At 66.1% G+C, this 57,671-nt stretch carries 47 protein-coding genes and 2 tRNA genes (2 of these 49 only partly in view); 27 read left to right on the plus strand and 22 right to left on the minus strand.

What is annotated here, in order from left to right; genetic code table 11:
* From WC729_RS13155 to WC729_RS13165, 3 genes are all read right to left on the minus strand, one after another.
* Nucleotides 1-469: the start of a multiheme c-type cytochrome gene (locus WC729_RS13155; protein ID WP_372853432.1), read on the minus strand. The gene continues 923 nt to the left of window position 1, outside the view; 469 of the gene's 1,392 nt are visible here — the first part of the coding sequence; the start codon lies at nucleotides 467-469; its stop codon lies beyond the left edge, outside the window.
* Nucleotides 470-610: 141 nt separating this feature from the next.
* A complete protein-coding gene (locus WC729_RS13160) occupies nucleotides 611-2,044 on the minus strand; it encodes an aldehyde dehydrogenase family protein (RefSeq protein ID WP_372853434.1) in 1,434 nt (477 codons plus the stop codon).
* Nucleotides 2,045-2,201: 157 nt separating this feature from the next.
* Nucleotides 2,202-3,842 carry an acetolactate synthase large subunit gene (locus WC729_RS13165; protein ID WP_372853436.1) on the minus strand — a complete coding sequence of 547 codons (1,641 nt, stop codon included), beginning with the start codon at nucleotides 3,840-3,842 and terminating at the stop codon, nucleotides 2,202-2,204.
* 175 nt (nucleotides 3,843-4,017) lie between these two features.
* Between WC729_RS13165 and gdhA the strand changes: the two genes are divergently transcribed.
* Nucleotides 4,018-5,373: an NADP-specific glutamate dehydrogenase gene (gdhA, locus tag WC729_RS13170; RefSeq protein WP_372853438.1), complete on the plus strand. Its 1,356-nt coding sequence runs from the start codon at nucleotides 4,018-4,020 to the stop codon at nucleotides 5,371-5,373.
* A 45-nt stretch (nucleotides 5,374-5,418) separates the two neighbouring features.
* Here gdhA and WC729_RS13175 read toward each other — a convergent pair whose 3' ends face one another.
* The 3 genes from WC729_RS13175 to WC729_RS13185 form a co-directional block, all read right to left on the minus strand.
* Nucleotides 5,419-6,258 carry a FecR domain-containing protein gene (locus WC729_RS13175; protein WP_372853440.1) on the minus strand — a complete coding sequence of 280 codons (840 nt, stop codon included), beginning with the start codon at nucleotides 6,256-6,258 and terminating at the stop codon, nucleotides 5,419-5,421.
* Between the two features lie 12 nt (nucleotides 6,259-6,270).
* A complete protein-coding gene (locus WC729_RS13180) occupies nucleotides 6,271-7,539 on the minus strand; it encodes a hypothetical protein (RefSeq protein WP_372853442.1) in 1,269 nt (422 codons plus the stop codon).
* A 421-nt stretch (nucleotides 7,540-7,960) separates the two neighbouring features.
* Nucleotides 7,961-8,034, minus strand: a tRNA-Cys gene (locus tag WC729_RS13185).
* A gap of 136 nt (nucleotides 8,035-8,170) precedes the next feature.
* Here WC729_RS13185 and WC729_RS13190 point away from each other — a divergent pair.
* The 10 genes from WC729_RS13190 to WC729_RS13235 all read left to right on the plus strand — a co-directional run bounded on the left by WC729_RS13190 (nucleotide 8,171) and on the right by WC729_RS13235 (nucleotide 21,206).
* Nucleotides 8,171-8,800: an OB-fold-containig protein gene (locus WC729_RS13190; RefSeq protein ID WP_372853444.1), complete on the plus strand. Its 630-nt coding sequence runs from the start codon at nucleotides 8,171-8,173 to the stop codon at nucleotides 8,798-8,800.
* 23 nt (nucleotides 8,801-8,823) lie between these two features.
* Complete coding sequence (locus WC729_RS13195; RefSeq protein WP_372853446.1) at nucleotides 8,824-10,518, plus strand: flotillin family protein; 1,695 nt, start codon at nucleotides 8,824-8,826, stop codon at nucleotides 10,516-10,518.
* Between the two features lie 476 nt (nucleotides 10,519-10,994).
* Nucleotides 10,995-11,663: a protein-L-isoaspartate O-methyltransferase gene (locus WC729_RS13200; protein ID WP_372853448.1), complete on the plus strand. Its 669-nt coding sequence runs from the start codon at nucleotides 10,995-10,997 to the stop codon at nucleotides 11,661-11,663.
* Nucleotides 11,664-11,714: 51 nt separating this feature from the next.
* The gene (locus tag WC729_RS13205) at nucleotides 11,715-13,187 is read left to right on the plus strand and encodes a TolC family outer membrane protein (protein ID WP_372853450.1); all 1,473 of its coding nucleotides are present in this window, start codon (nucleotides 11,715-11,717) and stop codon (nucleotides 13,185-13,187) included.
* A gap of 40 nt (nucleotides 13,188-13,227) precedes the next feature.
* Complete coding sequence (locus WC729_RS13210; protein ID WP_372853452.1) at nucleotides 13,228-13,785, plus strand: DUF2497 domain-containing protein; 558 nt, start codon at nucleotides 13,228-13,230, stop codon at nucleotides 13,783-13,785.
* A gap of 58 nt (nucleotides 13,786-13,843) precedes the next feature.
* Nucleotides 13,844-15,895 (plus strand): prolyl oligopeptidase family serine peptidase, encoded by a 2,052-nt coding sequence (locus WC729_RS13215; protein ID WP_372853454.1) that lies wholly within the window; start codon nucleotides 13,844-13,846, stop codon nucleotides 15,893-15,895.
* 52 nt (nucleotides 15,896-15,947) lie between these two features.
* Nucleotides 15,948-16,151, plus strand: a complete 204-nt coding sequence (locus WC729_RS13220; RefSeq protein WP_372853456.1) for a hypothetical protein — start codon at nucleotides 15,948-15,950, stop codon at nucleotides 16,149-16,151.
* Nucleotides 16,129-16,770: a zeta toxin family protein gene (locus WC729_RS13225; protein WP_372853458.1), complete on the plus strand. Its 642-nt coding sequence runs from the start codon at nucleotides 16,129-16,131 to the stop codon at nucleotides 16,768-16,770. The genes WC729_RS13220 and WC729_RS13225 overlap by 23 nt, the downstream gene beginning before the upstream one ends.
* Nucleotides 16,771-16,811: 41 nt before the next feature.
* Nucleotides 16,812-19,601, plus strand: a complete 2,790-nt coding sequence (locus WC729_RS13230) for a valine--tRNA ligase (protein WP_372853460.1) — start codon at nucleotides 16,812-16,814, stop codon at nucleotides 19,599-19,601.
* 147 nt (nucleotides 19,602-19,748) lie between these two features.
* A complete protein-coding gene (locus WC729_RS13235; protein WP_372853462.1) occupies nucleotides 19,749-21,206 on the plus strand; it encodes an MATE family efflux transporter in 1,458 nt (485 codons plus the stop codon).
* 5 nt (nucleotides 21,207-21,211) lie between these two features.
* Here the strand turns inward: WC729_RS13235 and WC729_RS13240 are convergent, their stop codons facing one another.
* Nucleotides 21,212-22,054: an SIMPL domain-containing protein gene (locus WC729_RS13240; protein ID WP_372853464.1), complete on the minus strand. Its 843-nt coding sequence runs from the start codon at nucleotides 22,052-22,054 to the stop codon at nucleotides 21,212-21,214.
* A gap of 112 nt (nucleotides 22,055-22,166) precedes the next feature.
* Here WC729_RS13240 and hemB point away from each other — a divergent pair, with 112 nt between their 5' ends.
* Genes hemB through WC729_RS13255 form a run of 3 tightly spaced genes read left to right on the plus strand, consistent with a single transcriptional unit; the run spans nucleotide 22,167 to nucleotide 25,920 of the window.
* Nucleotides 22,167-23,159, plus strand: coding sequence for a porphobilinogen synthase (hemB, locus tag WC729_RS13245; RefSeq protein WP_372853466.1), 993 nt, complete (start codon nucleotides 22,167-22,169; stop codon nucleotides 23,157-23,159).
* Entirely contained in the window at nucleotides 23,156-23,689 is a 534-nt protein-coding gene (locus WC729_RS13250; protein WP_372853468.1) for a GNAT family N-acetyltransferase, read from the plus strand. The genes hemB and WC729_RS13250 overlap by 4 nt, the downstream gene beginning before the upstream one ends.
* The gene (locus WC729_RS13255; RefSeq protein WP_372853470.1) at nucleotides 23,689-25,920 is read left to right on the plus strand and encodes a spermidine synthase; all 2,232 of its coding nucleotides are present in this window, start codon (nucleotides 23,689-23,691) and stop codon (nucleotides 25,918-25,920) included. Before WC729_RS13250 ends, WC729_RS13255 begins: the two co-directional genes overlap by 1 nt.
* A gap of 299 nt (nucleotides 25,921-26,219) precedes the next feature.
* Here the strand turns inward: WC729_RS13255 and WC729_RS13260 are convergent, their stop codons facing one another.
* Nucleotides 26,220-26,720: a hypothetical protein gene (locus WC729_RS13260; protein ID WP_372853472.1), complete on the minus strand. Its 501-nt coding sequence runs from the start codon at nucleotides 26,718-26,720 to the stop codon at nucleotides 26,220-26,222.
* Nucleotides 26,721-26,812: 92 nt separating this feature from the next.
* Between WC729_RS13260 and WC729_RS13265 the strand changes: the two genes are divergently transcribed.
* A tRNA-Arg gene (locus WC729_RS13265) sits at nucleotides 26,813-26,889 on the plus strand.
* Nucleotides 26,890-26,940: 51 nt separating this feature from the next.
* Here the strand turns inward: WC729_RS13265 and WC729_RS13270 are convergent.
* Both WC729_RS13270 and WC729_RS13275 read right to left on the minus strand, forming a co-directional pair.
* A complete protein-coding gene (locus tag WC729_RS13270; protein ID WP_372853474.1) occupies nucleotides 26,941-27,441 on the minus strand; it encodes a DUF3592 domain-containing protein in 501 nt (166 codons plus the stop codon).
* 73 nt (nucleotides 27,442-27,514) lie between these two features.
* Nucleotides 27,515-30,142, minus strand: coding sequence for a DUF4118 domain-containing protein (locus WC729_RS13275; RefSeq protein ID WP_372853476.1), 2,628 nt, complete (start codon nucleotides 30,140-30,142; stop codon nucleotides 27,515-27,517).
* 272 nt (nucleotides 30,143-30,414) lie between these two features.
* Between WC729_RS13275 and kdpF the strand changes: the two genes are divergently transcribed.
* The 6 genes from kdpF (at nucleotide 30,415) to WC729_RS13305 (ending at nucleotide 38,006) form a co-directional block, all read left to right on the plus strand.
* Nucleotides 30,415-30,504: a K(+)-transporting ATPase subunit F gene (gene kdpF / locus WC729_RS13280; RefSeq protein WP_272626678.1), complete on the plus strand. Its 90-nt coding sequence runs from the start codon at nucleotides 30,415-30,417 to the stop codon at nucleotides 30,502-30,504.
* Nucleotides 30,505-30,515: 11 nt separating this feature from the next.
* Nucleotides 30,516-32,219, plus strand: coding sequence for a potassium-transporting ATPase subunit KdpA (kdpA, locus tag WC729_RS13285; RefSeq protein ID WP_372853479.1), 1,704 nt, complete (start codon nucleotides 30,516-30,518; stop codon nucleotides 32,217-32,219).
* Nucleotides 32,220-32,381: 162 nt separating this feature from the next.
* Entirely contained in the window at nucleotides 32,382-34,412 is a 2,031-nt protein-coding gene (gene kdpB, locus WC729_RS13290; protein WP_372853481.1) for a potassium-transporting ATPase subunit KdpB, read from the plus strand.
* Nucleotides 34,413-34,541: 129 nt separating this feature from the next.
* Nucleotides 34,542-35,126 (plus strand): potassium-transporting ATPase subunit KdpC, encoded by a 585-nt coding sequence (gene kdpC / locus WC729_RS13295; protein ID WP_372853483.1) that lies wholly within the window; start codon nucleotides 34,542-34,544, stop codon nucleotides 35,124-35,126.
* Between the two features lie 8 nt (nucleotides 35,127-35,134).
* On the plus strand, nucleotides 35,135-35,824 hold the full coding sequence (locus WC729_RS13300) for a response regulator (protein ID WP_372853485.1): 690 nt from the start codon (nucleotides 35,135-35,137) through the stop codon (nucleotides 35,822-35,824).
* A 208-nt stretch (nucleotides 35,825-36,032) separates the two neighbouring features.
* Nucleotides 36,033-38,006, plus strand: a complete 1,974-nt coding sequence (locus WC729_RS13305; RefSeq protein WP_372853487.1) for a TonB-dependent receptor plug domain-containing protein — start codon at nucleotides 36,033-36,035, stop codon at nucleotides 38,004-38,006.
* Nucleotides 38,007-38,311: 305 nt separating this feature from the next.
* On the opposite strand, the gene WC729_RS13310 is transcribed toward WC729_RS13305, so the two are convergent.
* The 11 genes from WC729_RS13310 to WC729_RS13360 all read right to left on the minus strand — a co-directional run bounded on the left by WC729_RS13310 (nucleotide 38,312) and on the right by WC729_RS13360 (nucleotide 49,996).
* On the minus strand, nucleotides 38,312-39,661 hold the full coding sequence (locus WC729_RS13310; RefSeq protein ID WP_372853489.1) for an ATP-binding protein: 1,350 nt from the start codon (nucleotides 39,659-39,661) through the stop codon (nucleotides 38,312-38,314).
* A gap of 98 nt (nucleotides 39,662-39,759) precedes the next feature.
* The gene (locus tag WC729_RS13315) at nucleotides 39,760-40,497 is read right to left on the minus strand and encodes a 3'(2'),5'-bisphosphate nucleotidase CysQ (RefSeq protein WP_372853491.1); all 738 of its coding nucleotides are present in this window, start codon (nucleotides 40,495-40,497) and stop codon (nucleotides 39,760-39,762) included.
* Complete coding sequence (gene cysN / locus WC729_RS13320) at nucleotides 40,494-42,416, minus strand: sulfate adenylyltransferase subunit CysN (protein WP_372853493.1); 1,923 nt, start codon at nucleotides 42,414-42,416, stop codon at nucleotides 40,494-40,496. Before cysN ends, WC729_RS13315 begins: the two co-directional genes overlap by 4 nt.
* Nucleotides 42,416-43,318 carry a sulfate adenylyltransferase subunit CysD gene (cysD, locus tag WC729_RS13325; protein ID WP_372853495.1) on the minus strand — a complete coding sequence of 301 codons (903 nt, stop codon included), beginning with the start codon at nucleotides 43,316-43,318 and terminating at the stop codon, nucleotides 42,416-42,418. Before cysD ends, cysN begins: the two co-directional genes overlap by 1 nt.
* A gap of 66 nt (nucleotides 43,319-43,384) precedes the next feature.
* Complete coding sequence (locus WC729_RS13330; RefSeq protein WP_372855454.1) at nucleotides 43,385-43,603, minus strand: hypothetical protein; 219 nt, start codon at nucleotides 43,601-43,603, stop codon at nucleotides 43,385-43,387.
* Between the two features lie 65 nt (nucleotides 43,604-43,668).
* Nucleotides 43,669-44,922, minus strand: coding sequence for an N-succinylarginine dihydrolase (locus tag WC729_RS13335; RefSeq protein ID WP_372853497.1), 1,254 nt, complete (start codon nucleotides 44,920-44,922; stop codon nucleotides 43,669-43,671).
* Complete coding sequence (locus WC729_RS13340) at nucleotides 44,923-45,939, minus strand: arginine N-succinyltransferase (RefSeq protein WP_372853499.1); 1,017 nt, start codon at nucleotides 45,937-45,939, stop codon at nucleotides 44,923-44,925.
* The gene (locus tag WC729_RS13345) at nucleotides 45,936-47,144 is read right to left on the minus strand and encodes a hydrolase (protein ID WP_372853501.1); all 1,209 of its coding nucleotides are present in this window, start codon (nucleotides 47,142-47,144) and stop codon (nucleotides 45,936-45,938) included. The genes WC729_RS13340 and WC729_RS13345 overlap by 4 nt, the downstream gene beginning before the upstream one ends.
* A 475-nt stretch (nucleotides 47,145-47,619) precedes the next feature.
* Nucleotides 47,620-48,513 (minus strand): YdiY family protein, encoded by an 894-nt coding sequence (locus WC729_RS13350; protein ID WP_372853503.1) that lies wholly within the window; start codon nucleotides 48,511-48,513, stop codon nucleotides 47,620-47,622.
* Between the two features lie 32 nt (nucleotides 48,514-48,545).
* Nucleotides 48,546-49,025, minus strand: a complete 480-nt coding sequence (locus WC729_RS13355) for an RNA pyrophosphohydrolase (RefSeq protein ID WP_372853505.1) — start codon at nucleotides 49,023-49,025, stop codon at nucleotides 48,546-48,548.
* Complete coding sequence (locus WC729_RS13360) at nucleotides 49,022-49,996, minus strand: alpha/beta hydrolase (RefSeq protein ID WP_372853507.1); 975 nt, start codon at nucleotides 49,994-49,996, stop codon at nucleotides 49,022-49,024. Before WC729_RS13360 ends, WC729_RS13355 begins: the two co-directional genes overlap by 4 nt.
* Nucleotides 49,997-50,119: 123 nt before the next feature.
* Between WC729_RS13360 and WC729_RS13365 the strand changes: the two genes are divergently transcribed.
* The 4 genes from WC729_RS13365 to fdxA all read left to right on the plus strand — a co-directional run bounded on the left by WC729_RS13365 (nucleotide 50,120) and on the right by fdxA (nucleotide 54,648).
* Entirely contained in the window at nucleotides 50,120-51,157 is a 1,038-nt protein-coding gene (locus WC729_RS13365; protein WP_372853509.1) for a cupin-like domain-containing protein, read from the plus strand.
* 108 nt (nucleotides 51,158-51,265) lie between these two features.
* A complete protein-coding gene (locus WC729_RS13370) occupies nucleotides 51,266-53,257 on the plus strand; it encodes a 2-oxoacid:acceptor oxidoreductase subunit alpha (protein ID WP_372853511.1) in 1,992 nt (663 codons plus the stop codon).
* A complete protein-coding gene (locus WC729_RS13375) occupies nucleotides 53,254-54,288 on the plus strand; it encodes a 2-oxoacid:ferredoxin oxidoreductase subunit beta (protein WP_372853513.1) in 1,035 nt (344 codons plus the stop codon). The genes WC729_RS13370 and WC729_RS13375 overlap by 4 nt, the downstream gene beginning before the upstream one ends.
* Nucleotides 54,289-54,306: 18 nt before the next feature.
* Nucleotides 54,307-54,648, plus strand: coding sequence for a ferredoxin FdxA (gene fdxA, locus WC729_RS13380; RefSeq protein ID WP_372853515.1), 342 nt, complete (start codon nucleotides 54,307-54,309; stop codon nucleotides 54,646-54,648).
* Between the two features lie 9 nt (nucleotides 54,649-54,657).
* On the opposite strand, the gene WC729_RS13385 is transcribed toward fdxA, so the two are convergent.
* Nucleotides 54,658-55,830 carry a cupin domain-containing protein gene (locus WC729_RS13385; RefSeq protein WP_372853517.1) on the minus strand — a complete coding sequence of 391 codons (1,173 nt, stop codon included), beginning with the start codon at nucleotides 55,828-55,830 and terminating at the stop codon, nucleotides 54,658-54,660.
* A 143-nt stretch (nucleotides 55,831-55,973) separates the two neighbouring features.
* Between WC729_RS13385 and WC729_RS13390 the strand changes: the two genes are divergently transcribed.
* Together WC729_RS13390 and WC729_RS13395 are read left to right on the plus strand one after the other, a co-directional pair.
* Complete coding sequence (locus tag WC729_RS13390) at nucleotides 55,974-57,347, plus strand: deoxyribodipyrimidine photo-lyase (RefSeq protein WP_372853519.1); 1,374 nt, start codon at nucleotides 55,974-55,976, stop codon at nucleotides 57,345-57,347.
* A gap of 44 nt (nucleotides 57,348-57,391) precedes the next feature.
* Nucleotides 57,392-57,671: the 5' end (the start) of a class I SAM-dependent methyltransferase gene (locus WC729_RS13395; RefSeq protein ID WP_372853521.1), read on the plus strand. The gene runs 992 nt beyond the window's last position; 280 of the gene's 1,272 nt are visible here — the first part of the coding sequence; it begins with the start codon at nucleotides 57,392-57,394; the stop codon falls past the right edge of the window.

The raw sequence follows: 57,671 nt of genomic DNA on the forward strand, positions 1-57,671 counted from the left end.
AATGCGACGCGATCCAGCCCGCCGCCGGGCCATGGCACGCCTCGCAGCCCACGCCGTCCCCGGGCAGGAAGCGCCGCCCCGTCGTCCCACTGGCCGGCGTGGTATGGCAGCCGAGACAGGCGGGCGCGGCGGTCGGTTCGCCCAGCCCGAGCGTCGCGGTAATCTGGCGTGCCCGCGGGTAGGAGAGGACGGTGAAGGCCCGGCTGTGCGCGCCGCCGGGCGTCGAGGGCTCCTGCCAGCGCATCAGTTCGTCCTGCCGGACGATGACGCCGTCCGCCTCCATCCGGCCATGGCAGGTGGTACCGGCACAACTCGCCACGCCTTCCAGGCCGCTGGTCTCGCGCGCGGTTTGCCCCGCCAGCGAGGCCGAGGAGCCGATGATCGGGGCAAGGCCAAGCACGACCGCAGCGGCGACGCTCGTGACGAGCGCGCCGATCCGCAATCCGACGATATGGCCCCCGATCGCCATGCAGCGCCTAGTCCCCTTGGCCACCCGCGCCATGCGCTTTGGCGGCGTCTCTCGAAACGCGTGCAACCCGCTCTACGTCTGCCCGAAACGGTCTGATCAGAACAGCGTAAAACGTGTCTGTCAGCGGGACAAAGGAGCGGTTCAGCGCCGGCGGATCACCAGATTGCGGATCTCGGTCATGTCCTCCATCGCAAAGCGGATGCCCTCGCGACCCAGTCCGGAATCCTTCACGCCACCATAAGGCATGTTGTCGACGCGGTAGCTCGGCACATCGTTGATCACGATCCCGCCCACCTCGAGCCGGTCCCAGGCATCGAACATCTTGAACAGGTCGCGGGTGAAGATGCCAGCCTGAAGCCCGAACTTGCTATCATTCACCTCGGCAAGAGCGGCACTGAAGTCACTGAATTTACTCAGCAAGGCGACGGGGCCAAAGGCCTCCTCGCGATACACGGCGCTCGACCGGTCGACATCCTCCAGCAACGTTGCCTCAAGCATCGCACCCTCGCGCTTGCCGCCGCAGAGCAACCGTGCGCCGCCCGCCACCGCCTGCTGGATCCATCCGTCGAGCCGCCGTGCCTCGCCCTCGGAGATCATCGGCCCGATAAAGGTCGCCCGGTCCTTGGGGTCGCCCGCGACCAGCGTCTTCGTCTTCGCGACGAGCATGTCGCGGAACCGGTCATAGACCGCTTCATGGATGATGATCCGCTGCACCCCGATGCAGCTCTGGCCCGACTGGTAGAACGCCCCGAAGATCACCCGCTCCAGCGCATCGTCCAGATCGGCATCATGGTCGACGATCACTGCGGCATTGCCGCCCAGTTCGAGCACGACCTTCTTCTTGCCCGCCTTGGCCTTCAGGTCCCAGCCGACGCCGGGTGACCCGGTGAAGCTCAGCAGCTTCAGCCTTTCGTCCTCGGTGAACAGGTCGGCGCCCTCGCGGTGCGCCGGCAGGATCGAGAAGGCGCCTTCGGGCAGGTCGGTCTCCGCCAGCACCTCGCCGATGATGATCGCGCCCAGCGGCGTGCGGCTCGCCGGCTTCATCACGAACGGGCAGCCGACCGCGAGCGCAGGGGCAATCTTGTGGGCGGCCAGGTTCAGCGGGAAATTGAAGGGCGAGATGAACGAGCAGGGGCCGATCGGCACGCGCTTCCAGATGCCCTGATAGCCCTTGGCCCGCGGGGAAATGTCGAGCGGCTGGACTTCGCCGGTCATGCGCACCGATTCCTCGGCGGCGATGCGGAAGGTGTCGATCAGCCGCCCGACCTCGCCCTCGCTGTCCTTGATCGGCTTGCCCGCCTCCACGCACAGCGCATAAGCAAGTTCGTCGAAGCGCTGCTTGAACCGGTCGACGCAGTGCTGGAGCACCGCCTGGCGCTCATACGACGCCATCCGCGCCATCGGCTCGGCCGCGCGGACAGCACCTGCAATCCCCGCATCGATCGTCGCCGCATCAGCCTGCGCCACGCGGAAGGCAACCGCGCCGGTGAACTTGTCGGTGACTTCCAGGTCGGTGTTAGGTTGTTTCGCCTTGTTGTTGAGATAAAGCGGATAAATATCCCGTAAAGTTGGCATCGGAAGCTCCTTCTCTCCCTCTCCCCTTGTGGGAGAGGGAAGGGGCCCATCGCTTCGGCGATGGGAAGGGTGAGGGGGCTCTCGTTGAGGTTTCGAACCTCATTCCCCCTCATCCGGCGCTACGCGCCACCTTCTCCCACAGGGGGAGAAGGAAGTTTTACAGCGCCGCGCTCAGTTCCTTGATCTCGCGGTTCAGGATCCGGTCGTTGTCGGCATAGTCCACCGGGCAGTCGATCAGATGCACCCCCGGTGTTGCCAGCGTGTGCTTCAACAGCTCGGGCAGATGCGCCGCACTCTCCACCCGGTGCCCGATCGCCCCATAGGCCTCGGCATATTTGACGAAATCGGGGTTGCCATAGGTCAGGCCGAAATCGGCGAACCCCATATTGGCCTGTTTCCAGCGGATCATGCCGTAACTGCCGTCGTTGAGGATCAGCACGGTCAGGTCGAGCTTCAGCCGGACCGCGGTCTCCATCTCCTGGCTGTTCATCATGAAGCCGCCATCGCCGCAGATCGCCATCACCTTGCGCCCCGGACAGACCATTGCCGACGCCATGGCGGAAGGCAGGCCGGCGCCCATCGTCGCCAGCGCATTGTCGAGCAGCACGGTATTCTGCCTGCGTGCGGGATAGTTGCGGGCGAACCAGATCTTGTAGACGCCATTGTCGAGCGCGATGATCCCATCGCTCGGCATCGCCGCCCGCACTGCGCGCACCAGGCTCGCCGGAAAGATCGGGAAGCGCTCGTCCCCGTCGAGCGAGGCAGTATGCGCCAGCTCCGCCGCGCGCGCCGCCTGCATGGCGTCGAACGACCAACCGGCGGAAGGCACGATATCCTCCTTCATCTGCCAGATCGCGTTGGCGATATCGCCCAGCACCTCGATCTGCGGGAAATAGACCGGGTCCACCTCGGCCGACCGGCTCGAGACATGGATCACCTCGGCCCCGCCCGCCTTCATGAAGAAGGGCGGCTTCTCGATGACGTCATGGCCGATATTGACGATCAGATCGGCCGCCTCGATCGCGCGGTGGACGAAATCCCCGGCCGAGAGCGCCGCGCAGCCGAGGAATTTCGGGTGCAATTCGTCGATCACGCCCTTGCCGAGCTGCGTGGTGACGAACGGAATCCCCGTCTTCTCGACGAACTGGAGCAGCATCCGTCCGGTCATCTTGCGGTTCGCGCCCGCCCCGATCACCAGCACCGGCGACCGGGCATGCTCGAGCCGTTTCACCGCGGCGCGCACTGCCTTGGGCTCGGCCGAAGGGCGGCGGCACAGGCTGGCCTTGATCGGGCGACTCTCGGTCACCTCCTCGGCGACATCCTCGGGAAACTCTAGATGTGTGGCGCCCGGCTTCTCCTCCTCGGCCAGGCGGAAGCTCTCGCGCACCCGGCTCGGGATATTGTCCGCGCTGGCGAGCTGATGGGTATATTTGGTGATCGGCCCCATCATGGCGACCACGTCGAGGATCTGGAACCGGCCCTGCTTGGATTTCTTGATCGGCTTCTGACCGGTGATCATCAGGATCGGCATGCCGCCCAAGGTCGCATAGGCCGCCGCCGTGACGAGGTTGGTCGCGCCTGGCCCGAGCGTCGCCAGGCATACCCCGGTCTTGCCGGTGTGCCGGCCATAGGTCGCGGCCATGAAGCCGGCGCCCTGTTCGTGTCGTGTCAGGATAAGCTTGATCGGGGAGCGCGAGAGGCTGTCGAGGAAGTCGAGATTTTCCTCGCCCGGCACCCCGAAGACGTACTCGACGCCTTCTTCCTCGAGGCATTTCACGAAAAGGTCCGAGGCTTTCATCGATCGTTCCCCCGTGGCGGTTGAAATCACCGAACAAAACGACCTGAGATCGAGCCGACTCTGCCGGACGACTTGCCCGATCGAAATAGTGTATTCTCGCCCCAATAGAAAGCCGCGACTCGAAGCGGCCGGTCGCGTCAACCTGGGCTGATCAGCCGGTAAGGGGAGGACGGAAATGGCAATGACCGACCATGTCGACCTGTCGACATTCATGGACGGCGTAAAGAAGCGCAATCCCGGGCAGAGCGAATTCATTCAGGCAGTTCAGGAAGTAGCGCAGGATATCTACGAGTTTATTGCCGACAAGGAAGAATATCACCACTATCAGATCCTCCGCCGCATCGCTGAGCCTGACCGGATCGTATCGTTCCGCGTGTGCTGGGAGGACGACAACGCCAATATCCGCGTCCAGCGCGGCTGGCGGGTCCAGAACAACAATTCGATTGGGCCGTACAAGGGCGGCATCCGCTTCCACCCTTCGGTTACCGAGAGCGTGCTCAAATTCCTCGCCTTCGAACAGACTTTCAAGAACGCGCTGACCGGCCTGCCGATGGGCGGCGGCAAGGGCGGGGCGAACTTCAACCCGAAGGGCAAGAGCGATCACGAGGTGATGCGCTTCTGCCAGAGCTTCATGACCGAGCTCTACCGCCATGTCGGCGCGGATGTGGACGTTCCCGCCGGCGATATCGGCGTGGGCGGTCGCGAGATCGGGTATATGTTCGGTCAGTACAAGCGCATCACCAACCAGTTCACTGGCGTGCTGACCGGCAAGGGCCTGGAATATGGCGGCTCGCTGATCCGCACCGAGGCGACCGGCTATGGCGCGGTCTATTTCCTGCAGAACATGCTGAAGGCCCGCGGCACCGACCTGGAAGGCAAGACAGCCGTCATCTCCGGCTCGGGCAATGTCGCCACTCATGCGGCGGAAAAGATCGTTCAGCTCGGGGGCAAGGTGCTCACGCTGTCGGACAGCGAGGGCTTCGTCCACGATCCCGACGGCTTCGATCAGGAGAAGATCGATTGGGTGAAAGCCCACAAGACCAAAAGGCGAGGGCGCATCTCGGACTATGCGAAGGAGTTCACCGGTTCGAGCTTCCATGCCGGCATGACGCCATGGGGCGTGCCGTGCGATGTCGCCTTGCCCTGCGCGACCCAGAACGAGCTGCTCGGCATGGATGCGCGGGCGCTGGTCGGCAATGGCTGCATCGCGGTGGCCGAGGGTGCGAACATGCCGACCAATCTGGAGGGCGTGCATGTCTTCAAGGAGGCGCGCATCCTGTTCGCGCCGGGCAAGGCCGCCAATGCTGGCGGCGTTGCCGTGTCGGGGCTCGAGATGAGCCAGAACAGCGAACGTCGCGCCTGGAAGGAGGCGGAGCTGCAGCAGCTCCTGCTCGACATCATGGAGGGCATCCATGATCGCTGCGTCGCCTATGGGCGCGAGCCCGACGGCTATATCGATTATGTGAAGGGCGCGAACATCGCCGGTTTCAAGAAAGTCGCTGACGCGATGCTGGCGTTCGGCGTGGTGTGAGTCGTGTCGGAGCGATCCATCTGACCGCCCCGACTGGACCGAATGCTATGGGTTGACCGGATCCTGGCCTTGGCCCGGTTGCGGCGTATCCTCGCGATTTCGCTCGAAATACTGGTCGATGATCGGGTTTGAGGCCAGCGGATCGTCGATTGCCCCGGCTTGTGGACGGGCGTCGCGGAGCAGGCCGGCAAGCGCATCGGAGCCTGTATCGGACAGGGCGAACGGCCCGATCGGCGCCTGACCCGGTCCCGGCACGAATACCGCGAAGCCGGGTGACGTCACCGCCACGGTCGTGCCGCCGCCCGCGACGTCGATCGCACCGGGCGTTGCGCCCTGTGCGTTCGGGCCCGGGCCGCGCAGCAGGATCAGCGACGCGGTTTCGGGGTCGGCGGCGAAGCCGGCCGGCACACCCGCTTCGGCACGGGCGATGCGGATCGCATCGGGGCCGATCGCCCCTTCGACGATCGTGCCGCGGATGCCGATCGAGGCCACGGGCGTTCGGATCGACGACTGGCCGGGATTGGCGTGGAGCGGCTTGCCCGACATGAAGCGGAACGCACCCTTCGCGACCGACAGGCCGACCGCGCTCGCCTTGCGGTTCGGATCATAGACGAACCGGTCGACCTTGATCCGGGCATTGCCGCCCACGGTGAAGGTGGTGCGGTCGAGCAGCATCACCTGCAGCACGCTGCCACGGCCGGTCTGGATGTCGTTGCCGAGCGAGACGCGCTCCTTCACCACGGCCTTGTGCAGCGCGGGTTGGGCCTGGGTGGTCATGCGGACGTCGTTGACCACGGCGGCGTTCACGCCGACCGTCTGCGCCAACGCGGGGATTGCGGTCAGCGCCAGCGTGGTGGCGGCGAGAGGGGTGATATAGCGGATCATTGGGAGCGCTCCTCAGCGGCCGAATTTGTAGATGAGGCGAAGCTCGCTGCCGACATTGTCATAGTCGTGCAGGAAGCTCGTCCGGTTATAGTCGCGGCGCGAATAGCTGGCGGCCGCCTCGATATCGAAGCCGGTGTCACCGATTGGGGTTCCGATCGCGGCGCGGCCGAACAGCCGGGTCTCGATCTGGCGATTGCCAAGCGGGTTGGTGCGATAGGCGAGGTGGCGCACCGTGGCCGACAGGCCGGCATAGGTGCCGCTGTCGTCGATCGGCAGCCGCGCGGCCGCGTAGATTCTGCCGCCCGTATAGCCGAGATAGGCGGTTTCCGCGGTCTTCTGTTCGAAGGCGCCGCCGATCACGTAGCTCGCCTTCGCGCCCGCCTCGGCCGCATAGTCCAGCGCCAGATCGTAGCGCGTGCCGTCACGGTCGAAGACCGGGCGGGAGCCGGCATAATCCTGATGCACGACCTCGCCGCGCAGCGTGACACGGTGCGTGTCGCCGGGCATGGCAATGGCGATCTGGCCGCCATATTCGCCGACGAACTCCTTGCCGGCGATGCGGCCATAGCGGCCGACGGCGCCGAACGAGACGTCGAGACCGCCAAGCTGGTTGCCATAACCGATCCGGCCGGTGCCGATCTGATAATCGAGCTTCGGACCGGACACCGAGTCCTTGGTCTGGGCGCTGATGCCGCCATAGACATAACCGGTGCCGGCCTGGGCCCGCCCGTCGAATCGCGCCGAGGCAACGAAGGAAAGGCCGTCGTCGCGCACCGCAGGCGCGCCGAGATCGAACTGGGCGAGGAGCGCGCCGAATGCGTCGCTGTCATAGGCGATGCCCGCAGTGATCTCACCGGTCAGACCGTTCGCCGATCGCGCCGGCGCGCTGGCCGGCACGGTGATCGCTCCGCAAGCCTGTTGCGCCTCGCCCAGGCCGGCATCGCTCACCTTGAATCCGGCGAGCTTGGTCGTCTCGATCCGCGCTCGCTGCCGATCGTCGAGCTTGCAGAGCAGTGCGATATAATAGAGCCGTGCCGCAACATTCTGCTGGTCCGCCTGGCGGAACAGGACTCGCTCCAGCGTCGCCGCGGCGCCGAGTAGGTCGCCCTGGCCTTCCTGGCTGCGCGCGAGCGCGAGCGCTTGATCCGGTGTGGTGGAGGCGTCGATCAGCGCGTCGACTTCGGCGACCATATCCTGCGCCGTCGCGGGCGAAGCCGTCGCTATCGCGCCGACAGCCATGACGGCCGCCATGCATTTCCACAAAATATCGTCCGAAAGCATTCATATTCCCCTGAAAATCGGTGCTGCATGGCCCTTGGGAGGATCGAAAAATCAAGATCTGCCGATGAAGACCGGGGCGACGAGTGCAGGTTTACGCGTCGGTTGCCGGGTCGTTAGCATCGCGAAACGATATCTGTAACGCCTGTTCGTCGCATTTCCGCCGTCCCTGGCAGGTGGTGATCGGGATAGTGTCTCTCGATGGGTCGCCGAATGGATCTGTCGGCAAACGAATGGCGCGTTAACGCTGCTCGCGGAGTTGCCGTAACAGGCGTGGCTCGGGCGAAGTATTTACAATCGCTGTTAGGGAATCCCGCGACGGGGACGTCCGCCGATCGTGCAGCCTGCGCGAAATGGTTCCGCTGAGGATCGACCTCGATCAGGTCGTCGATCTCGAGCAGACTGAATCAGTCGCTCGAGGAAGTGGAGGCCCGACCGGGAATCGAACCCGGGTGCAAGGATTTGCAGTCCTCTGCGTCACCACTCCGCCATCGGGCCAGAGGCGGGCGCAGATGCTTTCTTTTTGTCGCGGGGTCAACCGTGCTTGGGTCGACAGGCGCGATTCATCATCAAGCCATGGAAAGGACACCGATCTCGCTTGACGTGGGTCATGCGGGCACGGGATGATCGCGCCATGTTCTCGATCTTCCTGACGCCGGACTATTTTCCCTTCGCGGTCGCTTTCGTCGTCATGCTGGGCATCGGCCTGGTCGAGGCGGTCGGCCTGGGGCTGGGTCATCTCGATCTCCACCCGGGTATCGATGGCCATGCCGAACTGGATGGGCACGGCGTGCTTGAGTGGCTGGGTCTTGGCGGCGGGCTGCCGCTCCTGATCTGGCTGACCTCGCTGCTGTGCTGCTTCACGATCGCCGGTGTCGCGGTGCAGCAGATCGCGACCGGCGCCACGGGCGCGCCACTGCACTGGGGCGTCGCCTCGGCGATTGCGCTCGCGACCGGAGGCCTCGCCAACATCTTCGCCGCGCGGGGGCTGGCCCGAATCCTGCCCGGCTACGAATCAAGCGTCATCGATGCCGGGGATCTGCTGCGCCGTCGCGGCACCATCCTTGAAGGCACTGCGCGCCGCGGTTTTCCGGCTCGGGCCCGGATCGTCGATCAGCACGATCAGGCTCACTATGTCATGGTCGAGCCGCATGACGATGCCGACACCATCGCCCAGGGGGAGACCGTCCTGCTCGTGCGCCGCGAAGGCGTGATCTTCTACGCATTGCCGGAAAACCATCCGACCCTGCGTCCGCTGCTATAACAAATCTTCCCTAGGAGAATCCCGTGCCCGCATCGCTCCTGAACATCCTGATCTACGCAGGCATCGCCATTGTCGGCCTGATCGTGATCATGCTCATCCTGACGCGGCTCTATCGCCGCGCGACCAAGGACGTGGCGTTGATTCGCACCGGCTTTGGCGGCGAGAAGGTCGTCCTCAACGGCGGCATTCTCGTATTCCCGGTGCTTCACGAACTGATGCAGGTCCGCCTCACCACGGTGAAACTCGAAGTGTCGCGTCTCAACAAGGATGCGCTGATCACGATGGACAAGCTCCGCGTCGATGTGGTCGGCCTGTTCCACATCAAGGTGAAGCCCGACGCACAGTCGATCGCCGCCGCCGCGCAGACCCTGGGCGAATCGGTCAACAGCCCGGATGCGGTGAAGTCCCTGCTCGACGGCAAGCTGGTGTCGGCGCTGCGCTCGGTCGCCGCGACGATGACGATGGAGCATCTCCACGCCAACCGTGCCGACTTCATCCAGAAGGTCCAGGAAGCGCTGATGACCGATCTGGACATGAACGGCTTCCAGCTCGAATCGGTCTCGATCACCCATTTCGACCAGACCGCGTTCGAGCATTTCAACGAGAACAACGCGTTCGACGCGGAAGGCCTCACCGTGCTCACGCGCACGATCGAGGAGCGCAAGAAGATCCGCAACGACATCGTCGCGACCAATCGCGTCGAGATCGAGCAGCGCAACCTCGACGCCAACAACCAGTCGCTCGAGATCGCCCAGGCGGCTGAGCAGGCCCGGCTGACCCAGGAACAGACCCTCGCCGCCCGCCGCGCCGAGCAGGCGACCGCGATCGCCACCGCCGAAGCCGAACAGACGCGCCTCGCCGAGATCGCCCGCATCACCGCCGAACAGGCGCAGACGGTGGCCCAGACCGAGGCCGACAAGGTCATCCAGACCGCGACGATCACCCGCGACGGCGCGGTCCAGACCGCGACGATCGAGCGCGATCGCAATATCGAACTCGCCCGCATCACCACGGCGGTGCAGACGGCGCAGAAATCGGAAGAGGAATCGACCGCGACCGCCGCCGCCAACGAGGCGCGCGCGCACGCGGTCCGCGCCGAGGAAAGCGTCGCGACCGCCAAGGCGACCGAAATCGCCAACCGCACGAAAAACGTCGCCGTCATCGCCGCTACCCAGAAGGCCGAGGAAGAGGCGGTCGGCATCACCGTTGCTGCCCGCGCCGAGAAGGAAGCGGCCGAAGCCCGGGCCATTGCTCTCCGCACTGAGGCAACGGCGGATGCGGATGCCGAAAAGGCCCGCGCTGAGGGCCGCGCCGCCGCATTCAAGGTCGACGCCGCCGGCCAGACCGCGCTCAACGAGGCGACCAACGTCCTCAACGACGCGCAGACTGCGCTGCTGATCCGCAAGGCGATGCTCGAGGCACTGCCCGGCATCATCGCCGCGGCGAGCAAGCCGATGGAGCAGATCGACAAGATCAGCATCCTCGACGCGCGGGGCCTGCACGGCAATCCGGGCGGTGCGGATGGCGGGGACGGGGGCGGCAATCTCGCGGACGCGGCGGTGGCCGCGGCGATGCGTTACCGGGTTGGCGGCCCGCTGATTGACGCGCTGATGGCGGAACTCGGCATGGGGGGGAACACGCTCAACGGCTTGCTCGGAGGCGTCGCACCCGCGCCAGTGGCGCCGGTGATCGTCACGGAGAAGGACCCGTCCGAGTAGGAACGGCTAGGGGAAGGGGGCGGTCGGCGGTCGAAACTACCGCGCGTCCGTCCCGCCACCGGAGGCGCCGTCCTTGGCACCAAGGAGCTGGATCGCGAAGTCGTCCCTCACCATTCTACATCCGCACCCGCGGCACACGCTTTCCCGGCGGCCGTCGACCAGGCGTGAGTGCCTGTTCGATCGGACATGATGCCCCGTCGCACATTTAATCAGCTGCATAAGGTGCATCTGGAGTCCTCCATTGCCTGACTCAGCGACCCTGTTCATGCTGCATAGCACAATAGAGATGACATGCGATTGACGATCGAATGAATTCGTCCCGGGAATCCCAGCATTCGCCCCGCTGTGGCTCCGTGGCCGCGCTTTGATAATATCGCTGCGGCTGCGCTTGGCGCGGGGGCAAGCGCGCGATACAAGCCGCGCAGCGACAACATGTGTATTGCATGACTAAAACAGTTGTGCGACAGGGTGACCCGATGGAAATGACCGGAATCGATTCAGCTCGCTTCGAGACGATGCGCCACGCGATGGTGGCGAGCCAGCTGCGCACCAACGCGGTGAGCGATCCGCGCATCGTGACGGCGATGGCCCGGGTCCCGCGCGAGGCATTCCTGCCGGCCGAAGTGCGCGCGATCGCCTATCGCGATACCGCCGTTCCGCTGGGCCATGGCCGATATCAGAATGTGCCGATCGCCACTGGTCGGTTGCTCACTGAAGCCTATCTGCTGCCGGCGGACCGCGTGCTGCTGATCGGCGCCGCCGGTGGATACACCGCCGCGGTGCTGGCCGAATTGGTCGCGCATGTCGTCGCGGTGGAAAGCGACCCGTCGCTCGCCGCCCAGGCGCGTGAAGCGCTGGCCGCCGAAACCAATGTCACGCTGATCGAAGGCCCGCTCGATGCCGGGCACCAGAGCGGGGCGCCCTATGACGTGCTGGTGATCGACGGCGCCGTCGATCACGTGCCCGAAGCGTTGATTGCCCAGCTTGCCGCCGGCGGCCGTGTAGTGACCGGGATCGCCGACGGCGCCGTTACCCGGCTCGCCTCGGGCCGCAAATCGGGTGGCGGCTTCGGGCTGCTCGATTTCGCCGATATCGATTGTGTTCCGCTGCCGGGGTTTTCCCGGCCCAAGACCTTCACCTTCTGAAAGATGCCGCGAATCATGCGACGGACCCATTTGCTAGCCGGTGTTGCGGTGATGCTGACAACGACGGCACCGGTGGCAGCGGAGACGCTGCGCGGTGCGTTGGTGAAGGCTTATAATACCAACCCGACGCTCGCGGCGGAGCGCGCCAATGTCCGCGCCATTGACGAGAATGTGCCGATCGCACGCTCCTCGGGGCTGCCGGGCGTCAACCTGACCAGCGGCTATACCGAGAATGTGCTCGATTCCGCGCCGAGCATCACCTCGCCCGATCGCCAGCTCACGGCGGCGACCACGCTTACGGTGCCGGTGTTCAGTGGCGGCGCCGTCCGCAATTCGGTGCGCGCCGCCGAGACCCGCGTCGATGCGGGCCAGCTCGGCCTGCGCGGCACGGAGGCGAACCTCTTCACCAACGTCGTCGGCGCGTACATGGACGTGATCCGCGATGAAGCGATCGTCTCGCTCAACGAGCAGAATGTGAAGGTCCTCGACGTCAATCTGCAGGCATCGAAGGATCGCTTCCAGGTCGGCGACCTGACCCGCACTGACGTCGCCCAGTCCGACGCTCGCCTCGCGGTCGCGCGCAGCCAGCTGCAATCGGCCCAGGCACGGCTGATCTCCAGCCGGGAAAGCTATATCCGCCTGGTCGGCACGCCCCCGGGCGAGCTGGAGGTTCCGCCGGAACTGCCCAATCTGCCCGCCAGCCCGGATTCCGCGGTCGATGTCGCGCTGAAGAACAATCCAACCCTGCTCGCCGCGCAGAAATCGCGCGAGGCGGCCGGTTTCGACATCAATGTTGCGCGCGCCAATCGGCTGCCGCGGGTCAACGTCAATATCGGCGGCAATTACTATAATTACCTCGATTCGGTCGGCAGCGTGGTCGGCCTGCCCAATGCCGGAACGGCCGGCACGGTCGGCGTCGGCGTGACGGTACCGCTGTTCCAGGGCGGTCGCCCGGCGGCGCAGATCCGCCAGGCGCAGGAGCGCCGCGCCCAGGCCAACGAGCAGGTGACGGAAACCGAGCGCGGCGTGATCTCGCAGGCCCGCTCCGCCTACGCCGTCTGGCGATCCTCGCTTGAGGTGATCGCGTCGTCCGAAGTCGCGGTGAACGCCAACAAGCTGTCGCTGGAGGGCGTCCGCGCCGAGAACAGCGTCGGCAACCGCACCATCCTCGACATCCTGAATGCCGAGCAGGAACTGCTCAACTCGCAGGTCACGCTCGTGACGGCGCGGCGCGACGCCTATGTCGCCGGTTTCGCGCTGCTCGCGGCGATGGGCGATGCCGAGGCGAAGGATCTCGGGCTCGAAGGCGGTCCGCTCTATGATCCGGTCGCCCACTACAAGAGCGTGCGCGGCAAGATCTGGGATTACGGCTCGCAGCCGGACCCGGCTTCGACCAGCACCAGCACCGCGAATACGCCCGCCCAGGGCTCGGTCGTCACGCGTCCGCTCGATCCGATCCTCGACGCCCCCGTATATCCCGCAGTTGACACAGGGACGCCGAATCCCGCAGGTGGCGTCAAGTAAGGGCCGCTGACGAGCGGTCTTCGGTCACGGGGTTCGTTCGATGGGGGATATCAGCGCTGAACCTTCGATGGAGGACATCCTCTCATCGATCAAACGCATCATCGCCGAAGAGGGCGAGAGCGCGACGGCAAGTCGTACCCGCCGCACCACGGCGCGGACGGTTGCGCCCAGGATCGACCCTGGTTCGTTCGGACATGACGAGATCCTGGAGCTCAGCGACCCGGTAAGGTTCGCCGAGGATGAAGAGGAAGAGGCAAGCATGGCTGCCGAGGAACCCGCCGTCCATTCGCCCCCCGCCCGTTCGCCGGTCGTGCCAGCTTCGATGGCACCTCCCCCCAAGACACCCACCACAGCGGCGCCTGTCGCCCCCCCGGCAGATCCGATCCTCTCGCCCCGCGCGGCCGAGGCGAGCCGCGGTTCGCTCGACACCCTGTCGCGCATGATCGTGAAGCCGGAGGTTCAGGGCAGCGACACGCTCGAGGCGATGGTGCGCGAGATGCTCCGCCCGATGTTGCGCGACTGGCTCGACGCCAATCTGCCGGCCATGGTCGAGACGATGGTCTCGCGCGAAATCGCCCGGATCACCGGCGCACGCTAACCGGATTTCGCGCCCGCCCTGATTGCGGGCGGCGCGGCCTTCTGCTCTATCGTCGGGCATGAAAATGCTCCTATCCGCGAGTGTCCTCGCGCTCACCGCCGCCGCTGTGCCCGCTCATGCCCGCCAGCTCACCATCGACGACGTCACCATGCTCTCGCGCGTCGGCTCGCCCACCGTGTCGAAGGACGGCCACTGGCTCGTCTGGCAGCAGCGCGAGACCGATCTCGCAGCCGATCGCGGCCGGTTCGACCTGTGGCGGCTGGACCTGACCAAAAAGGGCGCCGTGCCCGAACAGCTCGTCGCTGAGCCCGACGTCAACGAAACCAGCCCGCAATTCTCGCCCGATGGCACTTCCGTCTATTTCCAGTCCGACAAGAATGATGCCGATGCCGTGTGGGTCGTCGCAGTGGCCGGCGGTACCGCGAAGAAAGTAACCAGCTTCACCGGCGGCTTCAGCGGCTTCAAGGTCGCCCCGACCGGCGACAAGCTGCTCGTCTGGGCCGATCGCCGCCCCGGCGCGCCGAGCCTCGAGCCGGCGATGGTCAAGAAGGACCCGAACGCCGGCGCCGGCCGCACCTATGACCAGCTCTTCGTGCGCCATTGGGATAGCTGGGCCGACGGCACGCGCTCGCAGCTCTTCGTCCTGCCGCTGACCGCTGAGGGCGCCACTGGCAACGGCGTCGCGATCGAAGGCGGACTCGTCGGCGACACCCCGTCAAAGCCGATGGGCGGCGGCGAGGAAGTCGACTGGTCGGCCGACGGCAAGACGGTGTTCTTCGCCTTGCGCGAAGCTGGCCGGATCGAGGCTACCTCGACCAATCTCGACATCTTCTCGGCACCGGCGGACGGCTCCGCCGCGCCGACCAACCTGACGCCCGACAATGACGGCATGGAGAATCTCCCGACCGCATCGCCCGATGGCAAGTGGCTGGCATACTTCTCTATGACGCGCCCGACCTACGAAGCCGATCGCCAGGTGCTGATGTTGCGCGATCTCGCAACGGGCCAGGTCCGCGCGCTGACCGAAGCCTGGGACAGGTCGGTCGCCTCGATCGCCTGGGCCGCGAACGGCAAGACCATTTACGTCACCGCCGACGATACCCAGGAAACCCCGGCCTTCGCGGTCGACGCAGCCAGCGGGAAGGTCACGCGGCTGACTCAGGAAGGGCATGTCTCCTCACTCAACGTCACGCCCAAGGGGCTGGTGCTGGCGATGAACAGCCTGACCGCGCCCGACGATTTCTACCTGCTCGCGGGCAAGAAGACCGCGCGGCTCACTTCGGTAAACGCGGCGAAGCTGGCGGATATCGAGATGCCGACCGTCACCCGCTTCAGCTTCGCCGGGGCGAACAACGACACCGTCTGGGGCTATGCGGTGAAGCCCGCCGGCCTCGCCGAGGGCGCCAAGGTGCCCGTCGCCTATATGGTCCATGGCGGCCCGCAAGGGTCGAGCAACAACAGCTGGTCCTATCGCTGGAACCCCGCGGTGTTCGCCGGTGCCGGCTACGGCCTGGTCGCGGTCGATTTCCACGGATCGACCGGCTACGGCCAGGCCTTCAGCGACGCGATCCGCGACAATTGGGGCGGCTGGCCGCTCGAGGATCTGCAAAAAGGCCTCGCCGCCGCGACGACCAAATTCACCTGGCTCTATGGCGACAATGCCTGCGCGCTCGGCGCGTCCTATGGCGGCTATATGATGAACTGGTTCGAGGGCAAATGGCCCGACCGGTTCAAGTGCATCGTCCAGCATGACGGCGTGTTCGACGCTCGCGCCATGGCCTACGAGACCGAGGAACTCTGGTTCGACGAATGGGAACATGGCGGCAAGACCTATTATGAGGATCCCGCTGCGTTCGAGAAATGGAACCCGGTCAACTTCGTCGACAAATGGAAGACCCCCATGCTCGTCATCACCGGCGAGAAGGACTTCCGCATTCCCTACACGCAAGGGCTGGCCGCCTTCACCGCGCTCCAGCGCCGCGACATCCCGTCGCGCCTGCTGGTCAACCCGAATGAGAATCACTGGGTGCTCAAGCCGAAGAACAGCCGCCAATGGTATCGCGAGGTGCTCGGCTGGATGGACAAGTGGACGGGGAAGAAGGCCGAGTAAGGGGCTTTTCCCGGCAGCGCCGCGAGCCTAGATTGGCATTGAGGAGTTCCAGATGACCGAAGCCAGGAAAACGCGCCCGAGCGACCTTCCCACCAAGCGGGTCGTCGCATCCGACGGATCGGTCATTCAGATGAAGGTCGTGCAGGCGGAAAGCCCCACCCTTGGGGCCGATCTGCTGGCGGCCTTCCGCTCCAATGTGCGGCGAATCAGGGAAGACCGGCGGGACCGTCAGCGTGCCGCTCAAAACCCCTCGTAAGCCCGACCGCCCGGTTCTCTGGATCGTCGCCGGACCGAACGGTAGCGGCAAGAGCTCCTTCTACAATCGAACTGACATCGAAGGCTGGGGCGGCTCGGTCTGGATCATCAATCCGGATCTGCTGACCCAGCAGATCGTCGAGCAGGAAGCCCTGCTCCTCGATCACGCGAATCTGGCTGCGGTCCAGCGCATCCAGCAATGGCTTGAGGCGTCGATCGAAACCTATCAGACGATCGGCGTGGAGACCGTCTTGTCGTCGCCGAAATATCGCGATCTGGTGCTGAAAGCGCAATCGCGGCGCTTCCGCGTCAAGATGATCTATGTGCTGCTCCGATCGGCGGAATTGCAGATCGAACGGGTCAGGATACGAGTCTCCGAAGGCGGCCACGATGTCCCAGTCGCCAAGATCGTTGACCGGCGCCAACGCTCGTTCAATGAGCTGGCCTGGTTCGTGGGGCATGTCGACGATTGCTATATCTTCGACAACTCCACCGGTGATCCGGCGCTGCTAGCGGCCCGCATATCCTGCGGGCCGCTATGGCAGTTCGCCGCTTTCCCCGATGATCTCATGGCCTCGCTGGCAAGCGCGGAAATCGATATCCTGCCGGCGGAGCAATAGGATTTGGCAATTGGAACGATGGCTGGCTAAAGCCCCCCATCATGACCGAGCTCCCGAAAACCTTCGACCCCGCCGAAATCGAATCCCGCTGGTATGCGCACTGGGAGGAGGAGGGCCTGTTCCACCCCGATCGCCCGGGCGCCGAGCCCTGGACGATCGTCAATCCGCCGCCGAACGTGACGGGCAACCTGCACATCGGCCATGCGCTCGACAACACGCTGCAGGACATCCTCGTCCGCCATGCCCGGCTGAAGGGCAAGGATGCGTTATGGGTGGTCGGCACCGACCATGCCGGCATCGCCACCCAGATGGTGGTCGAGCGCAACATGGCGCTCCTCCAGCAGAAGCGCACAGACCTCACTCGCGAGGCATTCATCGCCAAGGTGTGGGAATGGAAGGCCGAGAGCGGCGGGATCATCACCCAGCAGCTCCGCCGCCTCGGCTGCTCGATGGACTGGGCGAACGAGCGCTTCACCATGGACGAAGGCTTCAGCAAGGCCGTGCTGAAGGTGTTCGTCGACCTGTACAATCAGGGCCTGCTCTACCGCGACAAGCGGCTGGTCAACTGGGATCCGGGCCTCGGCACAGCCATCTCGGATCTCGAGGTCGAGACGCGCGAGATCAACGGCCAGTTCTGGCATTTGCGCTATCCGCTCGAGGACGGCGCCCAAGGAGAAGAGGGGGGCTTCATCTCGGTCGCGACGACCCGCCCGGAGACGATGCTCGCTGACATGGCGGTCGCGGTGAACCCGGCCGACGAGCGCTACACCGCGCTGATCGGCAAGAATGTCCGCCTGCCGATCACCGGTCGCCTGATCCCGATCGTCGCTGACGAGCATGCCAATCCGGAACTTGGTTCGGGCGCCGTGAAGATCACACCCGGCCACGACTTCAACGATTTCGAAGTGGGCAAGCGCGCCGGGTTCAAGCCAGCCGACATGCTCAACATGCTCGATGCCAAGGCGCAGGTCTCCCAGACCGCCGACGAGCTCATCCCGGACGACCTGATCGGCCTGTCCACCGCGGAGGCCCGCAAGCGGGTCGTCGCGCTGCTCGACGAGGCGGGATTGCTCGAACGGGTCGAGGACCGGGTGATTCAGACCCCATTCGGCGACCGCTCCGGCGCGGTGATCGAGCCCTGGCTGACCGATCAATGGTATGTCGACGCCGAAACCCTCGCAAAGCCCGCAATCGAGGCAGTGAAGACTGGCGCGGTCAAGGTCGTCCCGAAAACCTGGGAAAAGACCTATTTCAACTGGATGGAGAACATCCAGCCCTGGTGCGTGTCGCGCCAGCTCTGGTGGGGCCACCGCATTCCGGCATGGTTCGGCCCGGACGGCAAGATCTTCGTGGCGGAAGATCCGGGCACTTTGGCGCCCGCCATCGCTGCCCATTACAACGGCCCAACCAGCGTCTTGTTCGTCGACGACGCCGCGGCTGCGGATGAGATCGCCGCGGAACGCGCCGGTGAAGTGGCGTCTGGCGATCTGGTCTGTCTGTATCAGGACAGCGACGTGCTCGACACGTGGTTCTCCTCGGCACTCTGGCCCTTCGCCACGATGGGCTGGCCCGAGGACGGCAACCCGACGCTCCACGGCCGCTACCCCAATGACGTGCTGATCTCCGGCTTCGACATCCTGTTCTTCTGGGATGCGCGCATGATGATGCAGGGCATGCACTTCATGAAGGACGTGCCGTTCCGCACGCTCTATCTGCACGGACTGGTCCGCGCGGCGGACGGGCAGAAGATGTCCAAGTCCAAGGGCAACACGGTCGATCCGCTCGGCCTGATCGACACATACGGCGCCGACGCGCTGCGCTTCTTCATGGCGGCGATGGAAAGCCAGGGCCGCGACATCAAGATGGATGAGGAGCGGGTAAAGGGCTATCGCAACTTCGCGACCAAGCTCTGGAACGCCGCGCGCTTCTGCCAGTCCAACGGCATCGGCGCGAGCACCACGCTGGAAGCGCCTGAGGCAAACCTTGCGGTCAACCGCTGGATCATCGCCGAGACAATTCAGACGGTGCAGGCGGTCGATCTCGCGCTGGCCGATTACCGGTTCGATGGGGCCGCGAACGCGATTTATCAGTTTGCGTGGAGCCGGTTCTGCGACTGGTATCTGGAGTTGATCAAGCCGGTTCTCAGCCCCACGTTGCAAAGTGACGGCCTGACGTACCTGACCGATTCTCCTCAGGTCGAGGAAACGCGCAAGGTCGCGGGTTGGGTACTCGATCAGATGCTGGTCCTGCTCCACCCGTTCATGCCGTTCATCACGGAGGAGCTGTGGCACGCCCTGGGCCAGCGCGACTCCGATCTGATCGTCGCGAAATGGCCGATGGCCGATGCGCGCGCGATCGATCCGGAAGCGAGTAAGGAGATCGACTGGCTGATCCGGCTGGTCGGTGAGGTTCGCGCGGCGCGGAACGAGCTGAACATCTCGCCCGGCGCGCGTATGACCTTCCATATCCGCGACGCCGACGCCTCGACCCTTGCACGGCTGGACCGCCAGGCCCCGGCCATCGCGCGGCTCGCCCGCATCGACCGCGCCGCAGGCGAAGCGCCGGCAGGCGGAGCGGTGCAGGTCGTGATCGACGAAGCGACCTTCGTCCTTCCGCTTGAAGGCGTGATCGATCTCGACGCCGAACGCGCACGCCTGACCAAGGCGATCGAAGCCGTGGTCAAGAACCGTGACATGCTCGCCGCGAAGTTGGCCAACGTCAATTTCGTGGAAAAGGGCAATCCGGACGCGGTCGAGAAGAGCCGAACGGATCACGCCGAGAAATCCGCCGAGGCCGAACGCCTCACGGCCGCCCTCGCGCGGCTTGGCTAACCTCTTCCCCTCCCTGCAAGGGAGGGGCTAGGGGTGGGTCAGAAAAAGTCGGGGTCGATCCCCGGCTTTTTCTTTCTGTCCCGTGCGAGACGCGCGCTCGCACCCACCCCCGACCCCTCCCTTGCAGGGAGGGAAGTGAGAGAAGCGATGGCGCCACCACTCTCCCGTCCAGGCCAGCGCGACCTCACCACGGGGCCGATCGCCGCGACCCTGCTTGCCTTCGCACTGCCGACGCTCGGATCGAACATCCTCCAGTCGCTCAACGGGTCGATCAACTCGATCTGGGTCGGGCGCTTCCTCGGCGAAAGCGCTCTCGCCGCGACGTCGAACGCCAACATCATCATGTTCCTGATGTTCTCCGCCGTGTTCGGTTTCGGCATGGCGGCGACGATCCTGATCGGCCAGTCGGTGGGGCGCAACGATATCGAGTCCGCACGCCGCGCTTTTGGCTCGACCGTCGGTCTCGTGGTTGGCGCCGCCATCCTCATTTCGGTCCTCGGCTGGCTGTTCACGCCGCAGATCCTGCGCCTGCTCGCCACCCCGGGCGAGGCGCAGAACATGGCGCGCGACTATCTCCGCGTGATCTTCCTCGGCCTGCCGTTCTCGATGCTGGGCGTGCTGATCCAGATGAGCCTGCGCGGCACCGGCGATTCGCTGACGCCCCTGTGGTTCATGCTGCTCAGCGTGGCGATCGACAGCAGCTTCAACCCGCTGCTGATCGAGGGTATCGGCCCATTCCCGCGCATGGGCATTGCCGGCTCGGCCACCGCGACGCTGCTGGCCGGCATCGTCTCCTCGGCCGGGCTGCTCATCTATGTCTATTGGCGCGATCTCCCGATCCGCCTGCGCGGCGCTGAGCTGCGCTACCTCATCCCCGAAGCGGCACTGGTCAGGACGATCGTCGCCAAGGGCCTGCCGATGGGCGCGCAGATGCTGGTGATGTCGACCGCCGGCCTCACCATGGTCGGCCTGGTCAACCGGCTCGGCGTCGATACCGCCGCCGCCTATGCCGTGTCGCAGCAGCTCTGGACCTATATTCAGATGCCCGCGATGGCGATCGGCGTCGCGGTCAGCAGCATGGCGGCACAGAATATCGGTGCGGGCAAATGGGAACGGGTGAACGCGATCACCCGGGCTGGTATCATCTACAACACTGTCATCACGCTGGTGGTGATCGTTGCGATCATCCTGTTCGACCGGGAAGTGATGGCGCTGTTCGTCGGCAGCGAAAGCCCGGCGATCCCGATCGCACGGCACATTCAGCTCATCGCGAGTTGGACCTTCGTGATGTTCGGCGCGACGATGGTGCTGTTCTCGACGGTGCGCGCCAATGGAGCGACGATGGCGCCGCTGATCATCCTCGCGATTGCCTTCTATCCCATCCGGATCGGCTTCGCGCTGATCGGCCCGCGCTTCATCGGGCAGGATGCCCTGTGGTATTCCTTCCCGCTCGGCTCGCTCGTCTCGCTGTCGCTCGCCATCCTCTATTACCGCAGCGGCCATTGGCGCGATCAGGTGCTGATCGTACCGCCCGAGCCGGCAGTGGCCGAGGAACATGCCCATGCTGACGGCGAACCGGCCGGGCGGCAGCACCCGACCGGCTGAGCGCGCTATCGTTCGATCGCGAAGGTAACCGTCAGGCGGGCGCTGGTCTCCACCGGTCTGGGTGACACGTCGATCACGATCGGCGGGACCATCGCCATGGCAGGCGACTGCATCGCGTCCATCATGACTCCACCGGACATGCCGCGCTCGCTCCCATCGTCCACGGAAACGATCCCGCCGAGCCTCGCGCCTGAGGCCGTGGCGATCGCCTGAGCCTTGGCGCGAGCATTCTCCATCGCCCTGGCAATCGCGCGGTTCGAAGCGGTCGAATCGTCCCGCAGGCTGAAATCGACGATCCGTGCCTGGCTTGCTCCCAGCCGCCCGGCGAGTCCGACAGCAGTACCGGCGTCCTTGACCGAGTTCATGATGACCGAGGTTTCGATCTGCGCCATTCGCCCGACCACGGTACAGTCCTTCTTGCCGGTCCGGGCAGGGACGCCGCCCGCGAAGTCATCGGCCGTCACCAACATCGTATCGGCCATCGACTCGAGGGTGTCGGCAATCGTCTCTGGATCGTCTGACATCATCGCGAAGCGGTCGCCATTGTCGCACTCGCCGGCATAGGCCTCGCGGATCGATACGGCGCCGGTTCGCACCTCGACCTTGGGGTCGAGCGACCGCAAGCCCGAGATCACGGCCTTCTGTCGAGCCGCCAGCGCGGCAGAGGCAGCATCGGCGGTCTTGCCCTCGCCCCGGATGGAAACAGACAGGGTGGCCTTATCGGGAGCGCTTTCCACACTGGCTGTCGCTGAAACGGTGATCGTAGCCGGCTTCGTGTCCCGCCCGGTCTGGGCCAGCACCGGGCTCGGGGCCAGTGCCACGATCATGAGCGCTTTGGCGATACGCATCCCGGTCTCCCACCATTGTTAAATGTTATATCGTTACCTTGATATCGATAAGCGACACCCACGTAAAGTCGTTGCACTTGCACGCTGACGGCTGATCCAGCACAAGCCCCGCATGTCCGCCCAATACCCCGCGCTCCGCCTCCGCCGCACCCGCGCTTCCGCATGGAGCCGGCGCATGCACGCCGAGACCGTGCTCACGCCCGCCGACCTGATCTGGCCGCTGTTCATCGCCGAAGGACAGGGCGTGGAGGAACCGATCCCGAGCCTGCCCGGCGTGTCGCGCTGGTCGGTCGACGGCATCGTCGCACGGGCAAAGGAAGCGCGCGATCTCGGCATTCCGTGCCTGGCGCTGTTCCCCAATACCCAGCCCGATCGCCGGTCCGATCGCGGCGAGGAAGCGCTCAACCCCGACAACCTCATGTGCCGCGCGATCCGTGCGCTGAAGGATGCGGTGCCCGAGATCGGCGTGCTCACCGATGTCGCGCTCGATCCCTATACCAGCCACGGCCATGACGGGCTGCTCGACGAGACGGGCTATGTGCTCAACGACGAGACCGCCGAGGTCCTGGTCGGCCAGGCGCTCAACCAGGCGGCGGCGGGCGCCGATATCATCGCGCCCAGCGACATGATGGACGGCCGTGTCGGCCTGATCCGCGCAGCGCTCGAAGGCGATGGCCGCACCAACGTCCAGATCATGGCCTATTCGGCCAAGTACGCCAGTGGCTTCTACGGCCCGTTCCGTGATGCGGTCGGCTCGCGCGGCCTGCTCAAGGGCGACAAGAAGACTTATCAGATGGACTCGGCCAATGCCGAGGAAGCGCTGCGCGAGGTCGCGCTCGACCTGGCCGAGGGCGCGGACAGCGTGATGGTCAAACCCGGGCTGCCCTATCTCGACATCATCCTGCGCGTGAAGAGCGAGTTCCAGGTGCCGGTCTTCGCCTATCAGGTGTCCGGGGAGTACGCGATGATCGAGGCGGCAGTCGCAGCCGGCGCCGCCGAGCGCGACGCTGTGGTGCTGGAGACGCTGATGGCGTTCAAACGCGCCGGCTGCTCTGGTGTGCTGACCTATCATGCGGCGCATGCTGCGAGGCTACTCGCGAAGTGATCGGGACCGAACGCCTGATCCTGCGACCTTGGGAGGATCGCGATCGTGCTGCGCTCCGTGCGCACTGCGAGGACCCGGAGGTCATGCGCTTCCTGCTGCCGGTCGTCGATGATGCGGCATTCGAAGTGATGCTCGGCCGGCTCAAGTCCTGGCTCGACGAGTACGGCTTCACTTTCTGGGTCCTCGAACGCCGCAGCGACGGCGTGGTGCTGGGCATGTGCGGGCTGAAGCCCGGCGCACCCGACACGCCGATCGAGAACAAGGTCGAGATCGGCTGGCGGCTCGCCAGGGATCATTGGGGCCACGGCTATGCCCGCGAGGCGGCACAGGCGGCGCTCGACTGGGCCTGGGCCAATCTCGACACGCCGGAAGTGGTGGCGATCACGGTGGGGGCGAACGGTGCGAGCTGGGGCCTGATGGAAAGGCTCGGCATGACCCGCGACAGCGAAAACGACTTCGATCACCCACTCGTGGCGGAGGGCGATCCGCTCCGCCGACATATCCTCTATCGCATCGCGCGGCCCGCCTGATGGCGCGCCTTTCCGTGCCGGCGAGCTTTGCCCGGCCTCTGTTCGTGGTGACGATCCTGGCGGGATCCTTCCTGCTGTTCCTCGTCCAGCCGATGGTTGCGCGCATGGCACTGCCCCGGCTCGGCGGTGCGCCGGCCGTGTGGAACTCGGCGATGCTGGTCTATCAGGCGCTGCTGCTCGGCGGCTACGCTTACGCGCATGCGCTCGGCCGGGTGACGCCGCGGCTTCAGGCGGCGATCCATCTTGCCGTGCTGCTGGTCGCCGCGCTCTGGCTGCCGATCGGCCTGATGTCGACTCAACTTCCCGCCAATGCGCAGCCCGCCATCTGGGTGCCATGGCTGCTCGGCGCGTCGATCGGGCCGCTGTTCTTTGCCATCTCGGCCCAGGCGCCGTTGCTGCAGCGCTGGTTCAGCGTGTCGAGCAAGGGGCAGGACCCCTATGCCCTCTATGCCGCCTCCAATTTCGGCAGCTTTGCCGGGTTGATCGCCTATCCGATCTTCGTCGAGCCGGGCCTCGCGCTGCATGGTCAGAGCCGGCTCTGGACCTTCGGCTATATCCTGGTCGGCCTGCTTGTCGCGGTCTGCGCGATGACCCTTCCCAGGATGAAGATGCAGATCGTCGAGGGGCCGGTCGCGGAAAGCCCGGCACCGAGCCGCAAGCGTGTCGCGCACTGGATCGCTTTGGCCTTCGTGCCGTCGGGCCTGATGCTGGCGACCTCGACCTACATCACCACTGACGTCGTCGCGATGCCGCTGCTGTGGGTGTTGCCGCTCGGGCTTTATCTGCTCAGCTTCACGGTCGCCTTCGCGACCAGGCGCGGCCCGGCGGATATGCTCACGCGGCTTGCCCCCATCGTCATCCTGCTGATCGGCGGGGTGCTGGTCGGCGGATTGCAGGGCAAGCCATGGCTCAACGCCGCGCTCGCTCTTGTCCTGCTGTTCCTGGCGTCGGTCGCACTCCACACCGCGATGTACCGGCTCCGCCCGGAGGCCGACCGCCTGACCGGCTTTTATCTCGCCATGTCGGTCGGCGGCGTGCTGGGCGGCGTGTTCGCGGCGCTGATCGCGCCGTTGGTGTTCGACTGGACTTATGAATATCCGCTGCTGGTGCTCGCTGCCGGCGTGCTGGCACCGCAGAGCTTCCTGATCCCCGAAATCGGCATGCTCTGGGACAGGACGGCGCAGTACCGGCGGATCATCACCACCGCCGTCGCCCTGTTGATGTGGATATTGATCCTTGTGGTGATGAACAGTCCGGGTGCCGGATCGGACGATTCGGGGCCGATCCAGGGCGTGGTGTTCGTCGTGATGGTCGCGGTCGGCGTCTTCACCGTCGGTGCGCGCGGGGCGTTCGTGTGCGCGCTGGCGGGGGCGCTGATCGTGTTCGGCGGGTACCGCTCGATCCTGCTCTCGTTCGAGCCCGGCGCGCGAACCCGCAGCTATTTCGGCGTCTACACGATTCGCGGCAATCAGGAGGTGCGCCAGCTCCAGCACGGCACCACCGTCCACGGCACCCAGTTGCTCGGCAGCGTCGAGCGCGAGCGCAAGCCGACCGCTTATTATGTCACCGGCTCCGGCGTGGGCCAGGCGATGCAGGCTGTGCCCGCGCTGTTCGGCGACCATGCCCGGATCGGCGTCGTCGGCCTCGGGGCGGGAACGCTCGCCTGTTACGCCCAGCCCGGTCAGAGCTGGCGTTTCTACGAAATCGACCCCGCAGTAGTGCATATCGCGCGCGATACGGGCCAGTTCACCTTCCTGAAGAACTGCCTGCCCAATCCGAAGATCGAGGTGGGCGATGCCCGGCTCAACCTCGCGACCGAGGCGAGTGGGTCGCTCGACCTGCTGACGCTCGACGCCTTCTCGTCCGACGCGGTGCCGATGCACCTGATGACGCGCGAGGCGTTCGAGACCTATGGCCGGGTGCTGTCGCATGACGGCGTGCTGCTCTTCCACATTTCCAACAAGTTCCTCGATCTGGAACCCGTGGTGTCGGCCGCGGCAAGGGCGGGCGGGTGGAGCGCGGCGAAGCTGCTCTATTTCCCCGGGCCGAATGTGGAACAGCCCCGCGCCGTATCCTTCTGGGTCGCGCTCTCGCACGATCCGGCGACGATCGACGCACTGAAGGCGCGCGATGCGACATGGCAGCCGCTGAACAGCTATCCCGAGTTCACGCCCTGGACCGACGATTATTCGACGATCGTCCCGCTGGTGAAGCTGTTCCGCAAGCCATAACGGCGCCTCGATTCAAGTTGGAGCCGGGAGATCGCAGGGAGAGACCGGACGGGCATCAGCATTGCTCCGTTCGGTTCTTTCTCATGGTCGATTGCACAAGCGTTTCGCGCCTGTCTAACAGCGGAAAATTCCTCTGCTTTTTCCCCTGTTATGCGTAATTTTTCCGCTGTTATGCATAACAGGGAAAGCGTGACTCAAGTTGCTGGAATCAATCCGATAATCTTCCCGCAAAATCCAACATAACAGCGGAAGAAAAAAATGGGTCCTGCTGTCGCCTAAGATTCACGCCGCCGCGGTCGTCAGGCTTCGGGCAGCATCGCCTGGATGGCGGCGATTCGCGCCGATTGTGCCTGAAGCTGGGTATTGGCCTCGGTTCGCAGCGTCTCGATCCCGGGATAGTCCGGCTGGCCGGCGGTGGCGCGTTCGATCGCCAGGTCCTCGATATCGGTCACCGCCGCTGAGGTGTTGGCGCGGTAACCGTCAAGCTCGGCCAGTGCTGATTGGGCGGTGATCCACCCTTCGCTGCCTGCTGGCTGACCCTTGGCCGCGACCGCGGCTTGTTCGGCACGCTCGGCGGCCGGGGTGAAGGCAGCGACCGATTCGCTCAGGGCCGCCTTCAGCGTCGCGAGCTTTGTGTCGAGCGCGGGGTCGGCCGCCACCGGAGTGGGCGGTGGCGATTCGGGCTCGGCGACGCTCGTCGCCTCGATCGGTCGTGGCAGCAGCGAGGGATAGCGGCCGGTCGACTGCTCGGCGCAGCCGCAGAGCAAGGCGAGGCAGGTGAGGGGGAGGGCGCGTTTCATGCCGCTTCGCTCTATGCGGCAAATAAGAGGTGCGCAACGCACGCAACGCACTTGCGCCCCGCGAAAGACGCCTCTATGTGCCCACTTCCCAAGCGCCCGTAGCTCAGCTGGATAGAGCATCAGACTACGAATCTGAGGGTCGGACGTTCGAATCGTTCCGGGCGCGCCATTTTCCAAAAATCAGCTTTTCCCTTCGGGGTCCCCTTCGTCGGCACGCCGGCTAGAAGGGCGACGGGAAGATCAGCGTCACCGCGACATAGGCGCTCGCCGCCAGCAGGAATATGCCGCCGATCAGCCATGTTTTCAGATCGGCCGACACCGGCACCGGCTCGAGCACGGACTGCCCGGGTCTTGCCGGGTCGTAATGGACCCTGATGCGGGCACCGGCGCGATAGGGCGCGACGGCAGCGCGAATCATCGCTTCGTTGGAGGATTTGAGACGCGCCCCGACGCGGAGGCGATCACCGGTGAAGCGCCGCCCGGCGGCGTGATAGGCGTAGCGGACGCGCGCTTCGTAATCGTCGTCATCGTCGGTGCCGGAGGTCACGATCACCTCGACCGAGACTATCTCGCCGGTGACGGAGGCCCAGTCCTTCACCCGCTCGGCGGCGCGCGTGCGGCGATGCCAGGCAAGGACCGCATAACCGGTGCACAGGCTGCCGCCGGCGATCATGGCGGCCAGGGCGGCGATGTTCGATGGGCTGAACGGCTCGGCGGACAAATCCCGTCTCCGGCAATCATGCTGTCGCGCGGAGTGTACGGCCCAAGACGTTGCGAAGTCGTGACGCGCTCTTTCAGTCGGCGGCGACCGGGACGAAGGCCAGAGTGAACACGGCGCCACCCTCGGCGTGGTTGCCGGCACGCACGCCGACCTGCATCGCATCGGCGAATCCCTTCACGATGGCGAGGCCGAGCCCGCTGCCGCCTTCGCGGTCGCTGCCCGTGCCGCGCGTGAAGACCTGGAACAGGTCGCGGTCAGGCGCCGTCAGCCCGGGCCCGTCGTCCCGAATCGCAATCGTCACGGCATCAGCGGTCCGCCGCCCCTCGATCGTGATCGTGCCGGTTGCGCCGCCATGCTGGGCCGAATTGACCAGCAGGTTGATCAGGATGTGATGCAGCAGCGTGGCATCCGCCCGGACCAGCGGCAGATTCGCCGGGACCTGGAAGTCGATATGTTTGCCGCGCAGCAGGTCCTTCAGGTCGTGGATCGCGCCGCTGACTGCGTCGGTCAGGTCGATCGGCTCGATCGACAGCTTCAGCGCGCCGGTATCGAGCCGCACCATGTCGAGCAGATTATCGAGGAAGCGCCGCAGCCGCTGCATCTCGGCCCGGGCGACCGGGATCGCCGCCGAATCGGGGTGTTCGGCGGCCACGGTCTCGATCGCCGTCGTCACCGCCGTCAGCGGCGTGCGCAGGTCATGGCCGATCGAGGAAAGCAAAGCGGCGCGCAACCGGTCGCGCTCCTTCAGCACGGACAGCTCGCGCATCTCGTCGTCGAGGCGCAGCCGCTCATGCGCCAGCGAGGCCTGCCCAACCAGTGTCGACAGCAGCACCGCACGATCCGACGGCACCGGGTCGCTCCCGTCGTTGCGGGCGACGCCCAGCACCGCCAGCACGCCCATCGAGGTCTTGAGCGGATGGAACTGCCAGTCCGAGGCATTGAGCGTCACCGTGCCGTACCCGGCGGTCTCGCCGCGCTTGAACGCCCAGTCGGCGGCGGCGACGTCGATCGGGGTCAGGTCGCTCGCGGGCGGTGCCGCCGCGACGATCGCCGGCTGGCCGTCGCGCTCCGCCAGCAGCACGGCGTTCACGTCGAGCAGCCGCGAGACCTCGACACATACTGTGTCGGCGGTCGACTGGGCATCCGACACCCGCGTCAGTGCCTGAGCAAAGGCAGCGAGGGCGGCATTTTCATGCGCGCTGCGCACCCCGATCGCGGCGCGCGAGCGCATGCCGCCGGTCAGCCGGCTGGTGAAGGCCGCGATGCCGATCAGCACCAGCACGGTCAGCACGCTTTGCGGCTCGGTGATGGTGAAGGAGTAGAGCGGTGGCAGGAAGAAGAAGTTGAAGGCAAGCGCGGCCAGGACGCCTGCCGCGAGGCCCGGCCTCAACCCGTAACGGCTGGCCGCCGCGACGACGGGCAGCAGGTAGATCAGGTCTATGGCGCCGGTGCCGATCCACGGCTCGACCAGCTTGGCGAGCAGGGTAGTCGCAGTCACGAATCCGATGACCGCCGCATAGACTGTCGGCTTGGCATCCCAGCGAAAACCCTGCCCAACCTTTCGCGACGGTGCGGACACATCGGCCGGGATGACATGGATCGCCAGCCCCTCGACGTTGCGCAGCAGCTTCTCGACCACTGAGCCATGACGTAGTTCGAACCACCAGCTCCGCCGGGACTTACCGATCACCAGCTGAGTCGCACGCATGCCTTCGACCTGGGCCTGCAGGCCGTCGATGACGCTTTCGGCCGGCACCGTCGCGATGGTCGCGCCCAGGCTCGCGGCGAGGCGCAGGGTGGCGGCGATCCGCGCCTTCTCCTCGGTACCGAAGCCCTCCGCGCGCGGCGTCTCGATATAGACGGCGGTCCAGGGCGCGCGCAGGGCATCGGCCAGGCGTTTGGTGGTGCGCACCAGCGCTTCGGCGCCCGGCAGCTCGCTGACTGCCACCAGCACCCGCTCACCGGCGGCAAAGGCGCCCGGCAGGGCGCTCGCGTCGAGATGCTCGAGCATCTGCCGGTCGACGCTCATCGCCGCACGCCGCAGCGCCATCTCGCGCAGCGCCGACAAATTGGCCTTGGAGAAGAAATGCCCGAGCGCGCGCGTCGCTTCGGCCGGGATATAGACCTTGCCGTCCTTCAGCCGCTCGATCAGCTCGTCGGGAGGGATATCCACGACTTCGATCTCGGCATCCTCAAGCACGCTGTCGGGCACCGTCTCGCGCACGCGGACCCTGGTGAAGCTGGCGACCAGATCGTTGAGGCTCTCGACATGCTGGATGTTGACCGTCGAGAACACATCGATCCCGGCGTCGAGCAGTTCCTGGATGTCCTGCCAGCGCTTGGGATGCCGGCTGCCCTCGACATTGCTGTGGGCAAGCTCGTCGACCAGCACCAACGCCGGACGGCGGGCGAGGATTGCGTCCAGGTCCATCTCGGTCATCGCCTGGCCGCGATAATCGATGGTGCGGCGGGGGATCACCTCGAAGGGCGCGACCAGCGCTTCGGTCTCGGCCCGGCCATGCGTCTCTACCACGCCGACGACCACATCCGTGCCGCCGCGCAGCCGGGCAGCGCCCTCGCTCAGCATCTCATAGGTCTTTCCGACGCCCGGGGCCGCCCCAAGGAAGATCTTGAGCTGCCCACGCGCCTCCCGCTCCGCAGCGCGGAGCAGGGCGTCGGGCGAGGGGCGTTTGTCGGTCAATCCGGTCTTCCGCTGGTGCCCGCAGACTATGAGGGCGCCCACCAGGAAACGCCACGCCTGCGCGCCAATCTATATGCGAACTTAATGCGATCGCGCCCCTTCGCCGTCGCACCTTAACGCACCGCGCGCCTATCTGCGCTTCCGACCCGGCCACACCGCGCCGGCCGATCGGAGGCATAGCTCCATGACCGATATCCTGTGGCTCGGCGCGCTCGCCGGGCTGTTCGCGTTGACGCTCGCCTATATTCGCCTGTGCGACGAGGCGTGAGGCGATGACGCTCCATCTCACCCTGGCCGCGATCACCGCTGCCGCTCTCCTCCTCTACCTCGTGGCCGTGCTCCTGCGGCCCGAGCGATTCTGATCGGTATCGTCATGGATATTCAGGGCTGGGGGCTGATCGCCCTCTTCGTCATCATCCTCGTCGCGCTGGCCAAGCCGATGGGCATGTGGCTGTTCGCGCTCTACGAGGGCCGCCGCACGCCGCTCCATTATGTCTTCGGGCCGGTGGAGAAGGGCTTCTACAAGCTCGGCGGGATCGACCCCAACGCCGAGCAGAGCTGGCGCCGCTACGCGGTGCACATGATCGCGTTCAACCTCGCGCTCCTGCTGCTCACCTATTTCGTGGTCCGCTTCCAGGACCTGCTGCCGATGAACCCGCGGGGCTATCCGGGCATCGCGCCCGACGGCGCGTGGAACATCGCGATCAGCTTCACTACCAACACCAACTGGCAATGGTATTCGGGCGAGGTGGCTCTCTCGAACTTCAGCCAGATGTTCGGGCTGGTGATCCATAACTTCCTGAGCGCCGCCACCGGCATCGCGCTGGCCTTCGCGCTGTTCCGCGGCTTCGCGCGGCGTGAATCCAAGGCGATCGGCAATTTCTGGGCGGACGTCACACGCGTCACGCTCTACCTGCTGCTGCCGATCTCGATCGTCTATGCCGTCTATCTGATCTGGAGCGGCGTGCCCCAGACTTTCGCCCAGTCGATCGACGCGACCACGCTGGAAGGCGTGAAGCAGACCATCGCGCTCGGCCCGGTCGCTTCGCAGGAAGCGATCAAGATGCTCGGCACCAATGGCGGCGGCTTCTTCAACGCCAACTCGGCGCACCCGTTCGAGAACCCGACCGCGATGACCAATCTCGTCCAGATGCTCTCGATCTTCCTGATCGGCGTCGGGCTCACCTGGACCTTCGGCAAAGCCGTCGGCAACACCCGCCAGGGCTGGGCGATCCTCGCCGCGATGCTGATCATCTTCGTTGCCGGCACTGGCGTCGCCTATTGGCAGGAAACGGCGGGCAACCCCGTGCTGCACTCACTCCATGTCGCCGGCGGCAATATGGAGGGCAAGGAAGTCCGCTTCGGCATCGCCGCCTCGGCGCTGTTCGCCAGCGTCACCACGGCCGCCTCGTGCGGCGCGGTCAACGCCATGCACGACAGCTTTACGGCGCTCGGCGGCATGATCCCGATGATCAACATGGAGCTGGGCGAGATCGTGGTCGGCGGCGTCGGTGCCGGCATCTACGGCTTCCTGCTCTTCGCCATCCTCGCGGTGTTCGTTGCCGGGCTGATGGTCGGCCGCACGCCCGAATATGTCGGCAAGAAGATCGAGGGCCGCGAAGTGAAGTTCGCCGTGCTGGCCATCGCCGTGCTGCCGCTGCTCATCCTGGGCGGCACGATGATTGCCTCGGTGATGCCCTCCGGTCTGGCTGGTCCGCTTAACAAGGGCCCGCACGGCTTCTCGGAGATTCTCTACGCCTTCAGCTCGGCGGTCGCGAACAATGGCTCCGCCTTTGCCGGCCTGACCGCGGGCACGCCCTTCTACAATGCGCTGCTGGGCATCTGCATGTGGGGTGGAAGGTTCTTCATGATCGTGCCGATGCTCGCGATCGCCGGCAGCCTCGCAGCCAAGAAGTACACGCCGCCGTCCTCGGGCTCCTTCCCGACGACCGGACCGCTCTGGGTGGGGCTGCTCATCGGCGTCATCCTGATCATGGGCGGCCTGACCTTCCTGCCGTCGCTCGCTTTGGGTCCTATCGCGGACCATCTCGCGATGATCAGCGGGCACCTCTCATGAGCCGATCGCTTAAACTCCCTCTCCCTGTGGGAGAGGGAAGGAGCCGCGAAGCGGCGGGAGGGTGAGGGTGATTACACGTCTCACCTCGCCCTCACCCTCCCACTCGGCTGCGCCGAGCGGGCCCCTCCCTCTCCCGCTGGGAGAGGGGATTGGAGATCAATAATGTCCGCACCAACCTCCATCTTCACCGCGAGCCTGGTCGTCCCGGCGATCGGCGACTCGTTCAAGAAGCTCGATCCGCGCCAGCTGATCAAGAACCCGGTGATGTTCACCACGGCCGTGGTGGCAACGCTGCTCACCGTGCTGCTGATCATCGGCGGCGAGCCGCTCAGCTTCGGCTTCCAGATCCAGCTGATCGTCTGGCTGTGGCTGACCGTGCTGTTCGGCACCTTCGCCGAGGCGCTGGCCGAGGGCAGGGGCCGCGCCCAGGCTGCCTCGCTCCGCGCGACCAAGGCCGATCTCAAGGCCAAGCGGTTGCTCGGCGTCGGCGAGACCTATGAGATCGCCTTTGCCACCCAGCTCGAAAAGGGCGATCTGGTCCTGGTCGAGACCGGCGACCTGATCCCCGCCGACGGCGAAGTCATCGAAGGCGTCGCCTCGGTCAACGAGGCCGCGATCACCGGCGAGAGCGCGCCAGTGATCCGTGAGGCAGGCGGCGACCGCTCTGCGGTGACGGCGGGCACACGCGTCATCTCGGACAAGATCAAGGTCCGCATCACGCAGGAGCCGGGGCACGGCTTTCTCGATCGCATGATTGCGCTGGTCGAAGGTGCCGAGCGGCAGAAGACGCCGAACGAGATCGCGCTGACCATCCTGCTCGTCGGCCTGACGATCATCTTCCTGATCGCCGTCGCCACCATCCCGGGCTTCGCTTCCTATGCGGGCGGCGGCGTGCCGGTGGCGATCCTGGCCGCGTTGCTGATCACGCTGATCCCCACGACCATCGCCGCCCTGCTTTCCGCAATCGGCATTGCGGGCATGGACCGGCTGGTGCGCTTCAACGTGCTGGCCAAATCGGGCCGGGCGGTCGAGGCGGCGGGTGACATCGATGTGCTGCTGCTCGACAAGACCGGCACCATCACGATCGGCGACCGCCAGGCGAGCCAGTTCGTGCCCGTGGGCGGGATCGACATCGACACGCTGGCGAGCGCTGCGTCACTGGCTAGCCTCGCCGACGAAACGCCCGAAGGCCGCTCGATCGTCGTGCTGGCCCGCGAGCGCCACGCCGTCCCGGCCCGTACCATGCCGGCCGACGCCGAGATCATCCCGTTCACCGCGCAGACCCGCGTGTCGGGCATCGTTACCGGCGGCAGCACGATCCGCAAAGGCGCGGTGGATGCGATCCTACGGGCCGATCCAGGCCTGGGTGCAAGCCCGGTCGCGGCCGAACTGCGCCGCGTGACCGAGGAGATCGCCCGGTCCGGCGCGACCCCGCTCGCCGTGTCGCGCGACGGCAAGCTGCTTGGCGCGATCGCGCTGAAGGACGTGGTCAAGGCCGGCATCCGCGAACGCTTCGGCGAACTGCGCCAGATGGGCATCCGCACGGTGATGATCACCGGCGACAACCCGCTGACCGCCGCCGCCATCGCCGCCGAGGCGGGTGTCGACGATTTCCTCGCCGAGGCGACGCCCGAGGACAAGCTCGCGTTGATCCGCAAGGAGCAGCAAGGCGGGCGGCTGGTCGCGATGTGCGGTGACGGCACCAACGACGCGCCGGCGCTGGCCCAGGCCGATGTCGGCGTGGCGATGAACACCGGCACCCAGGCAGCGCGCGAAGCGGGCAACATGGTCGATCTCGACAGCGACCCGACCAAGCTGATCGAGGTCGTCGGCCTCGGCAAGCAGTTGCTGATGACGCGCGGTGCGCTGACCACCTTCTCGGTCGCGAACGACGTGGCGAAGTATTTCGCGATCATCCCGGCGATGTTCGTCGCGCTCTATCCCGGGCTTGGCGTGCTCAACGTGATGGGGCTGGCAACGCCGCAATCGGCGATCCTGTCGGCGATCATCTTCAACGCGCTGATCATCCCGCTGCTGGTGCCGCTCGCGCTGAAGGGCGTGACCTATCGGCCGATGCCTGCGGGGCCGCTGCTGGCGCGCAACCTCGCCGTCTACGGGCTGGGCGGTCTGCTCGCGCCTTTCGTCGGGATCAAGCTGATCGACCTCGCCGTGACCGGGATGGGACTGGCGTGATTTCCGACTGCTTCCCCGGCGAAGGCCGGGGTCCAGTTGGGAGAACCCCAATGATGACCCGCGTCGCCCATTTCCATCTGTCGCCCAACTGGGCCCCGGCCTCCGCCGGGGAAGAATAAGGAGCTTATGATGCTCACCGACCTGAAATCCGCCCTTCGCCCCGCCTTCGCGCTCACCATCGGATACGCGCTGCTGCTTGGGCTCGCTTATCCCCTCGCGCTCACCGGCGTCGGCCAGGCGCTGTTCCCCGCCCAGGCGAATGGCAGCCTGATCACCGAGAACGGCAAGGTCATCGGCTCCGAGCTGATCGGCCAGGGCTTTGCCAGCGACCGCTATTTCCATGGCCGGCCCTCCGCCGCGGGCAAAGGCTATGATGCCAGCGCGTCGTCGGGCTCGAACCTAGGCCCGGCGTCCCAGGCGCTGGCCGACCGCGTCAAGGCCGATGTCGCCGCCAATCCCCCTTCACCAGGAAGCAACAGGGTCCCCCCCGATCTGGTGACGTCCTCCGCCTCGGGGCTCGACCCCCATATCAGCCCCGAGGCGGCTTTTTATCAGGTGAACCGCGTGGCGAAGGCGCGGGGGCTCACGCCCGACGCAGTGCGCGTGCTGGTCGAGGCCCAGACCGAGCATCCGCTGCTCGGTTTCCTCGGCGAGCCGCGGGTCAATGTCCTCGCGCTCAACCGGGCGCTCGACCGCGCGGCGGCGCGGCCGTAACAAGGGGCATGCCGATCCCCGCCAAGGTCCTGATCGTCGAGGACGACGCGCATATCCGCCGGCTGCTGCGCGTCGCGGCCGAGCGGGCCGGCTATAAGGCCGGGGAAGCGGCGACGGCCCGGGAAGGGCTGTCGCTGCTCGATATCGACAAGCCCGATGTCGTGCTGCTTGACCTCGGCCTGCCCGACCGTGACGGACTCGAGCTGATCCAGTTGATCAAGGCGCGCGGCGCGACCTTGATCGTCGTCTCGGCGCGCGACGATACCGCGGAGAAAGTCGCGGCGCTCGATCTCGGGGCGGATGATTACCTGACCAAGCCGTTCGATACCGAGGAGCTGCTCGCGCGTATCCGCACCGCGCTGCGCCACCGGCTTGCCGACCAGACGGCGCAGCCGGTGGTGACGATCGGCGAGGTGATCATCGATCTCGACAGCCGCCGCGTGTTGCGGGCAGGGGAAGAGGTCCATCTCTCACCCAAGGAATATGGCGTACTGGCGGAACTGGCGCGGCGGCCCGACCGGATCGTTGGGCACGCCCAACTGCTTCGCGATGTCTGGGGCCCCGCGCATGAGAGCCGGGTCGAATATCTGCGCATCGTCATCCGCAACCTGCGGCAGAAGCTCGAGCCCGACCCGGCACAGCCGACGATCATCCGCAACGAGATCGGTGTCGGCTATCGGTTGACGAGCGCGGTGTAGGCCAGTCGTGCCGTGCGTCGGACGCAATGCGCACGGCTGAAAATCAATGACATTGCGCCGCAGCCGCCCGCCGATCATGTAGCGCGCGAAGCCGAAAGCCCTTAGGTGGGCCGTTGCGTCTCCGAATCATATAGGATGCGCCAAGATCACTCATGGACGAGGACTGCTGCCGGTGCGTCGCTTTTACGGTCTCCCTCTTGTTGCCCTGTTGCTCCCCGTTCCGGCCCTCGCGCAGCAGGCCGCCCCCGACGCCGCCAATCCCGACGATATCGTCGTTCTCGGTTCCGGCCTGCCGCTCCCGCCCGGTACGCCCGCTTATGGATCGGTTGTGATCGATCGCGATCGGCTGACCAGCGATGCTTCAGGCCGGGTTGAGGATGTGCTGGCCGACGTCGCCGGGCTGCAGCAGTTCCGCCGGTCGGACAGCCGCTCGGCCAACCCTTCGGCGCAGGGCGTCACGTTGCGCGCGCTGGGTGGCAATGCGTCGAGCCGCGCGCTGGTGCTGCTGGACGGCGTGCCGCTGGCCGATCCGTTCTTTGGCTATATCCCGTTTAATGCGCTGGTCGGCGATCGCTTCTCGGGCGTGCGGATCACGCGCGGCGGCGGCGCGGGGGCGTTCGGCGCCGGTGCCGTGGCCGGGACGATCGAACTGGCCAGCGCGACGCGGGCCGACCTGCCGCTTTTCTCCGGCAGCGCCTTTTACGGCAGCTATGATTCGCAGAACGTCACGGCAAGCCTGACCCCTGATCTGGGCGGCGGGTTCGTGTCGGTATCGGGCAAATGGGAACGCAGCGATGGCTATCGCACCACCCCCGAATCGCAGCGTACGCCCGCCGATGCGCGCGCTGCGTTCGAGGATTGGTCGGGCGGCATCCGCGCGGTCGTCCCGGTCGATGCCGAGACCGAAATCCAGGCGCGCGGCCTGATCTTCCGCGACAACCGTACGCTGCGCTTCCAGGGGGCGGACAGCAGTTCGGAAGGGCAGGATGCCAGCATCCGCCTGATCCATCGCGGCGACTGGGCGATCGATGCGCTGGCGTATCTCCAGGTCCGCAACTTCACCAACAAGGTGATCAGCGCCACGAGCTTCAAGCTGACGCTGGATCAGCGCAACACGCCCTCGACCGGGATCGGCGGCAAGATCGAGCTGCGTCCTCCGGTTGGCGCCGATCATGTGCTCCGGGTCGGTGTCGACGCGCGCCTGGCGGACGGCGAGCTGTATGAGGATGCCTATGCCGCGAGCGGCGCCGTCACGGCTCGCCGCAATGCCGGTGGCAACAGCAGCACGATCGGCGCCTTCATCGAGGACGACTGGACGATCGGCAATCTCGTGCTGACCGGCGGCGTACGCGGGGATCGCTGGACGATCACCGACGGCTTCTACCGCGACCTCGCCCCAAATGGCACCTATACCCGCAACGATACCTTCCCCGATCGCGACGGTTTCGAGGGCACGGGCCGGGTCGGCGCACTGTTCCACGCAAACAGCGCCATCGCGCTCCGCGCAGCGGGCTATACCGGCTTCCGCCTGCCGACCTTGAACGAGCTGTACCGGCCTTTCACGGTCTTCCCGATCAACACCCTGGCCAACGAGAATCTGAAACCCGAGAAGCTGAAGGGCTTCGAGGGCGGGATCGACCTGACGCCGGCGCCCGGCGTCTCGCTCGGCGTCACGGCCTTTTACAACCGGCTCGACGATGCGATCGCCAATGTGACGACCGGGCTCAACACGCGAAAGCGCCAGAACGTCAACGCAATCGTTGCCAAGGGCATCGAGGTGACCGCGGGTATCCGCCACGGCGCCGTCTCGCTCGATGGTTCCTATGCGTTCAGCGACAGCCATGTGCGGGCGCCCGGTACGACCCTGGACGGCCTGATTCCGGCGCAGAGCCCGCGGCATGCGGCGAGTGCGACGCTCGCATGGGAACCGAAATCGGGACCGTCCTTCTCCACGACGGTTCGCTATGTCGGCCTGCAATATGAAGACGATCTGCAGACTGGCATCCTGCCCGCCGCAACCACCGTGGATGCGGTCGCGCGGCTGCCGATCGGCAAGCATTTCACCATCGTCGCCCGCGCGGAGAATTTGTTCGACGAGACGGTCATCACGCGCAACGCGGGCGGATCGATGGACCTCGGTACGCCGCGGACCCTGTGGATCGGGGTGAAGTTCGGCAGTTAAATCCAACAAGGAGCGACGGTTTGGACCTGTTATCGCCTGTTCCTGGCCGTTTATTTTTTCTCACCTGTTATGTTGGATACCGCTGGCTAAATTCTCCAGCTGAATCAGGTGTTTCCGGTCCGTCACCTGTTCCTGCGATAACAGGTGGCGGAACAGGTGGGAACAGGTGGCGGAACAGGCTCGGGAGCCCTTCACTATCGTCAGCCATGAGAAAGAGCCGGTCGAGGCAAGAGGTATCGCCCCAAGGCTATAATCGCATGGGTGGATCAGATTTGAATCGATGTCCCCGGAGTCTTGTTGGCGGCTCAGGCGGTCGGTGGCGCGGCCGGCAGGATCACCGTCACGCGCAGGCCGCCGATCGGCGAGCGGCTGGCCTCGATCCGGCCATGATGTGCCTCGACGATCGCCTGGGCGGTCGCAAGGCCGAGGCCCGAGGTCATCACAGACTGGCCCGGCTCGGTGGTGGTGCGGTAGAATGGCTCGAACAGTTCCTGCGCCAGCCCGATGTCCACGCCCGGTGCACTGTCGTCGATGATCAGGCGCCACGCATTGCGCTGGCCCTCCAGCCCGAGCTGGATGCGCCCGCCGCCCGGGGTGTAGCGCAGGCTGTTCTCGATCAGCGCGGTGAAGAGCTGCTCGATGCGTGCGCCGTCCCATTTCACCGGCACGGTCGCCTGGGGCATGTTGCCTGGCTCGAGCGTGACATTCTGCGCCTTTGCCCGCTTGCCGCTGGTCCAGATCGCGTTGTGGATCAGCGCACAGGGATCGACGGTCGCGAAACGGACCGGCAGGCGCCCGAGATCGGCAAGCGCGACGGCGTGCAGGTCCTCGGCCATCTCGCCCAGGCGGCGGACGCCCTCGACGACCTCGTCAAATGCTTCGGGGTCGGTCGGCGGAGAATCCTCGCGGATCGTTCCGAGCCGCTCGGCCAGCGCATGGACGGGCTTACGCAGTTCCTCGGAGACCGAGACCAGCCAGGTGCGGCGCGCGGTTTCGAGCCGGTCGAACGAGCGGGCGATGCGGCCCAGGTTGCGCATGGTGGCGCGGGTTTCCGCGGCACCGGTCTCGGTGACGTCAGCGCCATAGTCCCCCTGGGCGATGTCGCGGCTGGCGCGAAACAGGGCGAGTTGGGGCTCGGCCCAGCGGCCCGCGATGAAATAGCCGGCGACCAGCAGGATCAGGAAGATCGCGCTCATCGCGACGACGATACCGATCACCTGATCGCGGACGAACGCGAAGCTGGCGGCGTTGGCGGGCGGCGCACGCACGATCCTGGCGACCGCGACGATCCGGCCGTCGAGCTTGACCGGGCGTTCGGCCCTGACCCGCTCACCATTGACCGTCGGGCCTGCGATATGGGTGCCGGTCGGGCCGACCAGCTCGATGCGCTCGCGTAGCGGTGGCGCCGGATCGCCGGGCAGACTGTTGTCGCGGAAGCTCGACTGCACGACCTGAAGCGCGTTCGTGACCGGAACGCCCGCCTTGAGTTCAGCGCCCAGCAAGGTCGTCATCGCCGCGAGCGCCTGGCGGTCCTGCGCCTCCATATAGGCCGCGTTGCCGCGATCCAGGTTCCACACCAGGACGGCACCCGGCAGGACAGCCGCCAGCAGCGCCTGACCTGCCAGCAGCAGGAACAGTCCGGCAAACAACCGCAACGAGAATCTCCCCCCTAGGGCGGCAACGCCGCCGGTGAAGGGCTAACCTGTATCAGGCTGGGAAACAATCAAGTTCCGGGCGACAAAGGCGCGTCCCGCTAAGGGACCGTCGCGGCCACCGCGGTCAGCACCGCCTCGGCATATTCGGGGCGGCAGATCAGCAGGTCGGGGAGCAGCGGATCGGCGCAATTATAGACCAGCGGGCTGCCGTCGATGCGCGAGGCGTGGAGCCCGGCCGCCAGCGCGACCGCGACCGGCGCGCAATTGTCCCATTCATATTGGCCGCCGGCGTGGAGATAGATCTCGGCCTTGCCCTCGACCACCGCCATCGCCTTCGCGCCGGCCGAGCCCATCGGCACCAGCTCGGCGCCGAGCGTCTCGGCCACATGCTGGACGATCGCATGCGCGCGGGTGCGGCTGACGACCATGCGCGGGCGCGCGGGGAGCGGGGGCCATACGGGGCGCGGGTCGTCGGTGGCGAACACACGGTGGGCCGCAGGCAAGGCGACGGCGCCGGTCACGGGCACGCCGTCGATCGCCAGGCCGATATGGACGGCCCAATCCTCGCGCCGTTCGCCGAACTCGCGCGTGCCGTCGAGCGGATCGACGATCCAGACGCGGCTGGCGGCGCAGCGGGTGCGATCATCGACCGCCTCCTCCGACAGGACGAAGTCGTCGGGGCGGGCCGCATGGAGCAGATCGAGGATCAGGGCATTGGCTTCGGCATCGCCGCGGCGTTTGAGATCGGTATCGATACAATTGCCGGCGGCGCACAGGTTCCGCAGCAACGCTGCCGCCTGGAGCGCGACTGATCGGGCGACTTCGGCGTCCGTCACAGATCGGGGCTCCACACGCCCATGATATGTTCGACGATCCGCTCCGCTGCCGCTTCCGGGCTTTCGCGCGTGGTGTCGACCCGGACCTCGGGGCGCTCTGGCGCTTCATAGGGGCTGGAGATGCCGGTGAAATGGGCGATCTCGCCGCTGCGCGCCTTGGCGTAGAGGCCCTTCACGTCGCGCTTCTCCGCCTCGGCGAGCGGGGTGTCGACGAAGATCTCGACGAACTCGCCCGCGGGCAGCATCGATCGCACCAGTTCGCGTTCGGCGCGGAAGGGCGAGATGAAGGCCGTCAGCACGATCAGCCCGGCATCGGCCATCAGCTTGGCGACCTCGCCGATGCGGCGGACATTCTCGATCCGGTCGGCATCAGTGAAGCCGAGATCCTTGTTGAGCCCGTGCCGGATATTGTCGCCGTCGAGCAGGAAGCTGTGGCGGCCGAGCGCGTGGAGCTTCTTTTCGACCAGATTGGCGATGGTCGACTTGCCGGAGCCGGACAGGCCGGTGAACCACAACACCTTCGGGTTCTGCCCCTTTTGCGCGGCATGCGCCTCGCGGGTCACGTCGATCGCCTGCCAATGGACGTTCTGCGCACGGCGGAGCGAATAGGTCAGCATGCCGGCCGCGACCGTGGCGTTGGTCGCGCGGTCGATCAGGATGAAACCGCCGAGATCGGCGCCATCGCTGAACGCCTCGAAGACGATCGGGCGATCCGTGTAAAGCTGGGCGACACCGATGTCGTTGAGGCCCAGGGTCTTCACCGACAGCTCGGCGAGCGTGTTAATGTCGACGGCATAGTCGGGCGGCTGGACGGTCGCGCCGACCGTCTGCGTGCCGATCTTCATCCAATAGGTGCGGCCGGGGAGCAGCTGGTCCTCGGCCATCCAGACGATCGTCGCCTTGAACTGGTCGGCGACCTCGGGCGGGGACGATGCCGTGGCGATCACGTCGCCGCGCGAGCAGTCGACTTCGTCGGTCAGGGTCAGGGTGACCGACTGGCCGGCGACGGCCTGGTCGAGATCGCCGTCCATGGTGACGATCCGTGCGACCTTGCTGGTCTTGCCCGAAGGCAGGATGCGCACGGCGTCGCCGGGGCGCACCACGCCCGAGGCGATCATGCCGGCAAAGCCGCGGAAATCGAGGTCGGGGCGGTTGACCCATTGCACCGGCAGGCGGAACGCGCGGTCCTGTGCTGCATCGGTGCCGAGCGGCACGGTTTCGAGATGTTCGATCAGCGAGGGGCCGGCGTACCAGTCCATCGCATCGGAGCGCGACGCGATATTGTCGCCGGCGAGGCCCGAGAGCGGGATAGCGGTGAAGCTTTCGATGCCAATCGATTCGGCGAAGGTCCGGTAATCGTCGACGATCGCGTCGAAGGTCGCCTGGTCGTAGCCGACCAGGTCCATCTTGTTCACTGCGAGTACGATATGACGGATGCCAAGCAGCTTGACGAGATAGGAGTGACGGCGCGTCTGAGACAGCACGCCCTTGCGCGCGTCGATCAGGATCGCGGCGAGATCGGCGGTCGAGGCGCCGGTGACCATGTTGCGCGTGTATTGCTCGTGGCCTGGCGTGTCGGCGACGATGAACTTGCGTTTCTCGGTGGCGAAGAAGCGATAGGCGACGTCGATGGTGATGCCCTGCTCGCGCTCGGCGGCGAGGCCGTCGACGAGGAGAGCGAAATCGATGTTCTGACCCTGCGTGCCGACGCGCTTGCTGTCCGCCTCGAGTGCGGCGAGCTGGTCTTCGAAGATCATCTTCGAATCGTAGAGCAGGCGGCCGATCAGGGTGGACTTGCCGTCGTCGACCGAGCCGCAGGTGATGAAGCGGAGCAGCGACTTGTTCTGGTGGAGCGCGAGGTACGCGTCGATGTCGGACGCGATCAGCTCGTCGGTCTGGTAGGAAGGCGCGGAGGCCATCAGAAATATCCCTCCGCTTTCTTCTTCTCCATGCTCGCCGACTGATCATGGTCGATCGCGCGGCCCTGGCGTTCGCTCGTCGTGGTGAGCAGCATCTCCTGGATCACTTCGGACAGGGTCGCCGCTTCGCTCTCGACCGCGCCGGTCAGCGGGTAGCAGCCGAGCGTGCGGAAGCGGATCGAGCGTTCGACGGGTACTTCGCCGGGTTCGAGCCGGAATCGGTCGTCATCGACCATCAGCAGCAAGCCGTCGCGTTCGACCGTCGGGCGCGGGGCGGAGAGATAGAGCGGGACGATCTCGATGCCCTCGGCCAGGATGTATTGCCAGATATCAAGCTCGGTCCAGTTGGAGAGCGGGAAGACGCGGATGCTTTCGCCGCGGCTCTTGCGGGCGTTGTAGAGCTTCCACAGTTCGGGGCGCTGGTTCTTCGGGTCCCAGCGCTGGCGGGCCGAGCGGAAGCTGAAGATGCGCTCCTTCGCGCGGCTCTTCTCCTCGTCGCGGCGCGCGCCGCCAAAGGCTGCGTCGAAGCCGTATTTGTCGAGCGCCTGCTTCAGGCCCTCGGTCTTCCACATGTCGGTGTGGAGGCTGCCGTGATCGAACGGGTTGATGCCGCGCTCTTCGGCCTCGGGGTTGCGATAGACCAGCAGCTCCATGCCGGCCTTGGCCGCGGCGCGGTCGCGCAGCTCGTACATGTCGCGGAACTTCCAGGTCGTATCGACATGCAGCAGCGGGAAGGGCGGCGGCGCGGGGAAGAATGCCTTGCGCGCGAGGTGCAGCATCACCGCGCTATCCTTGCCCACGGAATAGAGCATGACCGGGCGTTCCGCCTCGGCCACCACTTCGCGCATGATGTGGATGCTCTCCGCCTCGAGGCGTTGGAGATGGGTGAGGGCGACGTTCATGCTCGTCCAGATAGTGTCGTAAGCGCCAAGAGCGATCAACTTATCCTGTTGAGCGCAATAGCTCGCTCACTCCGAGTGCGAGCGCTCGACCGAATCCAGGATGCGCGCGCCGGCCATGAAGACCGCGATCGGGCAGACCGCGAACAGCATCCAGCCGCCATAGCCCGGATATTGCTGCAGGTAATGCACCCCCCGCTCCACCGCGCCGAGGCCGAGGCCGTAGATGACCGCAAACGCCTCGAACTTGGTCTTGATGACGAACAGGCGAGAGAATTTCGTCCACATGCCAGTCATTAAGCAATGACCGGGCCAATGGCGGATTTCCGCGATTTTCGTCTTTACACATATGGTTACCTGTCAATTAACTCGACAGTGCCGAGGGCCTCCAGCAGCGCCGTCCGGGCGCGCTCGATCGCGCCGACCAATGCCGGATCGGCGATCGTTTCGTGCGGGATTTCCTCGGGCCAAAATTGCTCGACGATGTTCGCGATCAGGTCGAGCCGGTCATTATCGACCAGGAAGCGGGGATCGATCGTCGCGGGATCGGCCACGACGCGCAGGCGCAGACAGGCGGGGCCGCCGCCATTGGCCATGGACTGGCGGACATCGACCACTTCGAGCCGGCGGATCGGACCGTTACCGGCGATCATCTCCTGGAGCCAGCTCCAGACCGCGACATTCTCGCGCGCTTCCTCGGGCAGGATCAGCGCCATGGTGCCGTCGGGCAGGGTGACGAGCTGGGCGTTGAACAGATAGGAGGAGACGGCGTCGGCGAGGCTGACGCGCGATGCGGGCACCTCGACGATCTCGACCTCGGGCAGCATGCCGCGCAGATCGGCGTAGAAAGCTTCCTTGTCGGCAAAGGCCAGTTCGTGCGCGAACAGCACGCGTTCGTTGGCGACGGCGACGACGTCATTGTGGAAGGCGCCGGCGGCGATGGCTTGCTCCGACTGGTCGACGAACAGGGTGTAGCCGGCATCGAGCCGGTGCCGCCGCGCGACGGCCATGCTCGCTTCGCGGTGCTGACGCGCGGGGAAGGGGCCGCCCGAGACGCCATAGACGAACACCTCTACGCCGGGCTGGCCGTGCGCGGGGCAGAGGCGCATGTGATTGGCGGCACCCTCGTCGCCGAACGGGGCGGGCACCGGGCCATGCACCGCGAAGAGCGGGTCGGCGAAGGCGAGCTGCAGCTGGGCGAGCGTGCCGGGCCATTCGTGGCTGCGGTGCGGCATGGTCACGAGATTGGCGACCGAGAGATGGCAGCGGCCGTCGGCAGTGTCGGGCGACGGCGAGACGGTGGCGGCGTTGGCGGCCCACATCGCCGAGGCGGAGAGCGCCTGGGCCTGGAGGTGCGACGCGGCCTCGGCGTAATTGGTCGCGAGCCTGTCGAGCCAGGCATGGTCGGGGCGGGCCAGCGGGAGGAAGACGCCCTGAGTCAGGCCGAGCGCGAGGTTCGCGCGCATCTTGGCGATGCCCTCAAGCGCGGCACGGCGCGGGGCGGCGACCTTGCCCGCGTTGCGCGTCGCGGCGAGGTTCCCGGGGCTGAGGCCGGCATAATTGTGGCTCGGGCCGATCAGGCCGTCGAAGTTGATCTCTTTCAGCATTCAGGCCCGCCCGACATGGCTGATCTCGGCATCCTCGGCGATGGCCAGCGCGGTGGCGCAGGTGCGGTCGATCGCGACGCCCTCGCCACAGGGGCGGAGGCGGCCATAAGCGCAGCGGAAATCGGCGAGCCGGCCGGTGGCGATCAGCGCCGCTTCGCCGCCGTCATTGTCGATCGCGGCGACCGTCGTCGACTGCGCCTCGCGGATGGTGCGGACCTGATCGGTCTTCGCGGTCATGGTCGGGCCGCCGTCGAAGATGTCGATATAATTCTCGAAGGCGAACCCTTCATTCTCCAGCATGCGCATCGCGGCGCGGCCGGAGGGATGGGGCAGGCCGATCGTCGCGCGGGCATGTTCGGACAGCATCGCGATATAGATCGGGTGCTTGGGGAAGAGATCGGCGATGAACTGGTGGCCGCGCACCGCATTGAACTGGTCGGCGTCCTGGAAATTCATGCCGAAGAAGCGGCCGGCAAGGCCGTCCCAGAAGGGCGAGCCGCCGGCCTCGTCGATGATCCCGCGCAGTTCCGCGAGGATGCGGTCGGCGAAGCGTGCGCGGTGGCGCGCGATGAACAGATAGCGGCTGCGCGCGAGCAGCATGCCGAGCCCGCCGGCGCGCTCGCCCGGATGGAGGAACAGGCCGCCGACTTCGCTGCACCCTTCCAGATCGGTGGTGAGCGAGAGCTGGTCGGCGCGGAAGGTGCGGCCAAGTTCGGCACTGTGCTGAGTCAGCGTGCCGAGGCGGTAGCTGTAGAATGGGTAACGCTGCCCGACCTGGGTGAAGATCTGGCAGGTGCCGCGTACTTCGCCGGTCTCGACATTCTCCAGCACCAGCACGAACAGGTCATCGGCCAGCGTGTCGTCGGTCCGCGCGAACGCATCATGGCTGCGGGCCATCTTGATCATGAGCGCGCTGCGATCGGCGGGGAGATTGGTGAAGCCGCCGCCGGTCAGCTTGGCCATCTCGTAGAGCGGCTGCAGATCCTCGTCGCGCGCGGCACGGATGCGGAAGCTCATAGGGAACCCTTTTCGGCGATGCGCAGCACGGTGAGCGCGGAGAGAGCGGCGCGTTCGGCCAGGCTGTCGACGATGAGGAATTCGTCGGGCGAATGAATCAGGCCGCCGCGCGGGCCCATGGTGTCGACCACCGGCACCCCGCAGGCAGCGATGTTGTTGCCGTCGCACACGCCGCCGGTCGCGCGCCAGGAAATGGCGAGGCCGAGATCGGCGCCGGCGGCCTTGACCAGTTCGAACAGCTTGGCGGCGCCGGGGTCGATCGGCTTGGGCGGGCGGTTGAAGCCGCCATGGACATGGATGCGGACGTCGTGCTCGGCGGCGACCGTGGCGACCACCGAGTCGATTGCTGCCTGAGCGCGGGCGATCTCCTCCTGCGAAGCGGGGCGGAAATTGACGCGCAGGATGGCGAGTTCGGGCACGACATTGTTGGGGCCGCCGCCCTCGATTCGCGCCGGATTCACCGCGAGGCCGGGGCCGCGCACCTTGCTCAGGCGGAGCGCGATATCGGCCGCCGCGACGATCGCGTTGCGGCCCTCGTCGGGGTTGCGGCCGGCATGCGCGCTCTTGCCGTGGACGACGATCGAGAAGTTGCCGGTGCCGCCACGCGCGCCGGCGAGCGTGCCGTCGGGCAGGGCGGGCTCATAAGTGAGCGCGGCGACTTTCCCGCGCGCGGCGCGGGCGAGCAGGGCGGTGGAGGAGGCCGAACCCGTCTCCTCGTCGGAATTGATCACGACTTCATAGCCGATGCGAGCGGCGAGCGGCGACGCTTCGACTGCCTTGAGGGCGGCGAGCATGGTGGCGAGGCCGCCCTTCATGTCGGCGACGCCCGGGCCGTTGAGCGTGGTGTCGTCGAGGAAGGTCAGCGCCTGGAAGGGATGATCGACCGGATAGACCGTGTCCATATGGCCAGTGAACAGCATCTGCACCGGCGCGTCGGGGCGCACGGCCAGATGGAAATGCTTGCCATGCGCGAGGTCGGAGACGGTGCCGTCGGGTCCGACGCTGGTCACGGGGGTCGGCTCGACCAGATCGATTCGGCCGGGCAGCACGGCGAAGGCGTCGCCGAGTTTGCCGGCCATGGCGGCGATCCCGGCCATGTTGCGGGTGCCGCTGTTGATCATGGCCCAGTCCTGGACCTGGGCGAGCATCGGTGCGTCGGACAGGGTGGCGATGGCGTCTCGTTCGACGGTGGAAAGCGCGGTCATGACGCGGTGTTAGCCGGATTTGGGTGGCGCGGGAACCGGTGGGGCTTTCCCGTTACGGTGCCGTAACGGAGGGCGATAATTTTTTTCCGCTGTTCCGGGCGATTTTGTTGGAAATAATATCCATTCGTTTCAGTGGTTTGATGATCGTTTTCCCTGTTATTCGATAACAGGGGAAAATGTGACCCGTAACAGCGGTATCGGTGGCGATAACAGCGGGATGAAATGGGCATAACAGGGGCTCGATCTGGCCGCGCGGCGGTGGCGGCGTTCGTGTTTCGGCGGTGTTCGCTGACGGGACGCTGACATGGCGGCGTTGGGTTTTGAATCGCTGACGGACGAGTGATCGCTTCCCCGAAGGCCGGGGCCCAGTTGGGAAGGCCGCAGTAACCGCTCGCAACGCTAACCACACTCGTCCCCCAACTGGGCCCCGGCCTTCGCCGGGGAAGCGCAAAGGGGAGTACGGGCGGAGGTTCCGCTAGAAGCTGTACGCCAGTGACGCGCGGCTGGTCGTGTCGGTGCCGACGCGGCCCATAGGCGGCATGCTTTCATATTGCACGACATAGGAGAAGCGCGCCGCCAACGGGCCGATCAGCTTCGCGTTGAGCGCGGTCGTGCTGCTGACGGTGCTGTTGTAGTGCTGGACGTAAGCCGAGGCGTCCTGGCTGACCGAGATCGTCCGGGTCAGCTTCCAGTCGAAATCGAGCGATCCGCGTGCCGCGACGCTGCTTTCGCGGGTGCGATCGGTGAAGGACGTGTCGCGATAGGCCGGGCCGAGTTCCAGATCGAGCGTGACGCCGGGTTGCTTGATCGCGCTGTAGCCGGCGCCGAGCGACGCGGAATAGCGGTCGGTATAGCCGAGGAACCGGTCGCTCTCGAATTGCGCGGCGCCGTAGACATAGCCGCGCGGGGAGAATTTGAAATTGGGTTCGTAGCCGGCGAGATAATGTTCGCGGCTGACCACGCCCGCGCTCTTCTTGTAGTCGGCGGCGAGGTGGATCTTGTGGCGCCAGCGCAGCGTCTCGCGCGACAGGTCGATTGCGCCGCTCAGGCCGGTGTCCTGCGTGTTGCCGGTGGTGAGATAGCCGCCCAGTTCGGCGCGGCCGTGCCACAGGTCGAACACACCAGCGTTGCGCAAGGTCTCTTCGCGCTTGGCGGCCCGGTCCTTGCGCCACGAGTCGATCGCGGCGGTGATGGCGGGCGCGGCATCGGGCGCGGCGGCACGCGCATATTTGGCGACGGTCGCGACTTCGCCGTCATTGCCCGAGGCCATTGCGGCATCGAGCATCGCCTTCATGGCCGGAGGGATGGGCGCTGGATCCGTGTTGGCGAGCAACAGGGGCGCTGCGAGCAGGGCGAGGCGAAGCTGCATACAAGCCGGATAGCCCGCGGATCAGTCCGCGATCAACCCAGATGCTTGGCAAAAGCCGCCAGAACGTCCTCGTAGAGCGTCTTTTTGAACGGCACGATGATGTCCGGAAGCTCGGCCGGGTCGACCCAACGCCAGGCGCGGAATTCCTGATGCTCGGTCGCGATATCGACATCGCCGTCCTCGCCGAGGAAGCGGTAGAGGAACCAGCGCTGGCGCTGGCCGCGCCATTTGCCCTTCCAGACCTTGCCGATCAGGTCGGGCGGCAGATCGTAGAACAGCTCGTCGGGCGCGGTCGCGATCAGTTCGACCTTGTCGGGCTGGACGCCGGTTTCCTCGCCAAGCTCGCGGATTGCGGCGGTTTCGGCATCCTCGCCGTCGTCGATCCCGCCTTGCGGCATCTGCCAGGCTTCGAGCGTCGAATCGACACGCTGGCCGACGAACACCTGCCCGTTCCGGTTGAGCAGCATCACGCCGGCACAGGGGCGGTAGGGAAGGGTGGTCGGGTCGGTCATCCTGCTGCCTGCGCCATCACGCGGTCGCCTTCGGCTTCGGCGATCACCGTCTTCAGCGCCGCCAGCGCGCCTGCAACGTCGCCGACCGACGAGGGGATGGCCTTTCGCAAGGTCACGAAGCCGTGGATGTTGCCCTGCGCTTCCCGGAAGATCACCGGCACGCCCGCCACCGCGAGCGCGCCGGCATAGGCGCGGCCCTGGTCGCCGATCGGGTCGAGACTGGCGGTGATCACCACCGCCGGCGGCATGCCGGCCAGATCGCCGATCAGCGGGGAGGTGCGGATATGGCTGGCCTCGGCATCATAGGAGGCCTGGAACCATTCCATGGTGTCGCGGGTGAGGAGGAAGTCCGTGGCGAAGGTGGTGTAGGAGGGATAATCCTTCGAGGCATCGGTGGCCGGATAGATGGGGAATTGCGCGATCACCGGTACCGCGGCGGGCGCATCGCGCAGCGCTATCGCCGTGACGATCGCGAGATTGCCGCCGGCGCTGTCGCCGCAGACGACGAGGCTGGTGACCTTGCGATCGAGCTCGGCCGGGTTGCCCGCCACCCAGCGTGCCGCCGTTTCGCAATCGTCGGGGGCGGCGGGCCAGCGATTCTCGGGGGCGAGGCGGTAATCGACCGAGATCACCGGCAGATCGAGCACCCTCGTGATCTCGGCGCAGAAGCTGGCATGCGTGTCGATATCGCCGATCACGAAGCCCCCGCCATGGTAGAAGAGCATGACCGGGCCGGGCTCGCGGCTCGGCTTCGCATCGAACAGCCGCGCCGGGATGGCGCCGGCCGGGCCGGGGATCGAGAGATCGGTGATGGTCGCCAGATCGCCGACGGGCAGGTCGGCGACGTCCTTCATCGCGGCATAGACCGCGCGGGCCGCCGGCGGCTCCAGCTCGTACATTTTCGGGCCCGGTACGTTGTTGAGGTAATCGAGGAAGGCGCGCACGTCAGGTCGGACAAAGGGGCCGGTCACATCAATCTCCCACAATCCCCGACATGCGGTCGCGGGGCAGAGCTACCTAGGCACGATGGCCGCCCTCGTCCATAATCGGCGGGCTTCGGCGAAGACAAGGCTGACCCCGGGGGAACGGACGACATGGCGAAACAGAACCGGCGCAAGGCAGCCGCCCAGAGCGTCCCGCTCAACGACGATTTCCGCAGGGTCGTCGCGGAGCGGCTGCTCGACGGCGCCGACCCCGATCTTCTCGCGACTCAGCTGGCGTCGAGCGCGGGGATCGCGCTTGGCCTGGTCCAGGCCGAGATCGGGCGGGCGCTAAAAAGTCCCTATCTGCTCGGCGCGAGCAAGCTGCAGAACCGGCTCGGCAAATGGGAATGGGTGTTGCAGAATCAGGCGCGCCTTGCCGCCAACGACCCCGAGGGGCTCGAGATTCCCGTGCTCGACAAGCCGGATCCGGAAATCTTCTACCGCGATCATTACCGGGCGCACCGCCCGGCCGTGCTGCGCGGCCTGATCGATCACTGGCCGGCGCGCCAATGGACGCTCGACCATCTCACGTCCAAACTTGGAGACCGGCAGGTGCGGGTCCAGTGGGAAAGGGAGCGGGACCGCGATTATGAGGGCAATGCCGATGCGCACGGTGCGTTCCAGCCCTTTTCGGAGATCGCGCGGCGGCTTCGCTCGCCCGATCCGAGCAACGATTTCTACGTCACCGCGAACAACAGCGACGCGAATCGCGCTGCCTTCGCGCCGCTGTTGCCCGATGTCGGCGAGATGCCGGGCATCCTCACGCCGGGCGAGACCGGGCTGGGATTCATCTGGATCGGCCCGAAGGGCACGGTGACGCCGTGGCATCACGACCTGACCAACAATCTGCTGCTGCAGATTTCGGGGCGCAAGCGCGTGCGCATGGTCGCCAGCCACGACACGCCGCTGATGCGCAACCACCGCCATTGCTACAGCGCCTGGGGCAGCGACGATCTGCTTCCCGGGCCGGCGCGCGACGGCAAGCCCGCCGTGCTCGAATGCACGATCGGGCCGGGCGATGCGGTGTTCCTGCCGATCGGCTGGTGGCACCATGTCGACGGGCTCGACCAGACGATCGGCATGTCGTTCACCCGCTTCGTCTGGGACAATGATTTCTACAGCAGCTATCGCAGCAACGTACCGCTCTGATCCGGCCTGCTTAAAAGAACCATTTGCAGGCGCCTTCGATCAAACTAGGTTGGCCAGTCAACGCTCCGGGCATAGAGGGCGTCGGATAAATCCGCAGGACAAACATAAATGGCATCCGCCGTTCACGAATTGACGCCCGCCGAGGCATCGGCACATCCCCCAGCAGAATCGATCGTTGTGCGCTTCGCCGGAGACTCCGGTGACGGCATGCAGCTCACCGGTGGGCAATTCACCCTGTCGACGGCGCTTGCCGGCAACGACCTGGCGACCTTCCCCGATTTCCCCGCGGAGATCCGGGCGCCGCAAGGCACGTTGTTCGGCGTCTCCGCCTTCCAGATCAATTTCGGATCGACCGCGATCGAGACGGCGGGCGATGCGCCCGATGTGCTGGTCGCGATGAACCCGGCGGCGCTGAAGACGAATGTCGATGCGCTGAAGCCGGGCGGCCTGATCATCGCCGACGAAGGCGAGTTCGGCGAGCGCAACCTCGCCAAGGCGAAGTACGCGGTGAACCCGCTGCACGACGGCAGCCTGGCCAAGTGGCAGGTGCTGGCGTTCAACATCTCGCAGTTGACGCTCGACGCGGTGAAGCCCTTCGGCCTCGGCAACAAGGAAGCGCTGCGCTGCAAGAATATGTGGACGCTGGGGCTCGCGCTCTGGATGTTCGATCGTGACCGCCAGCCGCTGATCGACTGGCTGAAGGCCAAGTTCGCGAAGAACCCAACGCTGGTCGAGGCGAACGTCGCCGCGCTGAACGCGGGCCATGCTTACGGCGAGACGGCCGAGCTGGCCGGACCGATGAAGCAGCATCACGTCGCGGCGGCTCCGGCCGAGCCGGGCCTGTACCGCACCGTCACCGGTGCCGAGTCGATCTCGCTCGGGCTGGTCGCGGGCGTTCAGCTGGCCGGCGTGAAGATGTTCTTCGGTGGCTATCCGATCACGCCTGCCTCGGCGATCCTGCATCATCTGTCGCGGCTGAAGGAATTCGGCATCACGACCTTCCAGGCGGAGGACGAGATCGCCGCGATCGCCAGCGCGATCGGCGCTTCGTACGCTGGGCAACTGGGTGTCACCTCCTCGTCGGGCCCGGGCATTGCGCTCAAGGGCGAGGCGATGGGGCTGGCGATCATGACCGAGCTGCCGCTCGTCATCGTCAATTCGCAGCGTGGCGGCCCGTCGACGGGCCTGCCGACCAAGACCGAGCAGTCCGACCTGTATCAGGCGGTCTATGGCCGCAACGGCGACTCGCCGATGCCGGTGATCGCGGCGCGCTCGCCCGCCGATGCGTTCGATTGCGCGATCGAGGCAGTGCGCATCGCCGTTCAGTACATGACCCCGGTGATGCTGCTGACCGACGGCTATATCGCCAATGCCGCCGAGCCGTGGCTGGTGCCGGACATGGACAGCTATACGCCGTTCCCGGTGACCTATCTCGATGAGGTGCCCGAGGGCGGTTTCCTGCCTTATGCGCGTGACGAGAAGCTGGCGCGGCCCTGGGTGAAGCCGGGCACGCCCGGCCTGCTCCACCGCATCGGCGGTATCGAGAAGCAGCTCGGTACCGGCAATATCGATTATGGTGCGGCCAACCACCAGGCGATGACCGAGATTCGCCGCGACAAGGTGCTTGGTATCGATGTGCCGGACCAAAAGGTCGAGATGGGGACCGAGAGCGGCAAGCTCGCGATCGTCGGTTGGGGATCGACCTATGGCCCGATCCATCAGGCGGTGCGCCGGGCACGCGCCAGGGGGCTGGATGTCAGCCACATCCATATCCGCCATATCTGGCCGATGCCGAGAAATCTCGGTGCGTTACTAAAGAGTTATGAGAAGATCCTCGTACCCGAGATGAACACCGGCCAGCTCAAGACGGTGCTGCGCGACCAATATCTGGTCGACGCCAAGCCGCTCAACAAGATTTCCGGTCAGCCCTTCATGATCGCCGAGATCGAAGCGGCGATCGAAGAGGCGCTCGGTGGTGGGCAGACGCACAGCGAAGTGCCGGCGGACACCCACCAATTGCCAACCTCGCTGGGCGATGAGGATCTCGACACGGCCGCGATCCACATCGGTGCCAACCGCAATCCGGAACCACGCTCATGAACGACATGACCCCCATCGCGAAGACCCTGCCCAAGGATTGGGAGACCGACCAGGAAGTGCGCTGGTGCCCGGGCTGCGGCGATTACGCGATCCTGAAGGCAGTGCAGCGCACCATGCCGGAGATCGGCGCGCGGCCGGAGAATACCGTATTCGTCAGCGGCATCGGCTGCTCGTCGCGCTTCCCTTATTACATGGAAACGTACGGCTTCCACACCATCCATGGCCGCGCGCCGGCAGTGGCGACGGGCGTGAAGCTGGCCAATCCCGATCTCGACGTGTGGATCATCACCGGCGACGGCGACGCGCTGTCGATCGGCGGCAACCACACGATGCATCTGATCCGCCGCAACCTCGATTGCCAGGTGCTGCTGTTCAACAACGAGATCTACGGCCTGACCAAGGGGCAGTACTCGCCGACCAGCCATGTCGGCACGCGCAGCCCTTCGACTCCGTTCGGCTCGCTCGACCGGCCGCTGACCCCGTGCGCGTTCGTGCTCGGCAGCGGCGCGCGCTTCGTGGCGCGGGCGATCGACGTGAACAAGAACCTGCCCGCAGTGCTCAAGGCAGCTTATGCGCACAAGGGCACCGGGTTCGTCGAAATCTTCCAGAACTGCATCGTCTATAATGACGATGTGTTCGCGCCCTTTACCGAGAAGGCCAATGCTTCGGCCAACCAGCTCTGGGTCGAGCATGGCAAGCCGCTGCTGTTCGAGGGTGGCACCAAGGGCCTGGCGCTCGATACCGAGCGGCTGGTGCTGAAGGTGGTCGATGTCGTCGACGGCGACTGGGCCACGGCGCATGTCATCGTGCACGACCAGACCAACCGAGCGGTCGCGCACATGCTGGTCGAGATGCCGTTCGGGGCGTTCCCGATGGCGCTGGGCGTGCTCTATGACGATCCCGCGCCGACCTTCGAGAGCGCGGTCGTCGCGCAGAACGCACAGGCCAGCACGGGCAAGACGCCCAATTTGCAGAAGCTCCTCTCGCAGGGCCAGACCTGGCAGGTCGAGAAGCAGCCGCACACGATGTAAGGCGGGCGGAGGCCGGCAATGACGTTCGTCGTCACGGATGCCTGCATCCGGTGCAAGTTCATGGACTGCGTTCAGGTCTGTCCCGTGGAGGCGTTCCGCGAGGGCGAGAATATGCTCGTGATCGATCCGAACGAGTGCATCGACTGCAATCTCTGCCTGCCGGAATGCCCGGCCGATGCGATCCTGCCCGATATCGAAAGCGGTGCGACGGCCTGGATCGAGCTGAACAAGACCTATGCGAGTCAGTGGCCGGTGGTGTCGCGCAAGCTCAACCAGACGCCGGATGACGCGGAGGCGTTCAACGGCTTGGCGGGCAAGTTCGAAGCGTATTTCTCGGCCGAACCTGGCAAGGGCGACTGATCGTCGGCGTCAGGCGGGCTCGTCGGACAGCAGGACCAGCGATTTACGCGCGAGGCCGGAGACGGCGTCGCTGATGTCCTGCGCGGGCAGGTCGGGCAGCGCCTCGATCAACCCGGCAAGCGTCGCGGCGTCGCGCTCGAGCAGATCGGCAAGGACTGCGCGTTCGGCCGGGGTCAGCGTGGTTGTTGCCGGGCCGTAGCGTAACTGAGTCGTGCCCTCGGGAAGCGGCAGGCGGCGGCGCAGCATCGGGCGGATCACCACATTTGGGTCGAGCGGATCGGACAGGCCGAGGTTGAGCACCTTCAGCGACTCGCGCTGGCGATCCGCATTGGCGAGGAAACGGCTGAGGTCGATATCGTCCACCGCGCGGTGCAGCGCCGCGCGCAGGTCTTCCTGCCGTGTCGCCAGAGCCTCGGGGCCAGCCAGGATTGAGATGTCGCGGCGGAAAAGCGCGTCCTCCAGGCAGCGCCGGCCGATCCAGCGTACGACATCGTCGCCGCGCGGAAACGCGAGCCCGATCGTCAGATGGAGCGAATAGCCGTCCTCGATCTGCGCGCGGTGGAACTCGCCCCGCGGGATGTAGAGAATGTCGCCCGGTTCGAGCACTTCGCTCCACAGTGGCTCCTCGGCATCGCCGATCTTGGTGACCGCCGGGGCGCCCTTCATCGGATAGGCGTCGCGCTGGCCGTAGCAGAACCAGCGTTTTCGGCCATGGACCTGCAGCACCAGCACGTCGTGATCGTCCCAATGCGCGCCGAACGCGCTGTCCTGGCGGAAGCTGACATAGGCGTTCACGCCGGCGCGGGCGCGGAGATGGCGCTCGACCATGGCGGCGAGGGCACCGATGCCCGGCACCAGTCGGTGGATGTCGTTGATGACCAGGCTGAGGCCCATATCGGCCATGGCTTGCAGCGAATCGGGGGCGAGTTCCTGATGGTCGAACCGGCCGGCGCGTGCGGTCAGCATGCCGAGCGGCATGTCGTGCCCGTTGCGGATCGCGCGGACCTGGCCGCCCTGAAGCCGGTCGAACGTGATGAGGGCGTTGAAGGCGGGCCAGGGGAGCAGCCGGGCGAAATCGGCCTGTCGAGTCGTGTGCAGGTGAAGCCGCTGTTCGGCGACCATCGCACCCGTGAGCGTGGCAAGCGGGTTCGGCGCAACCAGGCTGCGCAGGTCGGTTATCATGTGCTGGGGCCACTCCCGCTGCTGTGGTCCGTGACTAGACCAGTATCGGCCGTATTGGGAAGCGCTTCGCCCGAGGCGCTTGCGGGTATGACGGGCGCCGGGCATGCCGGAGGCATGTACTGCTTTCCACCCCGGCGCCGCCGTTGACCGCGCCGACGCTTCTTTGGTTTCGCCGCGATCTGCGGCTGACCGATCAGGCCGCGCTGATCGCCGCGGTCGGTGCGGGGCCGGTGATTCCGGCCTATGTGCTCGACGACGAGACGCCGAAGCACCGGCGCATGGGCGCGGCGTCGCGCTGGTGGCTGCATCATAGCCTGGAAGCGCTCGACCGGCATTTGCGCGACAAGGGATCGCGGCTGATCCTTCGGCGGGGCGATGCGGCGGTTGAGTTGGCCAAGCTGGCCGAGGAAACCGGGGCAGGGCGGGTGCATTGCCTGCTTCATTATGAACCATGGTGGCGCAATGCCGAGCGCGCGGCGGCGAAGACGCTCGACCTGGTGTGCCATGACGGCAATTATCTCGCGCCGCCGGGCTCGATCACGACCGGGGCGGGGCAGCCCTACAAGATTTATACGCCGTTCTGGCGCGCGTTGCGCGAGCATATGCCGCCGCCTGTCCCCGCGCGGGTTCCGCGCAGTATTCCCGCCCCGGGGGCATGGCCGGCGAGCGATCGGCTGGAGGATTGGCATTTGTTGCCGGGAAAACCCGACTGGGCCGGCGGCTTCCGGCAAGAATGGGCCCCGGGCGAGGAGGGCGCGACGGAGCGGCTCGAGGATTTCGTGCCCAGGGCGGCCGCCTATGATGTGGATCGCAACCTGCCGTCGGATGAGGGCAGTTCGCGCCTGTCGCCGCATCTGCATTTCGGCGAGATTTCGCCGGCGACCGTCTGGCACCATGTCGAGAAGGCGCGGGGCGATACGACGACTTTCCTGAAGGAGGTCGCCTGGCGGGACTATGCGCAGAATGTGATCCTGCAATTCCCGGACTATGGATCGAAGAACGGGCGCGAGGCGCTCGACCGTCTCGCCTGGCGCACCGGCAGCGAAGCGCGCGCCGATTTCCGCGCCTGGCAGCAGGGCCGCACCGGCTATCCGATCGTCGATGCCGGGATGCGCCAACTCTGGGCGAGCGGCTGGATGCACAATCGCGTGCGGATGATCGCGGCCAGTTTCCTGATCAAGCATCTGCTTATCGACTGGCGCGAGGGCGAGGCGTGGTTCTGGGATACGCTGGTCGACGCCGATTACGGCAACAACAGCGTCAACTGGCAATGGACCGCGGGGACGGGCGTGGATTCGAACATGTTCGTGCGGATCATGGCGCCGCTGACTCAATCGGCGAAGTTCGACGCGGCCGACTATATTCGGGAATGGGTGCCGGAGCTGGCGCATCTCTCGGATGGGGCGATTCACGATCCGGATGCGGCGGGGTGCCGACCTGACGCTTATCCGGCGAAGATCATCGGGCATCGCGAAGCGCGGGAGCGTGCTTTGGCCGCCGCCGCGAAGGCTCGGTGACGAATCGCTTTTCCCGCCCTCGCTCCGGGTGCATGAGCCGCCTGATGAACGTTTCAGCGCCGAACAGGGGCCGTCGCTTCGGGACGCGCGCGAGACCGGCGACGGGTCGGGTCGACCGGCTTCTCGCTCCTTTTGCGGGCCTGTTTCACCGTCTGCTCGACCGGATCGACCTCGGCCTGGAGGCGGGCGCGATCGAAGCCTCGCTGCCCGACGGGACCGATCGTGTGCTCGGCGGGCGGGCCGAGGGGCCGGTCGCGATCGTCGAGATCACGAGCTGGCGCGCGCTGATCCGGCTGGCGATGGGCGGCTCGGCCGGCTGGTATG

The sequence above is a fragment of the Sphingomonas sp. genome (genome assembly GCF_041661825.1).
GTDB lineage: Bacteria > Pseudomonadota > Alphaproteobacteria > Sphingomonadales > Sphingomonadaceae > Sphingomonas.

What these genes read in the sequence shown, in the direction of transcription:
- hemB (WP_372853466.1), top strand. Translation starts at nt 22,167, where the DNA reads ATGTCCGCCCAATACCCCGCGCTCCGCCTCCGCCGCACCCGCGCTTCC.
- gdhA (WP_372853438.1), top strand. Translation starts at nt 4,018, where the DNA reads ATGGCAATGACCGACCATGTCGACCTGTCGACATTCATGGACGGCGTA.
- WC729_RS13370 (WP_372853511.1), top strand. Translation starts at nt 51,266, where the DNA reads ATGGCATCCGCCGTTCACGAATTGACGCCCGCCGAGGCATCGGCACAT.
- WC729_RS13345 (WP_372853501.1), bottom strand. Translation starts at nt 47,144, where the DNA reads ATGACCGCGCTTTCCACCGTCGAACGAGACGCCATCGCCACCCTGTCC.
- WC729_RS13260 (WP_372853472.1), bottom strand. Translation starts at nt 26,720, where the DNA reads ATGAAACGCGCCCTCCCCCTCACCTGCCTCGCCTTGCTCTGCGGCTGC.
- WC729_RS13300 (WP_372853485.1), top strand. Translation starts at nt 35,135, where the DNA reads ATGCCGATCCCCGCCAAGGTCCTGATCGTCGAGGACGACGCGCATATC.
- WC729_RS13215 (WP_372853454.1), top strand. Translation starts at nt 13,844, where the DNA reads ATGAAAATGCTCCTATCCGCGAGTGTCCTCGCGCTCACCGCCGCCGCT.
- WC729_RS13235 (WP_372853462.1), top strand. Translation starts at nt 19,749, where the DNA reads ATGGCGCCACCACTCTCCCGTCCAGGCCAGCGCGACCTCACCACGGGG.
- kdpC (WP_372853483.1), top strand. Translation starts at nt 34,542, where the DNA reads ATGCTCACCGACCTGAAATCCGCCCTTCGCCCCGCCTTCGCGCTCACC.
- kdpA (WP_372853479.1), top strand. Translation starts at nt 30,516, where the DNA reads ATGGATATTCAGGGCTGGGGGCTGATCGCCCTCTTCGTCATCATCCTC.
- WC729_RS13210 (WP_372853452.1), top strand. Translation starts at nt 13,228, where the DNA reads ATGGGGGATATCAGCGCTGAACCTTCGATGGAGGACATCCTCTCATCG.
- WC729_RS13330 (WP_372855454.1), bottom strand. Translation starts at nt 43,603, where the DNA reads ATGTGGACGAAATTCTCTCGCCTGTTCGTCATCAAGACCAAGTTCGAG.
- WC729_RS13355 (WP_372853505.1), bottom strand. Translation starts at nt 49,025, where the DNA reads ATGACCGACCCGACCACCCTTCCCTACCGCCCCTGTGCCGGCGTGATG.
- cysN (WP_372853493.1), bottom strand. Translation starts at nt 42,416, where the DNA reads ATGGCCTCCGCGCCTTCCTACCAGACCGACGAGCTGATCGCGTCCGAC.
- WC729_RS13335 (WP_372853497.1), bottom strand. Translation starts at nt 44,922, where the DNA reads ATGCTGAAAGAGATCAACTTCGACGGCCTGATCGGCCCGAGCCACAAT.
- WC729_RS13350 (WP_372853503.1), bottom strand. Translation starts at nt 48,513, where the DNA reads ATGCAGCTTCGCCTCGCCCTGCTCGCAGCGCCCCTGTTGCTCGCCAAC.
- WC729_RS13175 (WP_372853440.1), bottom strand. Translation starts at nt 6,258, where the DNA reads ATGATCCGCTATATCACCCCTCTCGCCGCCACCACGCTGGCGCTGACC.
- cysD (WP_372853495.1), bottom strand. Translation starts at nt 43,318, where the DNA reads ATGAACGTCGCCCTCACCCATCTCCAACGCCTCGAGGCGGAGAGCATC.
- WC729_RS13230 (WP_372853460.1), top strand. Translation starts at nt 16,812, where the DNA reads ATGACCGAGCTCCCGAAAACCTTCGACCCCGCCGAAATCGAATCCCGC.
- fdxA (WP_372853515.1), top strand. Translation starts at nt 54,307, where the DNA reads ATGACGTTCGTCGTCACGGATGCCTGCATCCGGTGCAAGTTCATGGAC.
- WC729_RS13240 (WP_372853464.1), bottom strand. Translation starts at nt 22,054, where the DNA reads ATGCGTATCGCCAAAGCGCTCATGATCGTGGCACTGGCCCCGAGCCCG.
- WC729_RS13255 (WP_372853470.1), top strand. Translation starts at nt 23,689, where the DNA reads ATGGCGCGCCTTTCCGTGCCGGCGAGCTTTGCCCGGCCTCTGTTCGTG.
- WC729_RS13190 (WP_372853444.1), top strand. Translation starts at nt 8,171, where the DNA reads ATGTTCTCGATCTTCCTGACGCCGGACTATTTTCCCTTCGCGGTCGCT.
- WC729_RS13375 (WP_372853513.1), top strand. Translation starts at nt 53,254, where the DNA reads ATGAACGACATGACCCCCATCGCGAAGACCCTGCCCAAGGATTGGGAG.
- WC729_RS13205 (WP_372853450.1), top strand. Translation starts at nt 11,715, where the DNA reads ATGCTGACAACGACGGCACCGGTGGCAGCGGAGACGCTGCGCGGTGCG.
- WC729_RS13385 (WP_372853517.1), bottom strand. Translation starts at nt 55,830, where the DNA reads ATGATAACCGACCTGCGCAGCCTGGTTGCGCCGAACCCGCTTGCCACG.
- WC729_RS13165 (WP_372853436.1), bottom strand. Translation starts at nt 3,842, where the DNA reads ATGAAAGCCTCGGACCTTTTCGTGAAATGCCTCGAGGAAGAAGGCGTC.
- WC729_RS13200 (WP_372853448.1), top strand. Translation starts at nt 10,995, where the DNA reads ATGGAAATGACCGGAATCGATTCAGCTCGCTTCGAGACGATGCGCCAC.
- kdpF (WP_272626678.1), top strand. Translation starts at nt 30,415, where the DNA reads ATGACGCTCCATCTCACCCTGGCCGCGATCACCGCTGCCGCTCTCCTC.
- WC729_RS13340 (WP_372853499.1), bottom strand. Translation starts at nt 45,939, where the DNA reads ATGAGCTTCCGCATCCGTGCCGCGCGCGACGAGGATCTGCAGCCGCTC.
- WC729_RS13365 (WP_372853509.1), top strand. Translation starts at nt 50,120, where the DNA reads ATGGCGAAACAGAACCGGCGCAAGGCAGCCGCCCAGAGCGTCCCGCTC.
- WC729_RS13180 (WP_372853442.1), bottom strand. Translation starts at nt 7,539, where the DNA reads ATGCTTTCGGACGATATTTTGTGGAAATGCATGGCGGCCGTCATGGCT.
- kdpB (WP_372853481.1), top strand. Translation starts at nt 32,382, where the DNA reads ATGTCCGCACCAACCTCCATCTTCACCGCGAGCCTGGTCGTCCCGGCG.
- WC729_RS13220 (WP_372853456.1), top strand. Translation starts at nt 15,948, where the DNA reads ATGACCGAAGCCAGGAAAACGCGCCCGAGCGACCTTCCCACCAAGCGG.
- WC729_RS13160 (WP_372853434.1), bottom strand. Translation starts at nt 2,044, where the DNA reads ATGCCAACTTTACGGGATATTTATCCGCTTTATCTCAACAACAAGGCG.